At 72.4% G+C, this 57,229-nt stretch carries 52 protein-coding genes and 5 tRNA genes (1 of these 57 cut by a window edge); 35 read left to right on the forward strand and 22 right to left on the reverse strand.

Annotation, left to right across the window (positions count from 1 at the left end; translation table 11 throughout):
* The first annotated feature begins 283 nt into the window (after positions 1–283).
* The 4 genes from ABZ135_RS21505 (at position 284) to ABZ135_RS21520 (ending at position 5,590) form a co-directional block, all read left to right on the forward strand.
* A complete protein-coding gene (locus tag ABZ135_RS21505; protein WP_356697937.1) occupies positions 284–823 on the forward strand; it encodes a TetR/AcrR family transcriptional regulator in 540 nt (179 codons plus the stop codon).
* Positions 824–904: 81 nt separating this feature from the next.
* Positions 905–2,248 (forward strand): MFS transporter, encoded by a 1,344-nt coding sequence (locus tag ABZ135_RS21510; RefSeq protein ID WP_356697831.1) that lies wholly within the window; start codon positions 905–907, stop codon positions 2,246–2,248.
* Between the two features lie 285 nt (positions 2,249–2,533).
* The gene (gene cimA, locus ABZ135_RS21515; protein ID WP_356697832.1) at positions 2,534–4,165 is read left to right on the forward strand and encodes a citramalate synthase; all 1,632 of its coding nucleotides are present in this window, start codon (positions 2,534–2,536) and stop codon (positions 4,163–4,165) included.
* A 69-nt stretch (positions 4,166–4,234) separates the two neighbouring features.
* Positions 4,235–5,590 carry a hypothetical protein gene (locus ABZ135_RS21520; RefSeq protein WP_356697833.1) on the forward strand — a complete coding sequence of 452 codons (1,356 nt, stop codon included), beginning with the start codon at positions 4,235–4,237 and terminating at the stop codon, positions 5,588–5,590.
* A 67-nt stretch (positions 5,591–5,657) separates the two neighbouring features.
* Here ABZ135_RS21520 and dnaN read toward each other — a convergent pair whose 3' ends face one another.
* On the reverse strand, positions 5,658–6,758 hold the full coding sequence (dnaN, locus tag ABZ135_RS21525) for a DNA polymerase III subunit beta (protein ID WP_356697834.1): 1,101 nt from the start codon (positions 6,756–6,758) through the stop codon (positions 5,658–5,660).
* 199 nt (positions 6,759–6,957) lie between these two features.
* Here dnaN and ABZ135_RS21530 point away from each other — a divergent pair, with 199 nt between their 5' ends.
* Complete coding sequence (locus tag ABZ135_RS21530; RefSeq protein ID WP_356697835.1) at positions 6,958–8,121, forward strand: serine hydrolase domain-containing protein; 1,164 nt, start codon at positions 6,958–6,960, stop codon at positions 8,119–8,121.
* Positions 8,122–8,246: 125 nt separating this feature from the next.
* Here ABZ135_RS21530 and ABZ135_RS21535 read toward each other — a convergent pair whose 3' ends face one another.
* Entirely contained in the window at positions 8,247–8,864 is a 618-nt protein-coding gene (locus ABZ135_RS21535) for a YceI family protein (protein WP_356697836.1), read from the reverse strand.
* A gap of 208 nt (positions 8,865–9,072) precedes the next feature.
* On the opposite strand from ABZ135_RS21535, the gene ABZ135_RS21540 reads away from it, so the two are divergent.
* The 5 genes from ABZ135_RS21540 (at position 9,073) to ABZ135_RS21560 (ending at position 18,024) form a co-directional block, all read left to right on the forward strand.
* A complete protein-coding gene (locus ABZ135_RS21540) occupies positions 9,073–9,582 on the forward strand; it encodes a hypothetical protein (RefSeq protein ID WP_356697837.1) in 510 nt (169 codons plus the stop codon).
* A 106-nt stretch (positions 9,583–9,688) separates the two neighbouring features.
* Positions 9,689–13,588 carry an endo-alpha-N-acetylgalactosaminidase family protein gene (locus ABZ135_RS21545; RefSeq protein ID WP_356697838.1) on the forward strand — a complete coding sequence of 1,300 codons (3,900 nt, stop codon included), beginning with the start codon at positions 9,689–9,691 and terminating at the stop codon, positions 13,586–13,588.
* A gap of 136 nt (positions 13,589–13,724) precedes the next feature.
* Positions 13,725–16,070, forward strand: a complete 2,346-nt coding sequence (locus ABZ135_RS21550) for a polysaccharide lyase 8 family protein (RefSeq protein ID WP_356697839.1) — start codon at positions 13,725–13,727, stop codon at positions 16,068–16,070.
* A 154-nt stretch (positions 16,071–16,224) separates the two neighbouring features.
* Positions 16,225–17,808, forward strand: coding sequence for an acyl-CoA carboxylase subunit beta (locus tag ABZ135_RS21555; RefSeq protein WP_356697840.1), 1,584 nt, complete (start codon positions 16,225–16,227; stop codon positions 17,806–17,808).
* A gap of 15 nt (positions 17,809–17,823) precedes the next feature.
* The gene (locus ABZ135_RS21560) at positions 17,824–18,024 is read left to right on the forward strand and encodes an acyl-CoA carboxylase subunit epsilon (RefSeq protein ID WP_356697841.1); all 201 of its coding nucleotides are present in this window, start codon (positions 17,824–17,826) and stop codon (positions 18,022–18,024) included.
* A 71-nt stretch (positions 18,025–18,095) separates the two neighbouring features.
* Here ABZ135_RS21560 and ABZ135_RS21565 read toward each other — a convergent pair whose 3' ends face one another.
* From ABZ135_RS21565 to ABZ135_RS21630, 14 genes are all read right to left on the reverse strand, one after another.
* Positions 18,096–19,568, reverse strand: coding sequence for a protein kinase (locus ABZ135_RS21565; protein ID WP_356697842.1), 1,473 nt, complete (start codon positions 19,566–19,568; stop codon positions 18,096–18,098).
* Entirely contained in the window at positions 19,555–20,544 is a 990-nt protein-coding gene (locus tag ABZ135_RS21570; RefSeq protein WP_356697843.1) for a PP2C family serine/threonine-protein phosphatase, read from the reverse strand. Before ABZ135_RS21570 ends, ABZ135_RS21565 begins: the two co-directional genes overlap by 14 nt.
* On the reverse strand, positions 20,541–21,329 hold the full coding sequence (locus ABZ135_RS21575) for a hypothetical protein (RefSeq protein WP_356697844.1): 789 nt from the start codon (positions 21,327–21,329) through the stop codon (positions 20,541–20,543). Before ABZ135_RS21575 ends, ABZ135_RS21570 begins: the two co-directional genes overlap by 4 nt.
* 47 nt (positions 21,330–21,376) lie before the next feature.
* Positions 21,377–22,255 carry a hypothetical protein gene (locus ABZ135_RS21580; protein WP_356697845.1) on the reverse strand — a complete coding sequence of 293 codons (879 nt, stop codon included), beginning with the start codon at positions 22,253–22,255 and terminating at the stop codon, positions 21,377–21,379.
* Positions 22,233–22,709 carry a hypothetical protein gene (locus ABZ135_RS21585; RefSeq protein WP_356697846.1) on the reverse strand — a complete coding sequence of 159 codons (477 nt, stop codon included), beginning with the start codon at positions 22,707–22,709 and terminating at the stop codon, positions 22,233–22,235. The genes ABZ135_RS21580 and ABZ135_RS21585 overlap by 23 nt, the downstream gene beginning before the upstream one ends.
* Positions 22,699–23,961: a serine/threonine-protein kinase gene (locus tag ABZ135_RS21590; protein ID WP_356697847.1), complete on the reverse strand. Its 1,263-nt coding sequence runs from the start codon at positions 23,959–23,961 to the stop codon at positions 22,699–22,701. Before ABZ135_RS21590 ends, ABZ135_RS21585 begins: the two co-directional genes overlap by 11 nt.
* Before the next feature lie 134 nt (positions 23,962–24,095).
* Entirely contained in the window at positions 24,096–24,677 is a 582-nt protein-coding gene (locus ABZ135_RS21595; protein WP_071269896.1) for an ATP/GTP-binding protein, read from the reverse strand.
* The gene (locus ABZ135_RS21600; RefSeq protein ID WP_356697848.1) at positions 24,658–25,224 is read right to left on the reverse strand and encodes a DUF742 domain-containing protein; all 567 of its coding nucleotides are present in this window, start codon (positions 25,222–25,224) and stop codon (positions 24,658–24,660) included. The genes ABZ135_RS21595 and ABZ135_RS21600 overlap by 20 nt, the downstream gene beginning before the upstream one ends.
* A 93-nt stretch (positions 25,225–25,317) precedes the next feature.
* Positions 25,318–25,731 (reverse strand): roadblock/LC7 domain-containing protein, encoded by a 414-nt coding sequence (locus ABZ135_RS21605; RefSeq protein WP_128978734.1) that lies wholly within the window; start codon positions 25,729–25,731, stop codon positions 25,318–25,320.
* A gap of 10 nt (positions 25,732–25,741) precedes the next feature.
* Positions 25,742–28,966, reverse strand: coding sequence for a nitrate- and nitrite sensing domain-containing protein (locus ABZ135_RS21610; RefSeq protein WP_356697849.1), 3,225 nt, complete (start codon positions 28,964–28,966; stop codon positions 25,742–25,744).
* A gap of 351 nt (positions 28,967–29,317) precedes the next feature.
* A complete protein-coding gene (locus ABZ135_RS21615) occupies positions 29,318–29,908 on the reverse strand; it encodes an ATP/GTP-binding protein (protein WP_345485409.1) in 591 nt (196 codons plus the stop codon).
* Entirely contained in the window at positions 29,889–30,296 is a 408-nt protein-coding gene (locus ABZ135_RS21620) for a DUF742 domain-containing protein (protein WP_352076384.1), read from the reverse strand. Before ABZ135_RS21620 ends, ABZ135_RS21615 begins: the two co-directional genes overlap by 20 nt.
* A 156-nt stretch (positions 30,297–30,452) precedes the next feature.
* Positions 30,453–30,866, reverse strand: a complete 414-nt coding sequence (locus ABZ135_RS21625) for a roadblock/LC7 domain-containing protein (RefSeq protein ID WP_046905435.1) — start codon at positions 30,864–30,866, stop codon at positions 30,453–30,455.
* Positions 30,867–30,875: 9 nt separating this feature from the next.
* A complete protein-coding gene (locus ABZ135_RS21630; protein WP_356697850.1) occupies positions 30,876–34,703 on the reverse strand; it encodes a nitrate- and nitrite sensing domain-containing protein in 3,828 nt (1,275 codons plus the stop codon).
* A gap of 582 nt (positions 34,704–35,285) precedes the next feature.
* Between ABZ135_RS21630 and ABZ135_RS21635 the strand changes: the two genes are divergently transcribed.
* The 11 genes from ABZ135_RS21635 to ABZ135_RS21685 all read left to right on the forward strand — a co-directional run bounded on the left by ABZ135_RS21635 (position 35,286) and on the right by ABZ135_RS21685 (position 39,917).
* Positions 35,286–35,474, forward strand: coding sequence for a hypothetical protein (locus ABZ135_RS21635; protein ID WP_356697851.1), 189 nt, complete (start codon positions 35,286–35,288; stop codon positions 35,472–35,474).
* Positions 35,475–35,554: 80 nt separating this feature from the next.
* Positions 35,555–36,349 carry a fumarylacetoacetate hydrolase family protein gene (locus ABZ135_RS21640; protein ID WP_356697852.1) on the forward strand — a complete coding sequence of 265 codons (795 nt, stop codon included), beginning with the start codon at positions 35,555–35,557 and terminating at the stop codon, positions 36,347–36,349.
* Positions 36,342–37,817, forward strand: a complete 1,476-nt coding sequence (gene gltX, locus ABZ135_RS21645; protein ID WP_356697853.1) for a glutamate--tRNA ligase — start codon at positions 36,342–36,344, stop codon at positions 37,815–37,817. Before ABZ135_RS21640 ends, gltX begins: the two co-directional genes overlap by 8 nt.
* A gap of 107 nt (positions 37,818–37,924) precedes the next feature.
* Positions 37,925–38,188, forward strand: coding sequence for a hypothetical protein (locus tag ABZ135_RS21650; RefSeq protein WP_356697854.1), 264 nt, complete (start codon positions 37,925–37,927; stop codon positions 38,186–38,188).
* Positions 38,185–38,556 (forward strand): hypothetical protein, encoded by a 372-nt coding sequence (locus ABZ135_RS21655; protein WP_356697855.1) that lies wholly within the window; start codon positions 38,185–38,187, stop codon positions 38,554–38,556. Before ABZ135_RS21650 ends, ABZ135_RS21655 begins: the two co-directional genes overlap by 4 nt.
* A 33-nt stretch (positions 38,557–38,589) precedes the next feature.
* Positions 38,590–39,312 (forward strand): HAD family hydrolase, encoded by a 723-nt coding sequence (locus ABZ135_RS21660; RefSeq protein ID WP_356697856.1) that lies wholly within the window; start codon positions 38,590–38,592, stop codon positions 39,310–39,312.
* A gap of 96 nt (positions 39,313–39,408) precedes the next feature.
* Positions 39,409–39,480 (forward strand) — tRNA-Gln (locus ABZ135_RS21665).
* A gap of 42 nt (positions 39,481–39,522) precedes the next feature.
* Positions 39,523–39,595: transfer RNA gene (locus tag ABZ135_RS21670), tRNA-Glu, on the forward strand.
* Between the two features lie 61 nt (positions 39,596–39,656).
* Positions 39,657–39,732 (forward strand) — tRNA-Glu (locus ABZ135_RS21675).
* A gap of 18 nt (positions 39,733–39,750) precedes the next feature.
* A tRNA-Gln gene (locus ABZ135_RS21680) sits at positions 39,751–39,822 on the forward strand.
* Positions 39,823–39,841: 19 nt separating this feature from the next.
* A tRNA-Glu gene (locus tag ABZ135_RS21685) sits at positions 39,842–39,917 on the forward strand.
* A gap of 136 nt (positions 39,918–40,053) precedes the next feature.
* On the opposite strand, the gene ndgR is transcribed toward ABZ135_RS21685, so the two are convergent.
* On the reverse strand, positions 40,054–40,770 hold the full coding sequence (gene ndgR / locus ABZ135_RS21690) for an IclR family transcriptional regulator NdgR (protein WP_128977462.1): 717 nt from the start codon (positions 40,768–40,770) through the stop codon (positions 40,054–40,056).
* A 140-nt stretch (positions 40,771–40,910) separates the two neighbouring features.
* Between ndgR and leuC the strand changes: the two genes are divergently transcribed.
* The 4 genes from leuC (at position 40,911) to ABZ135_RS21710 (ending at position 44,096) form a co-directional block, all read left to right on the forward strand.
* The gene (gene leuC / locus ABZ135_RS21695) at positions 40,911–42,335 is read left to right on the forward strand and encodes a 3-isopropylmalate dehydratase large subunit (RefSeq protein WP_356697857.1); all 1,425 of its coding nucleotides are present in this window, start codon (positions 40,911–40,913) and stop codon (positions 42,333–42,335) included.
* A 5-nt stretch (positions 42,336–42,340) separates the two neighbouring features.
* Positions 42,341–42,934 carry a 3-isopropylmalate dehydratase small subunit gene (leuD, locus tag ABZ135_RS21700; protein ID WP_356697858.1) on the forward strand — a complete coding sequence of 198 codons (594 nt, stop codon included), beginning with the start codon at positions 42,341–42,343 and terminating at the stop codon, positions 42,932–42,934.
* A gap of 104 nt (positions 42,935–43,038) precedes the next feature.
* The gene (locus ABZ135_RS21705; RefSeq protein WP_356697859.1) at positions 43,039–43,266 is read left to right on the forward strand and encodes a hypothetical protein; all 228 of its coding nucleotides are present in this window, start codon (positions 43,039–43,041) and stop codon (positions 43,264–43,266) included.
* Positions 43,267–43,409: 143 nt separating this feature from the next.
* Positions 43,410–44,096: an HU family DNA-binding protein gene (locus ABZ135_RS21710; protein WP_356697860.1), complete on the forward strand. Its 687-nt coding sequence runs from the start codon at positions 43,410–43,412 to the stop codon at positions 44,094–44,096.
* Between the two features lie 78 nt (positions 44,097–44,174).
* On the opposite strand, the gene ABZ135_RS21715 is transcribed toward ABZ135_RS21710, so the two are convergent.
* Together ABZ135_RS21715 and cofC are read right to left on the reverse strand one after the other, a co-directional pair.
* Positions 44,175–44,378, reverse strand: a complete 204-nt coding sequence (locus tag ABZ135_RS21715; protein ID WP_356697861.1) for a hypothetical protein — start codon at positions 44,376–44,378, stop codon at positions 44,175–44,177.
* 10 nt (positions 44,379–44,388) lie between these two features.
* The gene (gene cofC, locus ABZ135_RS21720; protein WP_356697862.1) at positions 44,389–45,060 is read right to left on the reverse strand and encodes a 2-phospho-L-lactate guanylyltransferase; all 672 of its coding nucleotides are present in this window, start codon (positions 45,058–45,060) and stop codon (positions 44,389–44,391) included.
* A gap of 122 nt (positions 45,061–45,182) precedes the next feature.
* Here cofC and ABZ135_RS21725 point away from each other — a divergent pair, with 122 nt between their 5' ends.
* The 3 genes from ABZ135_RS21725 (at position 45,183) to ABZ135_RS21735 (ending at position 48,202) form a co-directional block, all read left to right on the forward strand.
* Positions 45,183–45,965 (forward strand): lysophospholipid acyltransferase family protein, encoded by a 783-nt coding sequence (locus ABZ135_RS21725; protein ID WP_356697863.1) that lies wholly within the window; start codon positions 45,183–45,185, stop codon positions 45,963–45,965.
* Positions 45,962–46,963: an NAD(P)H-dependent glycerol-3-phosphate dehydrogenase gene (locus ABZ135_RS21730; protein WP_356697864.1), complete on the forward strand. Its 1,002-nt coding sequence runs from the start codon at positions 45,962–45,964 to the stop codon at positions 46,961–46,963. Before ABZ135_RS21725 ends, ABZ135_RS21730 begins: the two co-directional genes overlap by 4 nt.
* 99 nt (positions 46,964–47,062) lie before the next feature.
* Complete coding sequence (locus ABZ135_RS21735; RefSeq protein ID WP_356697865.1) at positions 47,063–48,202, forward strand: D-alanine--D-alanine ligase family protein; 1,140 nt, start codon at positions 47,063–47,065, stop codon at positions 48,200–48,202.
* Positions 48,203–48,242: 40 nt separating this feature from the next.
* Here the strand turns inward: ABZ135_RS21735 and ABZ135_RS21740 are convergent, their stop codons facing one another.
* The gene (locus tag ABZ135_RS21740; protein ID WP_356697938.1) at positions 48,243–48,737 is read right to left on the reverse strand and encodes a DUF3515 domain-containing protein; all 495 of its coding nucleotides are present in this window, start codon (positions 48,735–48,737) and stop codon (positions 48,243–48,245) included.
* A gap of 23 nt (positions 48,738–48,760) precedes the next feature.
* Positions 48,761–48,994, reverse strand: coding sequence for an Lrp/AsnC ligand binding domain-containing protein (locus ABZ135_RS21745; protein WP_356697866.1), 234 nt, complete (start codon positions 48,992–48,994; stop codon positions 48,761–48,763).
* Between the two features lie 233 nt (positions 48,995–49,227).
* Between ABZ135_RS21745 and ABZ135_RS21750 the strand changes: the two genes are divergently transcribed.
* Both ABZ135_RS21750 and thiD read left to right on the forward strand, forming a co-directional pair.
* A complete protein-coding gene (locus ABZ135_RS21750) occupies positions 49,228–50,190 on the forward strand; it encodes a thiamine-phosphate kinase (RefSeq protein ID WP_356697867.1) in 963 nt (320 codons plus the stop codon).
* A complete protein-coding gene (gene thiD, locus ABZ135_RS21755) occupies positions 50,187–50,996 on the forward strand; it encodes a bifunctional hydroxymethylpyrimidine kinase/phosphomethylpyrimidine kinase (RefSeq protein WP_356697868.1) in 810 nt (269 codons plus the stop codon). Before ABZ135_RS21750 ends, thiD begins: the two co-directional genes overlap by 4 nt.
* 102 nt (positions 50,997–51,098) lie before the next feature.
* On the opposite strand, the gene rpmB is transcribed toward thiD, so the two are convergent.
* A complete protein-coding gene (gene rpmB / locus ABZ135_RS21760; RefSeq protein ID WP_003957616.1) occupies positions 51,099–51,284 on the reverse strand; it encodes a 50S ribosomal protein L28 in 186 nt (61 codons plus the stop codon).
* A 236-nt stretch (positions 51,285–51,520) separates the two neighbouring features.
* Between rpmB and ABZ135_RS21765 the strand changes: the two genes are divergently transcribed.
* From ABZ135_RS21765 to ABZ135_RS21785, 5 genes are all read left to right on the forward strand, one after another.
* Positions 51,521–53,170: a DAK2 domain-containing protein gene (locus ABZ135_RS21765; protein WP_356697869.1), complete on the forward strand. Its 1,650-nt coding sequence runs from the start codon at positions 51,521–51,523 to the stop codon at positions 53,168–53,170.
* Between the two features lie 103 nt (positions 53,171–53,273).
* Positions 53,274–55,427 carry an ATP-dependent DNA helicase RecG gene (gene recG, locus ABZ135_RS21770; RefSeq protein ID WP_356697939.1) on the forward strand — a complete coding sequence of 718 codons (2,154 nt, stop codon included), beginning with the start codon at positions 53,274–53,276 and terminating at the stop codon, positions 55,425–55,427.
* A 66-nt stretch (positions 55,428–55,493) separates the two neighbouring features.
* A complete protein-coding gene (rsmD, locus tag ABZ135_RS21775) occupies positions 55,494–56,075 on the forward strand; it encodes a 16S rRNA (guanine(966)-N(2))-methyltransferase RsmD (RefSeq protein ID WP_356697870.1) in 582 nt (193 codons plus the stop codon).
* A gap of 26 nt (positions 56,076–56,101) precedes the next feature.
* Positions 56,102–56,581: a pantetheine-phosphate adenylyltransferase gene (gene coaD / locus ABZ135_RS21780; RefSeq protein ID WP_356697940.1), complete on the forward strand. Its 480-nt coding sequence runs from the start codon at positions 56,102–56,104 to the stop codon at positions 56,579–56,581.
* Positions 56,582–56,690: 109 nt separating this feature from the next.
* A protein-coding gene (locus ABZ135_RS21785) for an ATP synthase F0 subunit B (RefSeq protein ID WP_356697871.1) crosses the window boundary here: on the forward strand, positions 56,691–57,229 show its 5' portion. 517 nt of this gene lie beyond the right edge of the window; 539 of the gene's 1,056 nt are visible here — the first part of the coding sequence; its start codon is at positions 56,691–56,693; its stop codon lies off the right edge, out of view.

Raw genomic sequence — 57,229 nt, forward strand, 5'->3', positions numbered from 1 at the left:
CCGGCGCGCCCAGGCGCGGACCAACGACTCCCAGCCGTCGCGCAGTTCGACCACGGGCTCAACGGGCATGGTGCAGAACCGCCTTCCGGATCAGGCGCACGCCGGATCGACGGTGTGCGGCCACGACCGCGCGAGGTCCTCCGCGGGCTCCCGGACGGCTCCCGATCCCGGACCACCTTTGATCCTGTAGAACGTACGAGTGAGTCAGAGCAGCAACCCGCCCCCTCATCCCCGCCGCCGCAACCAGGCGGCCCCGCCGCGCGAGGACGTCCTCGCCGCCGCCATGGACACCATCGCCGAGCGCGGGCTCGACGGGCTCACCATGGCCGGCCTCGGGCGGCAGGTCGGCATGAGCAGCGGGCACCTGCTCTACTACTTCCGCACCAAGGACGAGCTGCTGCTGCGCACCCTGGAGTGGAGCGAGGGCCGGCTCGGCGCCGAGCGCAGCGCGCTGCTGTCCGGGCCCGGCACCGCGCGGGAGCGGCTCGACGGCTATGTCGACGTGTACGTGCCCGACGGCCCGCGCGACCCGCACTGGACGCTGTGGCTGGAGGTCTGGAACCGCTCGCAGAACGCCGACGACGACGCCCGCGCCCGGCAGGCCGCGATCGAGGGCGCCTGGCACCGGGACCTGGTCGCGATCCTCGCCGAGGGGGTGTCGCGCGGGGAGTTCCGGGCCGTCGACCCGGACCGCTTCGCGCACCGGATGCGGGCCCTGCTCGACGGCTTCAGCGTGCATGTCGCCGTCGGCATCCCCGGCACCGGACGCGCCCAAGTCCTCGACCACGTCAGGGAGTTCATCGCCGAAACCCTGATTCCGTGACCGTTAGGAACGTAAGTTCTCCTGATCGTTGCGCGGTGCACCCTTGTTGCGGCCGGGCCGTCTCCGGCACGGTTCGGGGCCATGGGACGAGAGCACTGGAAGAAGATCTGGGTCGGGTCGGCCGGCAACATGGTCGAGTGGTTCGACTGGTTCGTGTACGCGAGCTTCGCGACCTATTTCGCGGGGGCGTTCTTCCCCGAGGGCAACGACACCGCCAAGCTCATGAACACGGCCGGCATCTTCGCCGTCGGCTTCTTCATGCGGCCGGTCGGCGGCTGGCTGCTCGGCCGGGTCGGTGACCGCAAGGGACGCAAGGCGGCCCTCACCCTCACCGTGACGCTGATGTCCGCCTCGGCGGTCCTCATCGCCGTCGCCCCCACCTACTCCGTCGCCGGATACGGCGGCGCCGCCGTCCTCCTCGTGGCCCGGCTCCTCCAGGGCCTGTCCGTCGGCGGCGAGTACGCCGCCAGCGCCACCTACCTCACCGAGGCGTCCGCCCCGGAGCACCGCGGCTTCGCCTCCAGCTTCCAGTACGTGTCGATGACCGCCGGCCAGATCCTCGGCCTCGGCCTCCAGATCGTGCTGCAGCGGACCATGTCCGCCGACGCCCTGCACAGTTGGGGCTGGCGCATCCCCTTCATCATCGGCGCCCTCGGCGCGGCCGTGGTCTTCTACCTGCGGCGCAACATGCTGGAGACCGAGGTGTACGAGGAGACCGCCGACGCCGGTGTCGGCGGCGGCGAGAAGGGCACGATGAAGGCCCTGTGGGCGCACAGGCGCGAGGCGTTCCTCGTCATCGCGCTCACCATGGGCGGCACGGTCGCCTACTACACGTACACCACCTACCTCACCAAGTACCTGTCCAACTCCGCCGGCCTGTCCAAGCAGACCGCCACCCTGGTGTCCTTCTGCGCGCTGATCGTCTTCGCCTGCCTCCAGCCGCTGGCCGGCCGGCTCTCCGACCGGATCGGCCGCCGCCCGCTCCTGATCACCTTCGCCATCGGCTCCACCCTCCTCACCGTGCCGATCATGACCCTGCTGCGGCACGCGGGCTCCTTCTGGCCGGCCCTCGGCCTCTCCCTGCTCGCGCTCGTCGTCATCACCGGCTACACCTCGATCAACGCCTGTGTGAAGGCCGAGCTCTTCCCGACCGGCGTGCGGGCCCTCGGCGTCGCCCTGCCCTACGCCATCGCCAACGCCCTCTTCGGCGGCACGGCGGAGTACGTCGCCCTGTGGTTCAAGAACGCGGGCGTCGAGTCCGGCTACTACTGGTACGTGGCGGGCTGCGCGGCCGTCTCCCTGGTCGTGTACGTCACCATGCGCGAGACCCGCGACATCGACCTGGGCCGGGTGGGCCGCACCGAGCGCGAGGCCGCCCCCGCGCCCGTACGGCCGAGGGAGACCGCCGCCGATTCCGCATCGTGAGATTCGCGTCCGCCGTCGTGCGCGACTGTGGCAGACTTCCGGCGTGCTCGCTACCACCATGATTATCGGCAGCAGCGCGCCGGTCCGCAGTGACCGCTGAACCGCGGGACTCCACCCCCGCGGCAGCGGCCACCGTGCCCCAGACCCGCGCGCAGACCTCTCGCACCCGCGAGGGGTTTTTTCGTTTTCCGGCCCCACCCATCGCCGGAAGCGGACAGCGCGTGAGAATGGGGGCAAGTGGATCCAGACCTTCCGGAGCCACATCCGACAGGAGCCATCAGAGTCATGACCACGGAGAACGGCGAGAGCTCGCGGCTGGACGCCGGCCACGTCGACGACAGCTTCCACGTCTTCGACACCACGCTGCGTGACGGGGCGCAGCGGGAAGGCATCAACCTCACCGTCGCGGACAAGCTGACCATCGCGCGCCACCTCGACGAGTTCGGCGTCGGCTTCATCGAGGGCGGCTGGCCCGGTGCCAACCCGCGCGACACGGAGTTCTTCGCCCGCGCCCGGCAGGAGATCACCTTCCGGAACGCGCAGCTCGTCGCCTTCGGCGCCACCCGCAGGGCCGGCGGCAGCGCCGCCGAGGACCCGCAGGTCAAGGCGCTGCTCGACTCCGGGGCCCCGGTGATCACCCTGGTCGCCAAGTCGCACGACCGGCATGTCGAGCTCGCCCTGCGCACCACGCTCGACGAGAACCTGGAGATGGTCCGCGACACCGTCTCCTACCTGCGCTCCCAGGGCCGCCGGGTCTTCGTCGACTGCGAGCACTTCTTCGACGGCTACAAGGGCAACCCGGACTACGCCAAGGCCGTGGTCCGCGCCGCCCACGAGGCCGGCGCCGACGTGGTCGTCCTGTGCGACACCAACGGCGGCATGCTGCCCGCCCAGATCCAGGCCGTCGTCGCCACCGTCCTCGCCGACACCGGCGCCCGCCTCGGCATCCACGCCCAGGACGACACCGGCTGCGCCGTCGCCAACACCCTCGCCGCCGTCGACGCCGGCGCCACCCACGTCCAGTGCACCGCCAACGGCTACGGCGAGCGGGTCGGCAACGCCAACCTCTTCCCCGTGGTCGCGGCCCTGGAACTGAAGTACGGCAAGAAGGTGCTCCCCGAGGGCGCGCTCGCCGAGATGACCCGGATCTCGCACGCCATCGCCGAGGTCGTCAACCTCACCCCCTCCACCCACCAGCCGTACGTGGGCGTCTCCGCCTTCGCGCACAAGGCGGGCCTGCACGCCTCCGCCATCAAGGTGGACCCGGACCTCTACCAGCACATCGACCCCGAGCTGGTCGGCAACACCATGCGGATGCTCGTCTCCGACATGGCCGGGCGCGCCTCCATCGAGCTCAAGGGCAAGGAGCTCGGCGTCGACCTGGGCGGCGACCGGGCCCTCGTCGCCCGGGTGGTCGAGCGGGTCAAGGAGCGCGAGCTCCAGGGCTACACCTACGAGGCGGCCGACGCCTCCTTCGAGCTGCTGCTCCGCGAGGAGGCGGAGGGCCGGCCCCGCCGCTACTTCCGGACCGAGTCCTGGCGGGCCATCGTCGAGGACCGCCCGGACGGCACCCACGCCAACGAGGCCACCGTGAAGCTGTGGGCCAAGGGCGAGCGGATCGTCGCCACCGCCGAGGGCAACGGCCCCGTCAACGCCCTCGACCGGGCGATGCGGGTGGCCCTGGAGCGGATCTACCCGCAGCTCGCCAAGTTCGAGCTGGTGGACTACAAGGTCCGCATCCTGGAGGGCCGCCACGGCACCGAGTCCACGACCCGCGTCCTGATCACCACCAGCGACGGCAACGGGGAGTGGTCGACGGTCGGCGTCGGCGAGAACGTGATCGCCGCCTCCTGGCAGGCCCTGGAGGACGCCTTCACCTACGGGCTGCTGCGGGTCGGCATCGAACCGGCCGAGTAATCGGTTTTCCCCGCTTATCGCACGATGTCCGCTATGTTCTGTTCGGCGCCGTTCGGGTAGCGTCGAAACATGAGGACCAGGGCGATACCCGCGGTGCCGGCGCTGTCGGCACTCGCCGGGCTGCTACTCCTGCTGCTCATGGTCCTGGCCCCCACCGCGGGCGCCAGGGCCACGGGCGTGTCCGACGCCGCCGCCGCCCTCAAGCAGGGCCCGGTGTACGTCGACCCGGGCGCGGCCGGCCAGTTGTCGAAGGCCGACGCGGACGCCCTCGCCGAGAAGATCAAGGACGCGGACAAGCCGCTCTTCGTGGCCGTGCTGCCGGCGAACGCGCAGTTCCCGCCCGAGAACCTGTTCCAGAACCTGCGCACCCAGACCGGCATCACCGGCCTCTACGCGATCCGCCTCGGCGACGGCTTCGACGCCCGCGCCGACCGGTCGGTGATGTCCCGCGACGCCGTGGAGAACCTCGTCACCTCCGTACGGCAGCCCGGTGTGGACGCCAGGACGGAGCTGAACAACTTCGTCGACCAGGCCCTGCCGACCCTGCGCGGCTCCGCGCCCGCGAGCTGGGGCACCGTCGGCCAGGACTCCGGCGTGCCGGTGGCCGGCCTGGTCACCTTGGGCGCGGTCGCCGCGGCCGGCGGCGCCGGTGCCTACGCGGTCGTCCGCCAGAAGCGGCGCCGCAAGGAGGCCGAGGAGCGCGAGGCACTCGACCGGCTCCGGGTCGTCGTCGACGAGGACATCACCGCCTTCGGCGAGGAGCTGGAGCGGCTCGACTTCCATCCGGCCGAGGCGGGTGCCGACGACGCCATGCGCGGCGACTACGAGCGGGCCCTCGACTCCTACGACCAGGCGAAGTCCCTGATGGGCTCCGCGACCCACCCGCACGACGTGCGCGCGGTCACCCAGGCCCTGGAGGACGGGCGCTGGTCGCTCGCCGTCCTGGCCGCCCGCCGCGAGGGCCGGCCGCTGCCCGAGCGGCGCCCGCCCTGCTTCTTCGACCCGCGCCACGGCCCCTCCACCGAGGACCGCACCTGGACCCCGGCGGGCGGCGCCTCCCGCCAGGTCCCCGTCTGCGCGGCCGACGCGGCCCGCCTGGACGAGGGCCTCGACCCGCAGGCCCGCACGGTCGCCACCGACGGCGGCCGCCGCCCCTACTGGGAGGCGGGACCGGCGTACGGCCCCTGGGCCGGCGGCTACTTCGGCGGCGGCATGCTGCCCGGCCTGCTCGTGGGCACCATGCTCGGCTCGATGCTCGCCACCCCGGCCTACGCCGGCGAATACGGCGGCGGTGACTTCCAGGACTTCCAGGGCGGCGACTTCTCCGGCGCCGACTTCAGCTCCGGGGACTTCGGATCCGGCGACTTCGGCGGCGGAGGAGGCTTCGACGGGGGCGGCGGCTTCGACGGCGGTGGCGGTTTCTGACCCCGGAACGGCCGACCCCGGCCGCCCCCGGAACGGTCGCCCCCGGGAGCGGCCCTCGGCGGCCGGGTCAGAGGAGCGGCTTCACCGACATCAGCAGATGGCGGTGGGCCTCGCCCTCCCCGGCCGTGATCAGCGCCCGCTGCCCCGGACCGAGCAGCAGCAGCCGCAGCTCCGGGGCGTCGAAGGACCCGAGCGCGTCCAGCAGATAGCCCGGGTTGAAGGCGACCGTCATCGCCTCGGCCCCGGTGAGCGCCGCGGGCAGCCGCTGCGAGGCCACGTCGTCCTCGTACCCGGCCTGCAGATGCACCGTCGTGCCGTCGAAGGCGAGCTGCACCGGACTGTCGCCCTCCGCCACCACCGCGACCCGCCGCACCGCCTCCACCAGCGGCGCCCGCTCGGTGACGGCGACCGCGTGCTCCCCGAGCGCGAAGAGCTTGTCGTGCCGGGGCAGCCGGCCGTCCAGGAGCCGGGTCGTCGTCCGCATGCCGCCGCTCTCGAAGCCGAACGAGCCGCCGTCCAGGGCGAGCCGCACGCTCCCCGCACCGGCCACCGAGCGGGCGATCTCGGTCAGCCGGCGGGCGGGCACCACCACGTCGGCGACCGCCTCCGCGCCGGGGTCCGGCCGCCACTCCAGGGTGCGCACCGCGTACCGGTAGCGGTCGGTCGCGGCCAGCGTCATCGTCGTCCCGTCCAGGCCGAGCCGTATCCCCGTGAGCACCGGCAGCGCGTCGTCCCGGCCGGCCGCCACCGCCACGTGCCCCACGGCGGCGGCGAAGGCGTCCGCGTCCACCTCGCCGCGCCACGCGGGCAGCGCGGGCTGGGCCGGATAGTCGTCCAGGGGCAGCAGCGAGAGCCCGAAGCGGGCGTCCCCGCCGCTCACCGAGAGCCGCGCGCCGTCGACCGCGCAGACCACGGGCCCCTGCGGCAGCACCTTGCAGATGTCGTGCAGCCGCCGCCCGAGCACCAGCGCGCGGCCGTCCCGCACGGTGTCGGCCTCCACCTCGATCCGGGCGGCGGCCTCGTAGTCGAGACCCGAGACGCGCAGCCCGCCGTCCGCCGCCTCCAGGAGCAGACCGCCGAGGACGGGGACGGGGGAGCGGGCGGGCAGCACGCGCGCGGCCCAGGCCACGGCCTCGGTCAACACACCGCTGTCGATACGGAATTCCATGCCGCCGACGGTAACGGCCGCCACTGACAATCGAACCGGACGCGGAACGGGACGCGGTACCGGTCGCGGAACCGGGCGGCCCTGCCGGTGGGCCCGGACGGCGGACCGGCGGGAATTCCGGCCCCCCGATGATCGTTCCCCTTCTCGGGGAAGGCGACCGCGGCGCGTCGGCGCGTCCGCGAGGACGAGGGGGAGCACGATGAGCGAGGTCCACGGCACGGTGGCGCCCGGATTCGAGTCCGTACGGGAGGAGTTCGCCGGAGTCGTCGCCGCCGAGGCGCGCGACGGCGGCGCCCAGTTGGCGGTCTACCACCGGGGCCGCCAGGTCGTCGACCTGTGGGGCGGCGACGGGGTCGACGGCGACTCGCTGCTCGCCCTGTACTCCTCCTCCAAGGGCGCCACCGCCCTGGTCGTCGCCCTGCTCGTCCAGGACGGCGCGCTCGACCTCGACCGCGAAGTCGCCTCCTACTGGCCCGCATTCGCCGCCGAGGGCAAGGGCGCCGTCACCCTGCGCGCCCTGCTCGCCCACCGGGCCGGGGTCATCGGCGTGGCGGACGGTTTCACCCTCGACGAGCTCGCCGACGACCGGCTGGTCGCCGCCCGGCTCGCCGCCCACCGCCCCTACTGGGACCCGGACACCGGACACGGCTACCACGGCCTCGCCTTCGGCGCCCTCGCCGGCGAGGTGGTCCTGCGGGCCACCGGCCGGACGGTCCAGGAGCACTACGAGGAGCGGATCCGCGCCCCGTACGGGATCGAGTACCACCTCGGCCTCCCCGAGGAGCTGGAGTCCCGCTTCCGCCCGGCCCTGCCGATGCTGCCCACCCCGGCCCAGCGGGCCCTCCAGGAGGCGAACCCGATCGCCCCCGACAGCCTGATGGCCATCGCCTTCTGCCTCCACACCGAGCCGCCCTTCGACGCCGTCGCGTACGGCAACTCCCGTGCCGTGCACGCGGCGGCCCCGCTCTCCGGGGGCGGCGTCGGCAGCGCGCGCGGCCTCGCCCGGATGTACGCGGCGGTCGCGGGCGAGCTCGACGGCCGGCCGCCGCTCCTCGGGCCGGCCACGCTCGCCGCGGTCTCCCGCGTCCACTCCTCCGGCACGGACCTGGTCACCGGCGAGAAGAACGCCTTCGGCATCGGCTTCGTCCCGCTGGCCACCCGCTACCCCGAGCTCGGCCCGACCGCGATCGGCCACAGCGGCGCCCCCGGGACCCAGTCCTTCGCGGACCCCTCCCGCGCCCTCGCCTACAGCTACGCCCGCCGCCGCTTCGCCTTCGCCGGCGGCCCGGGCGCGCCGGAGAACGAGCGCCTGATCGCCGCGACCGTCGAGGCGGCGACGAGGGCGGGCCGACCCGTGGCGTGACGCAGGCCGCCGGCCGACCCGTGCCGTGCCGTGCCGTGACGGGAACGCCGAGCGCCCGCCCTCCGTGACGACGGAGAGGCGGGCGCGCTCGTGTCCCGATGGTTCCCGGTGGGGGAGGGGGTCGCTCAGGCGGCGTTCCTGATCGCGGAGATGTCGAAGGTCAGCTTCACCTTGTCGCTGACCATGACGCCGCCGGTCTCCAGGGCCGCGTTCCAGGTCAGGCCCCACTCGGAGCGCAGGATCTCGGCCGAGCCCTCGAAGCCGACGCGCTCGTTGCCGTAGACGTCCGTGGCGACGCCGTTGAACTCCAGGTCGATGGAGAGCGGCTTGGTGACGTCCTTGATGGTGAGGTCGCCGGTGATGCGGTAGGCGTCGCCGCCGAGCTGCTCGGCGCCGGTGGAGCGGAAGGTCATGAGCGGGAAGCGCTCGGCGTCGAAGAAGTCGCCGCTGCGCAGGTGGGCGTCGCGGTCGGCGATGCCGGTGTCGATGGAGGCGATCTTCACGTCGATCGCGGCGCTGGAGGCGGCCGGATCGGAGCCGTTCAGCTCCAGCGTGCCCTCGTGCTCGGCGAAGCCGCCGCGGACGTTGGTGACCATCGCGTGGCGGACGGTGAAGCCGATGCTGCTGTGGGCCGGGTCGATGGTGTACGAGCCGGTCAGCGCGGCCAGGGCCGGGTCTACCGGAAGCGTGGCGACGGCGGTGGCGACGGCGGACTCGCTGGTCTTGCGGCTGAAGAGACCCATGACTGCTCCTTGGGGTGATTTCGTTGAACCTTCAACGAGAACGACGATAGACCCATTCTGTTCAAGTTTCAACATCTCGGGTTCGGTGCCTTGGTCCGGACGGGCCCCGAGGCCCTCTAGCGGACGCGCGTAGACCTGCGCCACCATCTCCCTGCGCGATCCCACGTAGCGACACCCACGTACGTTCACTCCCAGGAGGAACCGAACCGTGAAGCTCCGCTCCGTCCTCACCGCCCTCGCCCTCGTCCTCGGCGCCCTCTTCGCCCCGGGCTTCGGCGTCCTGTCCACCGCCACCGACGCCCACGCCGTCACCAAGATCAGCCACTCCACCGCCACCTCGATGTTCCGCGAGGTCGGCATCACGTGGTCCTCGTCCGGCGGCTGCTCGGACCGCTACAACTCCACCTGCACGTCCTTCGAGCAGCTCAACCTCGCCACCGCCCAGGGCGCCCAGACCCTCAAGCGCGCCAGCGGCTGCGCCCTCAACATCACGGGCGGCACCGAGACCGGTCACGCGAGCGGCACGTACTCCCACTGGAACGGCTACAAGCTCGACTACAGCAAGTACACGTGCATCGGGAACTACATCAAGAACACCTTCACCTACATCGGCGTGCGCGGCGACGGCGCCCCGCAGTGGAAGTCCGGCTCCGGCAACATCTACGCCGACGAGGGCAACCACTGGGACGTCACCTACTACAACTGCGGCGGCTGCTGAGCCACTCGGGTCCACTTGGACTAACCGCAGGGGGTTGTTGGACTGGAGGGGCCGTCCCCGCGCGATCTCGTTGACGGTGGTCCGTCACACGGGCCAACTAGTGCGCATGTCGCACCCCTACCCTCCCTCCGCGGCGCGGCGGCTGCGCACGGCCTGTGCGCTGGCCGCCGCCACCTCCGCCGTCCTCGCCCTGGCCGGCCCGGCCCGCGCCGGCACCCCGCCCACGACCCCGGCCTCCGCCGGGACCACCGCCACCGCCACCGCCACCACCTCCGCCGTCATCGGCTCCGAGCAGCTCTCCGTCGCCGTCGCCGCGGACTTCCCCCGCGTCCTCTCCTACACCGACCGGGCCACCGGCGCCCGCCTCCTCGGCTCGACCGCGCCCGTCACACAGGTCGTCCTCAACGGCACCGCCCACACGGTCCGGGCCGCGGCCGCGCCCGTCGTGACCGGCGACTCCGCCGCGTACACCCTCGTCTTCCCCGATCTGCCGGGCGTCGAGATCGACGCGCGGCTGAGCGTCGGCGGCCGGGCCACCACCTTCCAGGTCACCGCCGTCCGCGACACCGAGACCTTCCGGGTCGGCACCCTCGACATCCCCGGCCACGACCTGGTCTCCGTCGGCTCCGCCGACGCCGGGGCCGCGACCGCCTTCACCCGGCTCGACCCCGACTCCACCCGGACCGCCGACGTCTTCGCGCAGATCACCGATGCCACCCCGGCCGACAGCGCGCCCGTCGGCGCGAGCTACGCCATCGTCCACACCGGCCGGCTCGCCGCCGCCCTGGAGTCCAACTCCTCCTACGACAAGCCCTCCGGCGCCTCCGCCCGCGACGGGGCCCGCTTCTGGCACCAGGCCCGCAAGGCGGCCACCCCCGCCGGCACCGAGACCCGCGTCGGCGTCTGGTCCGGCCAGTGGACCTACCGCGGCGCCGGCGCCCCGCGGCCCGAGAGCGGCGGGAACCTCCCCTGGGCCAAGGTCGTCGTGACCCCCGACGCCAACGGCGACGGCCGCACCGACTGGCAGGACGGCGCCGTCGCCTTCCGCACCATCGGCATCAAGGCCCCCGGCAGCGACCGGACCCCGGACCGGGTCGTCGCCCACATCCCGTTCAACTTCGCCTCGAACGCCACCCACCCCTTCCTGCGCACCCTCGACGACGTCAAGCGGGTCTCGCTGGCCACCGACGGGCTCGGCCAGTTCGCCCTGCTCAAGGGCTACGGCTCCGAGGGCCACGACTCCGCCCACCCCGACTACGGCGGCAACTACAACAAGCGCGCGGGCGGTCTCACCGACCTCAACACCCTCCTGAAGGAGGGCGGGAAGTGGGGCGCCGACTTCGGCGTCCACGTCAACGCCACCGAGGCGTACCCCGAGGCGCGGAACTTCAGCGAGACCCTCGTCGACAAGAGCAGGCCCGGCTGGAACTGGCTCAACCAGAGCTACTTCATCGACCAGCGCAGGGACGTGAACAGCGGCGACCTCGCCCGCCGCTTCCGGCAACTGCGCGACGAGACCGACCCCAACCTCTCGACGCTCTACATCGACGTCTACTACACGCACGGCTGGATCGCCGACAAGACGATCCAGGCCGTCCAGGCGCAGGGCTGGAACGTCGCCACCGAGTGGTCCGAGAAGTTCGAGCGGGCCTCCCTCTGGTCCCACTGGGCCAACGACCTCGACTACGGCGGCGTCACCAACAAGGGCCTCAACTCCCGGATCATCCGCTTCATCCGCAACGGCGAGAAGGACGTCTGGAACGACCACCCCGTCCTCGGCCAGACCGCCCTCGTCGACTTCGAGGGCTGGACCGGCGAGACCGACCACACCGCCTTCACCGCCAACATCTGGCAGCGCAACCTGCCCGCCAAATACCTCCAGCAACAGCGGATCACCCGCTGGAACGGCGACGACATCACCTTCACCGGCGGCGTCCGCGGCACCGTCGAGAACGGCCGCCGCACCTTCTACGACAACGGCCGCAAGGTCCTCGACGGCGACGCCTATCTGCTGCCGTGGGCCGGCGGAAGCAAGCTCTACCACTACAACAAGGCCGGCGGCAGGACCAGTTGGGCCGTGCCGGCGGGCACCGGCTCGTACACCGTCTACAAGCTGACCGACAACGGCCGCGTGAGGACCGGCACGGTCACGCCCGTGGGCGGCCGCGTCACCCTCGACGCCACCGCCGGACAGCCCTACGTGCTCTATCCCGGCACCGCCCCCGCCGCCCCCGAACCCCGCTGGGGCCAGGGCACCCCGGTCCGGGACCCCGGCTTCAACGACGCCGGGCTGACCGCCTGGACGAAGAGCGGCACCGTGGCCCGCGACACCGACGCCCAGGGCCGCAACAGCGCGCGGCTCACCGGCTCCGCCACCGCCTCCGTACGGCAGCAGATCACCGGACTGACCCCGGGCGCGCGGTACACCGCCTCCGTCCTCGTCGAGGTCGAGGCCGGGAAGACCCGCCCCACCACCCTCTTTGTCGGCGGCACGTCCGTCACCGTCGCCCGCTCCACCCTCACCGACCGGGTCGCCGCGTCCGACTGGAACGGCACCCGCTTCCAGCGCGTCAAGACCACCTTCACCGCCCCCGCCACCGGCGGCACCACCCTGCGGATCGATGCGGCGAGCGGCTCCACCGCCACCGTCCGCCTCGACGACGTACGGATCGTGGCGAACGACCCGGCGACGAAGGCCGGAGCCACGGTGTACGAGGACTTCGAGGCCGTCGACCAGGGCTGGGGCCCCTTCCTCAAGGGCGACGCCGGCGGCACCACCGACCCGCGCACCCACATCGCCCAGCTCCACGCCCCCTACACCCAGGCCGGCTGGAACGGGAAGGCGATCGACGACGTCCTCGACGGCGCCGAGTCCCTCAAGTCCCACGACGAGAACAGCGGTCTCGTCTACCGGACCGCCCCCTGGACCGTCCCCATGAAGGACGGCCGCGGCTACCGCGTCGAGTTCGCCTACCAGTCCAGCCACGCCGGCGCCTACGAGTGGGTCACCGGCTACGACCGTACGAGCGGCCAGGGCGCCCCCGTCGAGACCCGCCGCACCCCGATCGGCCAGCAGAGGACCACCGGCCACTTCTCGCAGACCGTCACCGCCGGCTGCGGCAACACCTGGACCGGGCTGCGCAAGCGCGCCGACGCCCCCGACGGCGCCGACTTCGTCCTGGACCGCTTCACCGTCACCGACCTCGGCCCGGCCGCCGAGCGGGCCGCCTGCGGCACCCTCTCCGTCACCGCGCCCGAGACCCTGGAGCCCGGCCGGGCCAACACCGTCACCGCCACCTTCGGCAACGACGAGACCGGCACCGTCTCCGGCGCGCAGGCCACCCTCGCCCTCCCCGAGGGCTGGACCGCCGAACCGGCCGCGCCGGTCGCCCTGCCCGCCGTCGCGCCCGGCGCCAGCACCACGGCGACCTGGCGGGTCACCCCGCCCGTGGACGCGGCCTACCGGCCCTACGACCTGGCCGCCACCGTCGCGTACGGCATCGGCGGCGAGACCGGGAAGCTCACCGCGACCCGCACCGTCCGCACCCTGCCCCCGCCGCCCACCGCCGACGCCTGGGCGAGCGACCTCGACTGGACCTCCGCGACCAACGGCTGGGGCCCGGTCGAGAAGGACCTGTCCAACGGCGAGACCGGCACCGGCGACGGCGGCCCGCTGCGGATCGGGGGAGTGACCTACGCCAAGGGCCTGGGCACCCACGCCCCGGCCAAGGTCCGCTACTACCTGGGCGCGCGCTGCACCTCCTTCACCGCCGAGGTCGGCGTGGACGACGTCCAGACCACCCGCGGCAGCGTGCGGTTCAGCGTGCTCGCCGACGGCACGCAGAAGACCATCTCGCCGGTCCTCAGGGCCGCCGACAGCGCCTGGTCGCTCACCGCCGACGTCACCGGCGCCTCGTACGTCGACCTGGTCGTCGACGACGGCGGGGACGGCAACGGCAACGACCACGCCGACTGGGGCGACGCCCGCTTCCGCTGCGGGACCTGAACCCCTCGGCGGGGGGCACGGGCCCCCCGCGTAGAAAGCGCTTCCAACCCTCGCGGTCGTGCTCATTGATTGCGTTCGGAATTCGCTGCTACACCAGGCGCCGACCGGTCTCCACCACCCCTCCCGGGAGGCTCCCGTGCCCGTCCCCGCCTGGTCCCGCCGCACCTTCCTCACCACCGCCTCCGCCGCCGCTGCCGCCCTCGCCCTCGACCCCCTCGCCCTCGACCCCCTGGCCCACGCGGCGGAGGCGGACGCGTTCGAGACCCTGCGGCGGCGCTGGCTCGCCATCCAGCTCGGCTCCGGCTACGACGCCGGGGCCGAGCCCTACGCCTCCCGGCTCGCCGAGACCGGCGACCTCGCCCGCACCTTCCGGGCCACGATGGCCCCCACCGCCACCTCCCTGTGGCCCGGCCACTCCTTCGACCCGCCGTCCGGCATCACCCAGAGCTACAGCCGCCTGTGGACCATGACCCAGGCGTACGTCGAGGAGGGCACCGGCCTCACCGGCGACCCCGGCCTCCTCACCGACGTCCTGCGCGGCCTCGACCACCTCGCCGAGCGGATCTACCACCCCGGCACCACCCGCTACGGCAACTGGTGGGAGTGGCAGATCGGCTCCCCGCGCCTGCTCATGGACATCGTCGCCGCCCTCCACCCGCTGCTCGGCCCCGAACGGATCGCCGCCGCCTGCGCGGCCGTCGACCACTTCGTGCCCGACAGCCTGCTCGGCTCCTACACCGGCACCTCCACCGGAGCCAACCGCGTCGACCTGTGCCGCTCGGTCGCCCTGCGCGGTGTCCTGGGCGCGAACCCCGCCAAGATCGCCCTCGCCCGGGACGCCCTCTCGCCCGTCTTCCCGTACGTCACCAAGGGCGACGGCCTCTACGCCGACGGCTCCTTCGTCCAGCACACCTGGGTCGCCTACTCGGGCACCTACGGCCAGGTCATGCTCGACGGACTCGGCCGGCTCTTCAGCCTCCTGGCCGGCTCCGCCTGGGAGGTCACCGACCCCCACCGGCAGATCATCCTGGACAGCGTCGAGAAGGCGTACGCGCCCCTCATCTACGACGGCCTGATGATGGACAGCGTCAACGGCCGTGCCATCAGCCGGGGTTACCTGAAGAACGACGAGCGGCGGATCATGCGCTCCGACCACTTCCACGGTCAGGGGCTCATCGCCGCCATCGCCCTGCTCGCCGGCGGCGCGAGCCCCGCCGAACGGGACCGCTGGCACGCGCGCGTGAAGGGCTGGATCGAGCGCGACACCGTCTCCCCGATCCTGACCGCCCGCCAGTTCGGCGTCGCCGACCTCGCCCGCCTCCACGCGGTCGCCGGCTCGGCCGTCCCCGCCGCCCCCGAACCCGCCGGGCACCGGCTCTTCGCCTCGATGGACCGGGCCGTGCACCGCCGCCCCGGCTGGGCCGCCAACCTCTCCATGGCCTCGGAGCGGATCTCGTACTACGAGTGCGGCAACGGCGAGAACCCGCGCGGCTGGCACACCGGCGCCGGAATGCTCTACTGGTGGACCCGGGGCCAGGGCGGCCAGTACACCGACTGGTTCTGGCCCACCGTCGACCCCTACCGGCTGCCCGGCACCACCGTCTCCACCAAGCGCCTCGCCGACCGGGCCGGCGGCGAGTGGGGCGCCCCCAAGCCGGCCGTGAAGTGGGTCGGCGGCGCCACCGACGGCGAGTTCGCCGCCGTCGGGCAGCACCTGAAGGGCCTCGGCTCCACCCTGGAGGCCCGCAAGTCCTGGTTCTGCGCGGCCGACGCCGTCATCTGCCTGGGCGCGGGCATCACCGCCCGGGACGGCGTCGCCGTCGAGACGATCGTCGACAACCGCTGTCTGGGCGAGAACGGGAGCGCCTCCTTCACGCGGGGCGACGGCTGGGCGCACCTGGCCGGCCACGGCGGCTGGGTCTTCCCCGGCCCCGGCGGCACCGAGCGGCTGCGGACCCTGCGCGAGGACCGCACCGGCGCCTGGAGCGACATCAACACCACCAGCTCCACCGAGCGCCGCACCCGCCGCTACCAGACCCTCTGGTTCGACCACGGCACCGATCCGACGGACGCCTCCTACGCCTACCTCCTGATGCCCGGCGCCTCGCCCGGCACCCTGGCCGCCCGCGCCGCCGACCCGGGCTGGCTGCGGATCCTCGCCAACGGCGCCGACCGGCAGGCGGTCGCCGTCCCGTCCCTCGGGCTGACCGCCGCCAACTTCTGGCAGGCCGGTACGGTGGACCGCCTCACCGTCACGGCGCCCGCGAGCGTCCTGCTGCGGCGCGGCCGCTCCACGGCGACCCTGCGGGTGAGCGAGCCGCCCCGGTCCGGACAGCCGCTGGAGCTGCGCTGGGACCGGCCGGTGCGGGCCGTGCTGTCCCACGACGCCTCGGTGGAGGTGCTCGGCACCGGCGCCTCGCTGCGGCTGCGGATCACGCCCGGTACGGCCGGTGCCACGCACGGGTGCACGCTGCTCGTCTAGGGCTTATGTGGAAACCCTACAATGCGCTGGGGTGTCCGTCTGTCGAGTCGCCCTGGTGGGGTGACGGTTCTGTCCGGCCCCACCAGGATTCGACACGCGAGACTGTACGGAGTCGACGGCGGGGTTTTCCCCACCGACTTCGTAGGGTCGGTACATGACCGTTGTGGACCAGATCCCGAGCGAGCCCACTGACGCCCGTGGCCGTGTGGCCGAGCTGCACGAGCTGCGCGAGCAGGCTCGGCGTGGCCCGAGTGACCGAGCGACCGAGGCCCAGCACGCCAAGGGCAAGCTGACCGCTCGCGAGCGCATCGAGCTGCTGCTCGACCCTGGTTCCTTCCAGGAGGTCGAGCAACTGCGCCGCCACCGCGCCAGCGGCTTCGGCCTGGAGGCCAGGAAGCCGTACACCGACGGTGTCATCACCGGCTGGGGCACGGTCGAGGGCCGCACGGTCTTCGTCTACGCGCACGACTTCCGGATCTTCGGCGGCGCCCTCGGCGAGGCCCACGCCACCAAGATCCACAAGATCATGGACATGGCCATCGCGGCCGGCGCCCCGCTGGTCTCCCTGAACGACGGCGCCGGCGCCCGCATCCAGGAGGGCGTCTCCGCCCTCGCGGGCTACGGCGGCATCTTCCAGCGCAACACCCGGGCCTCTGGCGTCATCCCGCAGATCTCGGTCATGCTCGGCCCCTGCGCCGGCGGCGCGGCCTACAGCCCCGCCCTCACCGACTTCGTCTTCATGGTCCGCGAGACCTCGCAGATGTTCATCACCGGACCGGACGTCGTCAAGGCGGTCACCGGCGAGGAGATCACCCAGAACGGCCTCGGCGGCGCCGACGTGCACGCCGAGACCAGCGGTGTCGCGCACTTCGCGTACGACGACGAGGAGACCTGCATCGCCGAGGTGCGCTACCTCCTGTCGATGCTCCCGCAGAACAACCGCGAGAACCCGCCGACCGCCCCCTCCGGCGACCCGGCGGACCGCCGCTCCGACGTGCTGCTCGACCTCGTGCCCGCCGACGGCAACCGCCCGTACGACATGCACAAGGTCATCGAGGAGCTCGTCGACGACGGCGACTACCTGGAGATCCACGAGCGCTGGGCCCGCAACATCATCTGCGCCCTGGCCCGGCTCGACGGCCAGGTCGTCGGCATCGTGGCGAACCAGCCGCAGACGCTCGCCGGTGTCCTGGACATCGAGGCGTCCGAGAAGGCCGCCCGCTTCGTCCAGATGTGCGACGCCTTCAACATCCCGATCATCACCCTTCTGGACGTACCCGGCTTCCTCCCGGGCGTCGACCAGGAGCACGGTGGAATCATCCGCCACGGCGCGAAGCTGCTGTACGCGTACTGCAACGCGACCGTGCCCCGGATCTCGCTGATCCTGCGCAAGGCGTACGGCGGCGCGTACATCGTCATGGACTCCCAGTCCATCGGCGCCGACCTGACCTACGCCTGGCCCACGAACGAAATCGCGGTGATGGGTGCCGAAGGCGCCGCCAACGTGATCTTCCGCAAGCAGATCGCGGAGGCCGAGGACCCCGAGGCCATGCGGGCCCGCATGGTCAAGGAGTACAAGGCCGAGCTGATGCACCCGTACTACGCCGCAGAGCGCGGTCTCGTCGACGACGTCATCGACCCCGCCGAGACCCGCGAGGTACTGATCAAGTCCCTCGCGATGCTCCGCACCAAGCACGCCGACCTGCCGTCCCGCAAGCACGGCAACCCGCCTCAGTAAGAGGAGCCCACCGAAGTGACCACACCTGCCACAGCCGGCCTTCTCCGCGTCGAGAAGGGCCACGCCGAGCCCGAGGAGCTGGCCGCCATCACCGCGGTCCTGCTCGCCCGCGCCGCCGCCACCCCCGCCGAGTCCGCCCACCACGGCCGCTCGACGGCCGGCTGGCGCCGTCTGGAGCGCGAGAACGGCTTCCGCGCGCCGCACAGTTGGCGCTGACGCCCCGCAGCACGGCGAGAAGGGCCGGACCCCGGTACGAGACCGGGGCCCGGCCCTTTCCCATGGGGCCGCTATTTCCAGAGGCTCTGGATCAGCAGGATCAGACCCCAGACCACGGCGATGAGGACACCGGCGGCCAGGGCGGCCACCGTGCAGCCGAGCGCCATCTCCCCGTTGGTGGCGGGCTTCGGGGCGGCCTTAGGGGCGGCCTCGGCGTTCACCCTCGGGGGCGGTGAGGGCTCCGGCTCCGGCTCCGGCTCCGGTTTCGGGGGCTTGGGGGCCGGTTGCGGTTTCGACTTGGAAGGCGGCTTCGGCTTCGGCTTGGGGGGAGGGGCGGAGGCGGCCGGCCCCGAGGAGGACGCCGAGGTGGAGGAGGACGCCGAGGAGGACGCCGAGGAGGACGCCGAGGTGGAGGCGGAGCCGCCGGACCGGGCGGCCGACGGCCGCGTCCCGGCCCGGCCGTCCACGAACGGGTCGCTCTGCCCGGCCCGCGTCCGGGCGCACCACGGGCACTCGGCCAGATGTCCCCCGTAGTGGTGCTCCGGTACGGCCGCGCAGACGGCCACCGTGTCCCGCGCCTCGTCCAGGACCTCCAGCCACTGGGCCGACGAGGGCCGCCGGGCCGGATTCCGCAGCCCCGGCCCGAACGCCTCCCGGGCCAGCCGCAGCACCCCGGGCGGCTGCACCTCCGGCGGCAGCAGCCGGGCCGGCACCCGCACCCGGTCCGGCTGGACGAGGAAGGAGGTGCCGGCCAGGATGTTGTCCTTGCGGGTGGCCTCGGCGGAGCCGTTCAGCGGCGCCCCGTCGAAGGGGTGGTTGCCCGCGGTGAGCAACTGGTAGACGAGGACGGCGAGCGCGAAGTCGTCCGAGTGCCGGGTGGCCTGCTCCCCGCGGTGGCGCTCGGGCGCCGCGTAGTCGTCGGTGAAGACGTCACAGCCGAAGAACTCGCCGGTCATGGTGTCGGTGAAGGCGAACGAGTCGCAGTCCAGGAGCGTGACGTAGCCGCGCGGGTCGATCACGGCGTTCCGGTCGGACAGGTCGCCCACCACGAAGCCGCGGTGGTGCAGTTCCGCCGTCATGTACGCGAGGTTGGACGCGACGCCGAGCAGGAACCGCCAGTGCGCCCGCCCCGCGAAGCGGCGCAGCCGGACCTGCTTCTGGAGCACCCCGTTGAGCGGGGTCTGCACCGTGAGGTCCACGAGCGGCATGCCGTACCCGACGGCCCGGCCGCCCGCCTCGATCAGCTCGACCGGCCACACCAGCATCGGCGGCTGGCCGGGGGCGAGCCGTTCGCCGGCGAGCGGGTCGGCCCGCAGCATCGCGGCGAGCCGGCGAAGCTGGGCGTCGTCGGGCACCCGGTCGTAGATCTTGCCGGCGAGGTCGGCCCGCTCCCTGAGCGCCCACACGCTGCCCTGCCCCCCGGTGCCGAGCGCCTTGCCGGCGCGGCTGATCCGGGTGCCGTCCCCCAGCGTCAGGTCGACGCCGTCGGTGAGGCCCGGGCCGTCGGTGAAGTCGTCGGTGGAGGAGCCGTCAGTGGTCGTCATGTCGTATCGCCCACAGGAGGGTCTTGTCGTCTCCGGTCACACGGGTGATCTGATCGGAGGCGAGGAAGTCGGACAGTCGGCGGTCTTCCTCGTCGTGGTCGTAGTCCGACCGGCCGAGGCGGTCGAAGAGATGCCCCAGGAAGGCGTCGTGGGGCAGCGGCGGCCCGGCGGGAGCCCGCCGCAGCAGCGCCTGCGTCAGCCCGTCCGTGGACAGCAGCACGCCGTCGATCCCGTCGTCGCGGACGCAGTCCACCCGCAGTTGGCCGAGGGCGGTGGGGGAGCCGAGGAAGACGGTCTCGTTCGCGTACTCGCTGCCGGTGTGCGCGCGGGGCAGCAGATGGTACGAGGGGGAGGCCGCGCCCTCGCGGACCCCGCGCTCGGTCGACCCGCGCTCGGTCGCCCCGCCCGTCCCTGCGGTGCCCGTCCCTGCGGTGCCCGTACCTGCGAAGCCCGGGCCGGCCATGCCTGAGCCGGTCATGCTCGCGCCGGTCATGCCCGAGCCCGCGGAGCCCGCGCCCGTGTCGCCCCCACCCGGGGCGTCCACCGGAGCGGCCCGGACGAGGACGAGACCGTCGCCGACGGATGCCTGCCCCAGCCAGCCGTCGGCGGCCACGACCACGGTCAGCGTGGTCGCGTACGGCCCCGGCGGCCCCTCGCACCAGCGCAGATACCGGGCCCGCACCTCATGGAACGCCTCGGTCATCCGCTCCCGGCACAGCCGCGCGCCGCCGATCCGCCGCCACGGCGCGGCGACCGGCGCGAACGCCTCCACCGCGAGCCGTACGGCCTCCCGCGCGCCCTCGCCGGACCGGGGCGCGCTGCCCGCGCCGTCCGCCACCGCGAGCACCAGGCCGCCGGGGGTCTCCAGGCGGTCCCAGGCGTCCTGGCAGGGCGTGTTGTCCCGGATGTGCCGGTAGCCCGTGGAGCTGATGCCGTGCACCCGCCACCGGGACGGCGGCCGGTCCGGGCCCCTCACGCGGGGACCTGCCCGCCGCCGCGCCGGCGCTTCAGCCGGGCGAAGATCTCCTGGAACTCGGCCTCGGCGGCGCCGCCCTGGGTGGCCCGGGCGCTGTGCGACATCGCGGTGAGCAGCTCGGCGAAGGGGAAGCCGTCCAGCCAGGCGTGGTAGTGCGGGGCGAGCTCCTTGAGCACCTCCTCCGCACCGGCGTGCCGCTCGCCCACCCCGACCGCGAAGAGCCGGAACCGCTGCTCCCGCTCCGCCTTGCGCAGTTCCGGCAGCAGGTCCCGGTACTTGTGCGAGAACCGGCCCTGCTCGTCGCTGGGGGCGCCGTCGGTGACCACGCAGATCTGCGGGCGGTAGTAGGTCAGCCCCTCGGCGCGCAGGCCCGCCTTGTAGTCGGTGACGACCTCCATGGCCAGGCGCAGGGCCCGGTCCAGGAGCGTCACGCCGTGGGCGCGCAGCACCGGCGGGCGGAATTCGTTGGCGGGGACGAACGGGCTGTGCGGCCACTTCGGCGCGACGGCGCCGAGCGGCGTGGCGCCCTGCCAGACGGTGATGCCCTCCACGCCCCCGAACGTGATCACGGCGACGTCGACGGCGGCGCTGAGCGCCATGTCGTTGGCCAGGCTCTCCGCCCAGGAGGTGAGGGCCTCGTTGAGCGCGCCGATGGCGCCGCTCTGGCTCAGGGACGAGGAGGTGTCCAGACAGAGCAGGAGCGGCAGCCGCTGGGCACTGTCGAACTCGAAGCCCATGTACGGCACGGGGAGCGGGGCTTCGTCAGGACTTGCGGTGGGAAACACGGCTACTCCGTGGAGCGAAGGACGGGGACGGGGTGTCGCGCGGTGGTTCAGTGGAGCGGGCCGGCCAGGAGCAGCGGCGGTTCGGAGGCCGGGGCGGCGGGGGTGACCCGGACCAGGTCGCCGGGGCGGGGGTACGCCGAGGCGGGGCCCAGCCAGCGGGCCCGGCACAGGGCGCCCTCCCACTCCACGTACCCGTCGGGCCGCAGCCACGTCGCCGCGCTGACGACGATCCGCTGGCCGGAGCCGAGGGCGAGGGTGCCGCCCTCGACGGCCGGACCGGCGGGGGTGCGCGCGGTGCCGGCCGAGACGGTCGCGGCGGGCGGGGCGGGGCGGTGGGCCTCGGAGGACTCCCGGGCCGGGGCCTCCGCCCCCGGTTCCGCCTCCGGCCGCGGCTCCGGCGGGGGTTCCGTCCGGTGGGGCAGGAGGGAGGCCGTCGCGTCGAGCACGTTGTTCAGGAGGGCGCGCGGTCCGGCCATGAGCCGTTCGACGTCGTCCCGGAGCAGCCGGGGCGGGTGCGGCGGTACGGGCCGGCCGCCGCGGTACGGGTCGGAGCCGGCCGCGCCGGAGCGCGAACGCCCGTACGCCCTCCGGGGATCGGGCTCCCGGGCCCCCTGCCCGTCCGCGCCGCGCTGCTCGGACCGGCTTTCCTCCGGCCGGCGTTCCTCGGGCCGGCGTTCCTCGGGCCGGTGGTCGGGGGACCGGCGTTCGGCGGACCGGCGTTCGGCGGGCCGGCGTTCCCCGGAGCCGGGTTCCTCGGGGCGGCGCCGGTCGGGTCGTTCGGGGTCGTCGGCGGACCGGCGGGGGCCCGAGATCCAGGAACCCGTGCTCGCCCACAGGACGACGAGCAGCGCCGCCATGGGCACCACCGCGACCGCGAGCACGAAGGCCGCCGACTCCACCGCGTCACCCCCGCGTGGCGAGGTCATCGTCGCTCCGCAGAACGAATCCGAGGTCGTGGCACTCGCGCAGCAGCCGCACCGCCCGGTCGAGCAGCAGGTCAAGCGTCGCCGCGAACCCGGTGACGGACAGATGGGCGACCAGGGGCAGCGCGAGGACCGCGGAGAGCAGCGGTTCGTCGCTGCGGGCGTCCCCGAGCACGGCGGCCGGGGTCACCTCGTGGGCGTTCCAGGCGGTCGCGGCCGCCGCGGTCGGGGCCAGCCGGTCCGGCGGGACGAGCGTCCCGTCGGTGACGGCCACCACGAGCGAACCGGCCGCCGGGCTGATGTCCACGGTGAGCCGTGGCCCGGACGGGCCGCCGGCCTTGGTCTCCAGATACAGCGCGCCGTCCTCGCTGTGGACCTGTTCGCCGCGCCGGCGCGCCCAGGCGCGGACCAACGACTCCCAGCCGTCGCGCAGTTCGACCACGGGCTCAACGGGCATGGTGCAGAACCGCCTTCCGGATCAGGGGCCGGGACATCCCCGACGCGAGCAGTCGCGCCGCGACCGGGCGCAGGGCACACCCCTCGCCGGCGGCCGGCGGCACCGGCACATGGCAGTGGTGCGGAGGATCGGCTACGGGCACGGTGCGGGCCCGCGGGCTCCCGGAAGGCGACCTCCCGGCCGGCCCGCCCGACGAACCCCCCGACGAGCCTCCCGGCGAACCGCCGGATCCAGCCAAGGAATTCCGCCCGGAGCCCGGCCCGGAACCCCGCCCGGAGTCAGCCCCGGAAGCGGCGTCACCCGGCCCGGAACCCGCCTCCGCACCCGCCTCCGCACCCGCCGCCGGACCAGACTCCGGGCCCGCCTCCGGCGTGCGGTCCCGCGCGGGCGGGGCGGTGGGCGGCGCGGCGGAGTGCTCCCAGCGGACGTCGCGGAGCGCCGCCATGATCTCCTCGGGCGCGGGGCGTTCGGCCGGCGCGGCCGCGAGGCAGGCGGCGACCACGTCCACGAGCGGACGCGGCACGCCGGTGAGCCGGGGCGGCTCGCCCTGGTGGATCCGCAGGCTCGCGGCCAGGCCGTGGCCGAACGGAGGATGGCCGGTCGCCGCGAAGACGAGGACCGCGCCGAGCGCGAACACGTCGACGGCGGGCGTCGGTTCGTCTCCCTGGAGCTGCTCGCGCGGCATGTAGCCGTGCGTGCCGAGCGGCGAGCCGGGGATTGTCAGCCCGCGCGTGACACCGGCCGACCGGGCGATCCCGAAGTCGATGAGCCGCGGCTCCCCGCCCTCCAGGATGATGTTGGTGGGCTTGAGGTCCCGGTGGATCACACCGTGGGCGTGCACGTCGGACAGCGCCTCGGCGAGCATCCCGCCGAGCTCCGCGACCCGCCGCTCCGGTAACGGCCCCCGCGCGCGGACCTGGGCGTCCAGGGTCGGGCCCTCCACGTACCGGGCGGCGAGCCAGAGCGGCGGCCGCACCGTCTCGGCGGCGTACACCGGCAGCGTGTACGGGCTGCGCACCCCGAGCAGGGCGTCGACCTCGCGGTTGAACCGCACCCGGATGTCGTGGTCGTCGGCCAGGTCCTTGCGGATCACCTTCACCGCGAGCCGGAGCCCGGCGGGCGTACGGCACAGATAGACCTTGCCCATCCCGCCCCGGCCCAGCGTCTCCTCGATCGTGAACCGCCCGATCCGGCGCACGCCGTCCGGCACCTCCGACGCCTCCGACGCGTCCGACGAGTCCCACCAGCCCATCCCCACACCCCCGGGTCCGCGTACAACGTACTGGACGCGCCGCGCCCCGGGGGCGGTTTCACCGGCCCCGGGCACACGCCGAAGGCCGCGCTCCCGGAAGGGGAACGCGGCCTTCGGACGAACGCCGGGGACAACTACCGCAGGCGGGCCATGAGGGCGTGCTCGACGAGGGTGATGAGCGCGCTCTTGGCGTCCGCGCGGTGGCGGGCGTCGGTGGTGATGATCGGGGTGTCGGGGCCGATCTGGAGGGCCTCGCGGACCTCGTCCGGGGTGTACGGCTGGTGGCCGTCGAAGCCGTTCAGCGCGATGACGAAGGGGAGGCCGGAGTTCTCGAAGTAGTCGACGGCCGGGAAGCAGTCGGCGAGACGCCGGGTGTCCACGAGGACGACGGCGCCGATGGCGCCGCGGACCAGGTCGTCCCACATGAACCAGAAGCGGTCCTGACCGGGCGTACCGAACAGGTACAGGATCAGGTCCTGGTCCAGGGTGATACGGCCGAAGTCCATGGCGACAGTCGTCGTCGTCTTGTCGCCCGTGTGGGTCAGGTCGTCGATGCCCGCGGAAGCGGACGTCATCACGGCCTCGGTTCGCAGCGGGTTGATCTCCGAGACCGCGCCGACGAACGTGGTCTTGCCCACGCCGAAGCCACCCGCCACCACGATCTTCGCGCTGGTGGTTGAACGGGTCGCGCCGCCGCTAGAGCTTGCGAAGTCCACTGAGCACCCTTTCGAGCAGTGTCACGTCTGGCTGACCGCCGGCGGCCTCGTCGCCGCCGGGCTGGTGGATGGCGACAAGTCCGGCCTCCGCCAGGTCGGCGACGAGAATCCGGGCAACGCCGAGGGGGATGGAGAGAAGTGCCGAGATCTCCGCGACCGACTTGATCTCGAAGCACAGCCGGCAGATCCGCTGGTGCTCGGGCAACTGCCCCTGCAGCCGGGCCGGATCGGCCGTGGTACTGACCAGCGCCTCGATGGCGAGCTGGTAACGCGGCCGGGTCCGGCCGCCGGTCATCGCGTACGGACGCACGAGCGGGTTGTGCCCGCCCGTGGCGCCCTGACCACCCTGGCGGCGTCCCGGCGCGGCGGAGGCGCTGGGGGACCCGGCGGGCGCGGACTGGCTCTGCGGCTGCTGATAGGGCTGCGACACGCCCTGTCTGCTCGGAGCGGAGGGAAAGTTGAAGCGGTTCTGCGCGGTGTCGCCGCCCAGCGGCGCCTGATGCGCGTCGAAACCGTTGTAAGGGCTTCCGCCCGGGGGTGTACCCACGTCTCCTCCTCCGACTGCCTCGCGATCCCATGTCCCTTGGAACCGCGCCACCGCACCCTACGGTGCGGTGGCGAGAAACGCACTGTCTGTCTGTTAGTTGAGAAGACTTCCCTGGAGTTCCGCCCGCAGGTCGGGGGTCAGGACGCTTCCCGCGCGGTCGACGAGCAGTGCCATCTCGTAACCCACGAGACCGATGTCGGACTCGGGGTGGGCGAGCACGGCCAGCGAGGAGCCGTCCGAGATCGACATGATGAAGAGGAAGCCGCGCTCCATCTCCACGACGGTCTGGTTGACCGCACCGCCCTCGAAGATCCGGGACGCGCCCGCGGTCAGCGAGGTCAGTCCGGACGCGACCGCCGCAAGCTGGTCGGCGCGGTCCCGGGGGAAACCCTCGGACATCGCCAGCAGGAGGCCGTCGGCGGAGACCACCACCGTGTGGGACACCCCGGGGGTGTTGTCCACGAAGTTGGTGATCAACCAGTTCAGATTCTGCGCCGCCTGGCTCATCGCGCTCACACTAACGCTCCTGGTTGTAGGTGTTGCCCGGGCCGAGGCCCGATCCGTTCGTGTCCGTACCCCCGCTGCGTCCCTGCTGGACGCCGCGGCGCAGGTTGCTCAACCTGCCCCGCACGTCCTCCGGTGCGCGGGAGACCTGTGGGCCGCCCTGCGGGGTCTGCTCCGCGGCTCCCTCGACCAGGTTGGCCTTGGGGACCCGTCGCGGAAGGCCGGAGGGGGTGACCCCGCCCGCCTTCGGGTCGCGGAGCTTCTCGGCCCGGGACCAGCGCTCGTCGTTGGCGGAGCGCCACTCCCCGGGGCCGTCGGCCTCGTCACCCGCCGGACGCACGGTCTGGGCCGGCGGCGTGGACTGCGACGCCTGCGGGGTCTGCGGCGCCTGCGGGGCGACGCTGCCGCGGCGCGGCAGACCGGAGTCCGTCAGCGCGTGGCCGGTGTCCGGGGTGGAACTCTGCGGGGCACCCGGACGGTCGAAGCCTACGCGGTCACGGTCCTGTTCGGGAGCGGCCTGGGCAGATTCCGATTCCGTCTCGAACTGCTGCCCGTAGCCGTCGCCGTAGCCGCCCTGCTGCTGCCAGTCCCCCTGGTGGGGCTGGGTTTCGTAGCTGTTCTGGTACCCGTTGTGGCCGCCCGCGCCGCCATCGTACGAGGCTTCCGCATATGCCTGCTCGCGGTAACCGTCGGCGGGCTGCTCGTAGCCCTGGTACCCCTGCTGCGGGTAGCCGTAGGAGTCCTGGCCCTGCCCGTAGTCCTGGGCGTACTCCTGGCCGTACTCCTGCGCCTGCGGGTACTCGGCGGAGTGCTCCTGCGCGTACTCCTGCCGGTGCTCCTGCGGTGCGTACGTCTGCTGCCCGGAGGCGTCCGTCTCGTCCCGGTACAGCGGGCGGTCCTCGCCCTGGTGCATCTGGGCCTCGAGCGCCGCCCGGCGCTCCTCGCGCATCAGGGAGCGGTTCACCGGGTCGAGCTGCCGGTCGTCGCCCTGCTGCTCGTAGCGCGAGTCGTCGAAGCCGAGTTCGGCCGCGGTCCGCATCGGCTGCGCCTGCGGCTCGAAGGCGTTCTGCGCCTGCTGCGGGATCATCTGCGAGACGGTGAAGTCGTCCTGCAGCGGCTGCTCGCCGCCACCGCCGTGCGTGATCGCGTCCGGCAGCATGACCAGCGAGGTGGTGCCGGCCTGCTCGCCCGAGGGGCGGAGCTGGACGCGGATGCCGTGCCGGTCGGCGAGGCGGCCGACCACGAACAGGCCCATGCGCTGCGAGACGGCGGCGTCCACGGTGGGCGGGTTGGCCAGCTTGTGGTTGATGTCCGCGAAGTCCTCGGCGGTGAGGCCGATGCCCTTGTCGTGGATCTCGACCATGACGCGGCCGTCGGGCAGACGGGTCGCGGTCACGCGGACCTTGGTCTGCGGGGAGGAGAACGTGGTGGCGTTCTCCAGGAGCTCGGCGAGCAGGTGCACGAGGTCGGTCACGGCCTGGCCGTGGATCTCGGCGTCCGGGACGCCGGCCAGCTCGATGCGCTCGTACTGCTCCACCTCGGAGGAGGCGGCGCGCATGACGTCGACCAGCGGGACCGGCTGGTCCCAGCGGCGGCCGGGCTCCTCGCCGGCGAGGACGAGGAGGTTCTCGCCGTTGCGGCGCATACGGGTGGCCAGGTGGTCCAGCTTGAAGAGGTTCTCGAGCTGGTCCGGGTCGGCCTCGTTGTTCTCCAGGTCGGTGATGAGGGTGAGCTGGCCCTCGATCAGCGACTGGTTGCGGCGCGAGAGGTTGGTGAAGATCGCGTTGACGTTGCCCCGGAGCATGGCCTGCTCGGCGGCGAGCCGGACGGCCTCGCGGTGCACCTGGTCGAAGGCGCGGGCGACCTCGCCGATCTCGTCGCGGGAGTCGATCGGGATGGGCTGGACCCGGGTGTCGACCCGGCCCGGCTCGGTGCGGGACAACTGGTCGACCAGCATCGGCAGGCGCTGCTCGGCGATGCCGAAGGCGGCGGTGCGCAGCTCGCTCATCGAGCGGCTCATCTGGCGGGCCATCATCCCGGCCAGGATGAAGGCGGTGAGCAGGGCGATCACGACGATGCCGCCGATGACCCAGGCGTCGGTCTGGGCGTCCGAGGAGATCTCGGCGGCCTCGGCCACGGCCTTGTCGACGAGCTCGTGCTCGACCTCGGTGTAGCCGTCGAACTTGGCGGTGGCGACGGCCATCCAGGTCTCGGCGGTGATGCCCTGCTGCTTCAGGTCCGCGAGCGCGTCGGCATCCTTGGCGGAACCGATGAGCTGGGCCACACCGGTGTAGACGGAGCCGTCGCCGCCCTTGGGCAGCTCGACGCCGAGCGCCGCCATCTTCTTGGAGCCCTCGGCGGCCTTGCCCGCCATGACCTCCTTCAGGCGCTCCACGTCCGCCTCGGTGCCACCGGACTGGTACTCGCCGAGGGCGATCTGCTCCAGGTAGTTGTACGAGTTGAACGCAACCGACTGCTGCGCGAAGACGTCGTCCTTCTTGGAGGGACGGACCAGGAGCTGGGTGCCGATCGACCGCTGGAGGGACTCGGCGGCCTTCGCGAGCTGGATCGCGTAGACCGTACGGCCGTAGCTGGTGATGTTGCCGGTGCCCAGACCGAGCTCGTTGGAGAACTCCATCAGGTAGTGCTGGACCTCGGTGTACTTGCGCTGGGTCTCCACCGGGTCGAGCGCGCGGGTGTAGGCGACCTTGCGCAGCTCCGTGAGCTTGGGCTCGGCGTTCCGGAAGAGCCCGAGGCGGCGCTCCAGGCCCTGTCCGCTCGGCAGGTTCCTGGCCGCCTCGTCGAACTTCAGCTTGGCGGCGTCGGTGGCCGCGTACGCCTGGGTGACCTCGTCGCTCTCGCGGTCGCCGGCGTCCTTGGCCTTCAGCAGCGGAGCGGCCGTGAGGTCGCGCTCGTTGAGCAGTGCCTGGCTGTAGTCCGAGGCGGCGCGCACGATGAGCGCCGTCTTCTCGGCGTCCTGGGCCTCCTGCCAGGTGTCGATGGCGATCTTCACCTGGAAGCCGCCCATGACCAGACCGACGAGCACGGGTATGAGGAGGATGGCGTTCAGCCTCGTGGGCACGCGCCAGTTGCGCGGGGACAGCTTGCTGGAGCTGCCCTTGCGGCTCGGGGCCGGGGGCGTCACCGGTTCGTCCACGGGGGTGAACTCCGGGCGGGACGGCGGCGTGAAGTTGCCCCGCGTCTGCTGCTCCGCGGAGCTTTCCTTGCTTCGCCTCACTCGACCAACAACCTCTCGGCGTCGGCACCTACGTTGTGCCGGTGTTTCGTTCAGGGCCGTACTACTCGGGAGTTCATGAATTGCAGCACGTGAAGGGGGTCCCCTCCAAACAGTGCGGAGCAGCCGGTTTCTGTGGCCCCCACCCGAGATAAAACGGGCATAAAGAGCGAGCCCCGCCAAAAAGCGGGGCTCATGTGAGCGCAGCGGTACCGATCGGATGCGTCGGGTGTCCGAGGCGCCCCAATTCTCTGTCGAAATGTTATGAACCCGAGGGCGGTCGTGTCGAAGGACACAGACCGCTCCCAAAACCTCTACGACAACTGCCGTATCTCGACTTCTACTTGATGTGTACTACTTCAGCCGCGCCATGAGGGCGTGCTCGACGAGGGTGATGAGCGCGCTCTTGGCGTCCGCGCGGTGGCGGGCGTCGGTGGTGATGATGGGAGTGTCGGGGCCGATCTGGAGGGCCTCGCGGACCTCGTCCGGGGCATAGGGCTGGTGCCCGTCGAAGCCGTTCAGCGCGATGACGAAGGGGAGGCCGGAGTTCTCGAAGTAGTCGACGGCCGGGAAGCAGTCGGCGAGACGCCGGGTGTCGACCAGGACGACGGCGCCGATGGCGCCGCGGACCAGGTCGTCCCACATGAACCAGAAACGGTCCTGACCGGGCGTACCGAACAGGTACAGGATCAGGTCCTGGTCCAGGGTGATGCGGCCGAAGTCCATGGCCACCGTGGTGGTGGTCTTGCCTCCGGTGTGCGTCAGGTCGTCGATGCCCGCCGAGGCCGCGGTCATCACGGCCTCGGTCCGCAGCGGATTGATCTCGGAGACCGCGCCGACGAACGTGGTCTTGCCCACGCCGAAGCCGCCGGCCACCACGATCTTCGCGCTGGTGGTCGAACGACTCTGCGGAACGGAGCCGCCGCTAGAGCTTGCGAAGTCCACTGAGCACCCTTTCGAGCAGTGTCACGTCCGGCGTGCCGCCGGCCTCTCCGTTGCCCGGCTGGTGGATGGCCACCATGCCCGCCTCGGCCAGGTCGGCCACGAGGATGCGGGCCACACCGAGCGGCATCGACAGGAGCGCCGACACCTCCGCCACCGACTTCACCTCACGGCACAGGTGGCAGATCCGCTGGTGCTCGGGGAGCAGGGTGGCCAGGTGCGCGGGGTCGGCCGTGGTGCTGACCAGCGCCTCGATGGCGAGCTGGTAGCGCGGCCGGGTCCGGCCGCCGGTCATCGCGTAGGGACGGACCAGCGGCTGGTCGCCTTCATGCCCGTACGGATCGTCTATCGAGGCGCCGTACGGATCGTGAGAGGCGGGGGGCGGGGTCATGAATCCTCCGGGCGTGACGGCAGAGGCCACTGCCGTCTGATGGGGCCGGTGGGGGGCCGGGTGGGGCGGCCGGACGGTGAACGGTACGGGGCGGTGCGGAGGGGCGCACCGCCCTGCGGCGTGTCGTTTCGGGTACGGGTGGGAGGCGGGGCCGGGCTAGTGGAGCAGGCTGCCCTGGAGCTCGGCCCGCAGGTCCGGGGTGAGCACGGTGCCCGCCCGGTCCACGAGGAGCGCCATCTCGTAGCCCACGAGGCCGATGTCGCACTCCGGGTGGGCGAGCACGGCCAGCGAGGAGCCGTCCGAGACGGACATCAGGAAGAGGAAGCCGCGCTCCATCTCCACGACGGTCTGGGCGACGGGTCCGCCCTCGAAGATCCGGGACGCCCCCGCGGTCAGCGAGGTCAGTCCGGACGCGACCGCCGCCAACTGGTCGGCGCGGTCGCGGGGGAACCCTTCGGACATGGCAAGGAGCAGACCGTCGGCGGAGACCACCACTGTGTGGGACACCCCGGGGGTGTTGTCCACGAAGTTGGTGATCAACCAGTTCAGGTTCTGCGCCGCCTGGCTCATCGCGCTCAACTATCGCTCCTGCTGCTGGGTCGGACCGAGATTGAAGGAACCCGTGGTGGAGTTCCCCGCCTGCCGGCCCTGCTGGATACCGCGGCGCAGATTGGTGAGCCGGCCGCGGACGTCGTCGGGTGCGCGGGACACCTGGGGGCCGGCCGTGTGGGCCTGCTCCTGGGCGGTACCGGGCACGAGGTTGGCCCGCGGCACGCGCCGCGGAAGCCCCGAGGTGGTGACACCGCCGGCCGCGGGCTTGCGCACCCGCTCGGCCTGGCGCACCAGCTCGTCGTTGGGCGAGGTCCGCCAGGCGGCCCCGCCGTTCTGGTTCTGCCGCCCGGCGTCCGGCTGCTGCGGCACGGACGTACCGGGACGCTGCGGAACCACGGGGGTCTGCATGGTCCGCTCGGCGTCCGGGACACCCCGGGACGGGGTCTGCCGCGGGGCCGGAGCCTGGGCCTGGTGCGAGCCCGGGGCGGGCGCCTGGCCCTGGCCCTGACCCTGCTCCTGACGGAACCAGTTGGTCTCGAGCGTGTCGTACAGCGGGGTACGGCCGTCACCGGAACCCGGCGCCGGCGGCAGGGCCTCCGGCTGACGGGGCTGCTGGAGCTGCGGCTGCCGGGGCTGCTGCGACTGCTGCGGCTCGTTGGCCGTGTGCTGCCGCGGCGCCGGCGGCTGCGCCTGCGGTGCCTGCTGCGGGTTCTGCGGGTTCTGGGCCTGCGGCACGAACGGCTGGTGGCCGTACGCCTGCTGCTGCGGGGCCTGCTGCGGCGCGCCGAAGTCCGGCCGCGGGAACTGCGCGGTGGACGCCGGGTCCTGGGCACCGCCCTGGTAGCCCTGCGGGGCGGAGTGCTGCGGAGCCGCGTGCTGGGGAGCCGCGTGCTGCGGGGCCTGCTGGGGCGTCCCGAAGTCCGGGCGCGCGAACTGGCCCGTGGAACCGGGGCCGTCGGGCTGTCCGTGACGGCCGGTGTTCTCCGGCTCCTCGTGACCGCGCGGCGCGTCCAGCGGCGTCATCTCCTGCTGCGGCCTGCGGACCGGCTGAGCCTGGTCGTTGCCGGCCCAGCTCGCGGCCTGCGGACGCTGCGGCTGCTGCGACTGGGGGCTGCCGCCGGGGAGCTCGGCGCGCGGGAAGCCGTTCTGGGCCGGGCGGGGCTCCTGCGGGGCCGGGGCCTGCGAGCCCTGACCACCGTGCCGGCCACCGTTCTGGCCGTTGTTCTGACCGGCGCTCTGGCCGTTGTGCTGGCCGCCCCAGACGTCCGTGCGGGACGGGATCGCGCTCTGCGCGCCGCCGACGAGCCCGCCGGGCGCGCCGAGGCCCGGACGCGCCTGCGGGTCCTGCGGGACGGGCGGAAGCTGGGCGGTCTGCGGACCCTGGGCCTGGGCCGGCGCCGGGGCCTGCGGCCGCTCCTGGAACAGGTTCGGACCGCCCGCGGCCTGACCGCCCTGGCCCTGCGGGCCGTTCGGGCGCGGGGCACCGTCCCGTCCGGGCAGCGCCGTACGGGCCGCACCGGCGCCGATCCGGCCGCCGGGCGCGGACGGGGCACCGCCCGGGCGCCCGCCGGGGGCACCGGGGCCGCCGGCCGCACCGGGACCGCCGGCGAGGCGGCCGCCCGGGGCGGACTGGCCCTGCGGAACGGCGCCCTGGCCGCCGGGGCCGGCCTTCGGCACGGGCTTCTTGCCGCCGTGGGCGACGTCGACCGGGAGCATGACGAGCGCGGTGGTGCCGCCCGAGTCGGACGGGCGAAGCTGGATCCGGATGCCGTGCCGCAGGGACAGGCGGCCGACCACGAACAGGCCCATGCGGCGGGAGACCGAGACGTCCACGGTGGGCGGCGAGGCGAGCCGCTCGTTGATCGCCGCGAGGTCCTCGGGGGAGAGGCCGATGCCGGTGTCGTGGATCTCGACGAGCACCCGGCCGTCGGGCAGGGCGTGACCGGTGACGCGGACCTTGGTCTGCGGCGAGGAGAACGAGGTGGCGTTCTCGAGCAGCTCGGCGAGCAGGTGGACGAGGTCGTTGACGACCCGGCCGGCGACCTCGGTCGCCGGGACCGCGGCGAGCTCGATGCGCTCGTACTGCTCCACCTCGGAGGCGGCGGCACGGAGCACGTCGACCAGCGGGACCGGGCGGGTCCAGCGGCGGCCGGGCTCCTCGCCCGCGAGGACGAGGAGGTTCTCGCCGTTCCGGCGCATACGGGTCGCGAGGTGGTCGAGCTTGAAGAGCGAGGAGAGCTGGTCCGGGTCGGCCTCGCGGGACTCCAGCTCGGAGATGAGCGAGAGCTGACGCTGGATGAGGCCCTGGGAACGGCGCGAGAGGTTGGTGAACATCGCGTTGACGTTGCCCCGGAGGAGGGCCTGCTCGGCCGCGAGGCGGACCGCCTCGCGGTGCACGTCGTCGAAGGCCGCGGCCACCTGGCCGATCTCGTCGCGGGAGTGCACACCGACGGACTCGACGGAGGTGTCGACGTCCTGCGGGTCGGACTCGGAGAGCTGCTTGACCAGCTCGGGCAGGCGTTCCTGGGCGACCTTGGTGGCGGTGTCCTGGAGCCGGCGCAGCGAGCGGATCATGGACCGGGCCACGACGAAGGCGCCGACGAGCGAGACACCGAGGACGAGGAGGATCAGCGCACCGTTGATGATGGCGTCCCGCTGCGACTCCTGGCGCAGCTCACGGGCCTTGGTCTCCATCTCGCCGAGCAGCGTCGCCTCGATGGTGTTCATGGCCCGGATCTTGGTGCCGTACTCGTCGGTGAAGTTGAGGTGACCGCGCTTGACGTCCGGCATGCCGCGGGTGGACTTCAGCAGCCGCTGCGCGTAGTTGTCGGCGGCCTCGATCGACGGGTTGCCGTTGGTCAGCGAGGCGGTGAGCTCCTCGGCGTCCCCGCCGGTCGACTCGTAGATCGCCTTGAAGGACTTGAACTCGTCGCCCTCACTGGTGAGCGCGGCGTCGCCGTAGAGCCGGTCGCCCTGCTCGATCTGTGCGGGCCGGCTGTCGTTCGGGGGCAGCGAGGAGGCGATGATCGCCTGCTGGATGGAGGCGTACTCCTTGGCGGAGGAGAACGCGGCGAGCGCCCGGGTCCGCTTGATCATCTCCGGGTTGCTGGTGGCCTGCGCCATGTCCTGGGACAGGCTCAGCAGGGAGCGGATGAGGCGGCTGTACGCCTCGACCGTCACCGAGCGGGCGACGCCCTTCTTGTACGCGTCGCCGCGGATCACCCCGAGCTGGCTGACCTGCGAGGCGATCTGGTTGACGTTCTGCCGGATGCTGCGCAGCGACTCGTCGTCCTCGGTCGCCGGGATGGCGTTGGTGGCGTCGAGGAAGGCCGTGTACGCGCGGTCGGTGGCCTTGCGGGGGTTGGAGACCTGGTAGTCGCCGGCCGACTTGCCGTTGGCGAGCGGGCCGGCGGAGAGGTCGCGCTCGGCCTGGAGCGCCTCGGCGAACTTGGTGGCTTCCTTGGTCAGCTCGGTGAGGAGCTGCATGTGATCAAGCTGCTCCATGTCCTGCAAGGACTCGTTGATACGGATGCCACCGAGGCTGGTCGCCGCGACCACGGGAAGGGTCAGCAGGGCGACCAGGCGGGTGGAGATGCGCCAGTTGCGCAGGGCTATTCGCGGACCGACCTGGTTCTCGGCCTGGAGCCGGGGCAGCGGGGCCTGCTCGGCGACGGCGTCCGCGGCGGTACCGCGCGCGGCACCGTCGGAGCCGTCGCCCTTCCCCGGCTTCTGGGAGTGCGGGGCCGGGGATCCGTGCTGGGTCCCGGCACGCGGCTCCTGCTCCGCCGAAGCTTCCCCTCGGCCCTTGCGGGCCTGGGAAGAGCCCGTGCCATCCCTCTTGAAACGTCCCTGCACTAGCGTCGCAACCTCTGGACCAGGCGTCCTTCCGGGTGAACGGAGAGGACGGTGTCGGCGTGTGGGACGCGGTGCGTCCCCGTGGTGGTCGTCGGTGACCGGCGCAGATCCCCCTATCCCCGCCACTCGGCCGGCGCTGCGTTGCGCCCCCTGCGCGCCGGCTTGAAACCCGCGGCGGTGCGTGGAATTCCAGCACAGTGCCGGATCTCCAACAAGGGCGGTGGGGCGTGGCGCGAGGGGCATGACAACGCGTGAACACCGGGTCACCGCATGTAGAAGATGATCGCGGAGGAATCGGTCAATACCGCACCGAAGGGGTGGGTGGGGAGGGGTGTCCCAGTCGCCATGATCAGGAGCGGAATGGCGCGTTCAGTGGCGGAATGTCCCTTTCGGTCACCTCGGGGAGCGGTGTGTAATGCCCGGTTTGTTCCCTCAGTGGTGAGCAAACTCACACGTAGTTCGTTGAATCCGCCATGCATTCGAAGGGAATTGCATGTTTAGCCTGACGCTTTACAGAATGGGCACCCCGTACGCCGCGCCCGCGTGGGCGCGCCCCACCGCAGACAAGGGTCCGACACCGCCATGAAGACGACGTCCGTACTCCGCACCACGGCCAACCCCCGCCGCGCCACCCTCGCCCACCTGGAGGACGCCGCGAAGCTGAGCCGAGGCGCCCGGCCCGAGTACGCCGCCGAGCTCCCCGGCCGGACCGCCAACCCGCGCCGCACCATTCTGATGACGGCCCCCGAGCCGTACCGCCCCGCCGAGTAATCCGGCGATCGGGCCTCCTCACCGCGTTAGCCTGGAGCGTCAGACTCCCGTCCAACAGCAAGTGAGGGGCGACAGCACTCGTGCGCATCGCCAGATTCTCCATCGACGGCAACGTCGCCTTCGGCGCGGTCGAGGGGGAGGGGACCGTCGAGTCCGGCGGCCTGGTCCTCGACATCATCAAGGGCATCCCGTACACCGACTTCGAGCTCAGCGGCACCAAGGTCCCGCTGAGCAAGGTCCGGCTCCTGCCGCCCGTCCTCCCCAACAAGGTCGTGGCCGTCGGCCGCAACTACGCGGAGCACGCCAGGGAGCTCGGCAACGAGGTCCCCGAGGTCCCGGTCACCTTCTTCAAGCCGACCACCTCGGTCATCGGCCCCGGCGACGCCATCGAGTACCCCTCCTTCTCCGAAGAGCTGCACCACGAGGCCGAACTGGCCGTGGTGATCGGCCGCATGTGCCGCGAGGTGCCCCGCGAGCGCGTCCAGGACGTCGTCTTCGGCTTCACCTGCGCCAACGACGTCACCGCCCGCGACGTCCAGAAGCGCGAGGCCCAGTGGGCCCGCGCCAAGGGCTTCGACACCTCCTGCCCGCTGGGCCCCTGGGTGGAGACGGGCCTGAGCGTCGCCGCCGCCGGCGACCTCACCGTCCAGGCCACGGTCAACGGCGAACAGCGCCAGCTCGGCCGGACGAGCGACATGATCCGCTCCATCGAGGACCTGGTCGTCCACATCTCCGAGGCCATGACGCTGCTCCCCGGCGACGTCATCCTCACCGGCACCCCGGCCGGGGTCGGCCCCCTCAACGTCGGCGACGAGGTCGCCGTCACCATCGAAGGCATCGGCACTCTCACCAACAGGGTGATCAAGCGTGGCTAACGCGAACGTCCGCGTACGTTTCTGTCCCTCCCCGACCGGCAACCCCCACGTGGGCCTGGTCCGCACCGCCCTCTTCAACTGGGCGTTCGCCCGGCACCACCAGGGCACCATGGTCTTCCGCATCGAGGACACCGACGCGGCCCGCGACTCCGAGGAGTCGTACGAGCAGCTCCTCGACTCGCTGCGCTGGCTGGGCCTCGACTGGGACGAGGGCCCCGAGATCGGCGGCCCGCACGCCCCCTACCGGCAGTCGCAGCGGATGGACATCTACAAGGACGTCGCCGACAAGCTGCTCGCCGGCGGCTACGCGTACCACTGCTACTGCACCACCACCGAGCTGGACGACCGCCGCGACGCCGCCCGCGCCGCCGGCCGGCCCTCCGGCTACGACGGCCACTGCCGCGAGCTCACCGCCGAGCAGATCGAGGTCTACAAGGCCGAGGGCCGCGAGGCCATCGTCCGCTTCCGGATGCCGGACGAGCCGATCACCTTCACCGACCTCGTCCGCGGCGAGCTCACCTTCACCCCGGACAACGTCCCGGACTACGGCATCGTGCGCGCCAACGGCGCCCCGCTGTACACCCTGGTCAACCCGGTCGACGACGCCCTGATGGAGATCACCCACGTCCTGCGCGGCGAGGACCTGCTCTCCTCCACCCCCCGCCAGATCGCGCTCTACAAGGCGCTGATCGAGCTGGGCGTGGCCAAGGGGATCCCCGCCTTCGGCCACCTGCCGTACGTCATGGGCGAGGGCAACAAGAAGCTCTCCAAGCGCGACCCGCAGGCCAGCCTCAACCTCTACCGCGAGCGCGGCTTCCTCCCCGAGGGCCTGCTGAACTACCTCTCGCTGCTCGGCTGGTCCTTCTCCGCCGACCAGGACCTCTTCACCATCCCGGAGATGGTCGAGAAGTTCGACATCGCGGACGTCAACGCCAACCCGGCCCGCTTCGACCTCAAGAAGGCCGAGTCCATCAACGCGGACCACATCCGCATGCTGGACGTGAAGGACTTCGCCGCGGCCTGCGAGCCCTGGCTGAAGGCCCCGCACGCCAACTGGGCCCCGGAGGACTTCGACCCGGCCGCCTGGGAGGCCATCGCGCCGCACGCCCAGACCCGGCTGACCGTCCTGTCGGACATCACCGCCAACGTCGACTTCCTCTTCCTGAAGGAGCCGGTCCAGGACGAGGCGTCCTGGCAGAAGGCGATGAAGGAGGGCTCCGACGCCCTGCTGGTCACCGCCCGCGAGAAGCTGGAGTCGGCCGACTGGAGCGACCCGGAGTCCCTCAAGAACGCCGTCCTCGCCGCCGGCGAGGCCCACGGCCTCAAGCTCGGCAAGGCCCAGGCCCCGGTCCGCGTCGCCGTCACCGGCCGCACGGTCGGCCTGCCGCTCTTCGAGTCGCTGGAGATCCTGGGCAAGGAGAAGACCCTCGCCCGCATCGACGCGGCCCTGGCGAAGCTCGCCGGCTGACCCTCTCCACAGACGCCCCGGGGGCGGCGGCCCGTCCTGGCCGCCGCCCCCGGGGCGTTGTTCCGCGGAGGCCCCCGCGCGCCGGTATTCATCGGTATTCTCGCTGTATGGCCGACACCACACTGAAGATCAGCGACGAGACAAGAGACCGCCTGCGCACGCTGGCGGAGGAGCGCGGCCTGAGCACCCGCGCCTACGTCGAGCGGATGGTCGCCGCCATCCCCACCGAGGCCGAACGCGCCGAGCGGACCGCGAAGGCGATCGCCTACGTCCGCGAGCGGTTCGGGGCGGAGCTCGACGACGACCTGCTGCGGGAGGGGCGGGCCTGGCGGCAGGCCATCGTCGAACGGCGCGTCGGGAGCCGCCGGTGATCGTCCTGGACCACACCGCCATGGTGGCGCTCGGGCGAGGGCACCGGCTGCTCTCCTCGATCGTCGTCGTCGAGGTGGACGACCCCGCGCGGCGCGCCCACGTCCCGGCGCTCTGCCTGTTGGCGGCGAGCCTGGAGCTGCCCGGGATCGCCGCGCACGCCGGGGCGCTCCCCGGCCTCGAGTTCCCGCCGCTCGACTTCGCCGCCACCGCCGCCGTCGAGCAGGCCGTCTCGGCCGGCGTGGACTGGCGGCACGCGCACGCCGTCTACGCGGCCGCCTCCGGGGCCGTCGAGGGGCAGGTCCTGACGGCCGTGCCCGAGGCGTACGACGGCACCGGCGTATGGGCCGTCGACATCGGGAAACCCTGACCGCCCGGACGCCCACGGCGGTACGGTCGTTCCATGGCCATCCGCGCGGTGCTCTGGGACATCGACGACACGATCTTCGACTACGCGAGCGCCGACCGCGCCGGCATGCGGGCCCACCTCGCCGCCGAGGGGCTGCTCGGGGGCTACGCCTCCGTGGAGGAGGCCCTGCTGCGCTGGAAGGAGCTCACGGAGCTGCACTGGCGGCGCTTCGAGGCCGAGGGCGGCGACTTCCTGGACCAGCGGCGGAACCGGGTCCGGGACTTCCTCGGCAGGGCGGAGCTCACCGCCGTCGAGGCCGACGACTGGTTCGACCGGTACGTGGTCCACTACGAGGCCGCCTGGGAGCTCTTCCCGGACACCCTGCCGGCCCTCGACGTGCTCGCCGGCGAGTACCGCCACGGGGTGCTGTCGAACTCCAGCATCCGCAACCAGGACCGCAAGCTGCGCGTGCTGGGCGTACGGGACCGGTTCGAGGCCGTCGTGTGCGCCGCCGAGCTCGGCGTGGCCAAGCCGGCCGCCGCGGCCTTCCACGCGGCCTGTGACGCCCTGGGGCTGCCGCCGGAGCAGGTGGCGTACGTGGGCGACCAGCCGGAGATCGACGCCCTGGGCGCCGTCCGGGCGGGCCTCCTCGGGGTCTGGCTGGATCGCGCCGACACGGGCGGCAGACCGGGGCTGACCAGGATCACCGGCCTCCACCAGCTCCCCGGAGTGCTGCGCGGGGATACCCGTTTTGGAGCACCGGACACCTTCGGGTAATGTTCTTCCTGCGCCGAGGGGAGCGGGCCGAAAGGCCGGAAAGCCCCGAAAGCGCAAGCCAGAGCAAGATCCCCCTTCGGAGGGATCACGCCCCGGTGGCCTATGGTGTAATTGGCAGCACGACTGATTCTGGTTCAGTTAGTCTTGGTTCGAGTCCAGGTAGGCCAGCTCGCAGAGCTCATCTGCAAACCGTGGATAATGATCCACAAAGCCCCCGTTGTGTAGCGGCCTAGCACGCTGCCCTCTCAAGGCAGTAGCGCCGGTTCGAATCCGGTCGGGGGTACAGATCCTTCCCGCGGGATCACCAGGGTCGCACCCGGTGAACCCGATGCAGGATCGCTAGGGCCCCCGTTGTGTAGCGGCCTAGCACGCCGCCCTCTCAAGGCGGTAGCGCCGGTTCGAATCCGGTCGGGGGTACCAACTGGTCTAAACCACCAGTGGCCTATGGTGTAATTGGCAGCACGACTGATTCTGGTTCAGTTAGTCTTGGTTCGAGTCCAGGTAGGCCAGCGGATCGCTTTCTGATCTTGCCCCCGTTGTGTAGCGGCCTAGCACGCCGCCCTCTCAAGGCGGTAGCGCCGGTTCGAATCCGGTCGGGGGTACCACACGGAGAAGCCCTTCCCTTCGGGGGAGGGCTTCTTCGCTGTTCCGGTCCGCCGTGTCGTCGCGGACACAACTCCGGCCCACCGCTGCGGCGTTGGAGCGGTGGGCCGGGAACGTACAGGTGAAGAGGGAGAAGGATCAGCCGTTGCGGCGCAGGGCCTCGGTCAGGCGCGCGGCCGCGTCGATGACCGCCTGGGCGTGCATCCGGCCCGGGTGGCGGGTCAGGCGCTCGATCGGGCCCGAGACCGACACGGCGGCCACCACGCGGTTCGAGGGGCCGCGTACGGGCGCGGAGACGGACGCCACGCCGGGCTCCCGCTCGCCGATCGACTGGGCCCAGCCGCGGCGCCGTACGCCCGACAGGGCCGTCGCCGTGAAGCGGGCGCCCTGAAGGCCGCGGTGCAGCCGCTCGGGCTCCTCCCAGGCCATGAGGATCTGCGCCGACGAGCCGGCCTTCATGGTCAGCGTGGAGCCGACCGGGACGGTGTCCCGGAGTCCGGACAGCCGCTCGGCCGCCGCCACGCAGATCCGCATGTCGCCCTGGCGCCGGTAGAGCTGCGCGCTCTCGCCGGTCACATCGCGCAGATGCGTCAGCACCGGCCCGGCGGTCGCCAGCAGACGGTCCTCGCCGGCCGCGGCGGCGAGCTCCGCGAGCCGCGGTCCGAGGATGAACCGGCCCTGCATGTCGCGGGCCACCATCCGGTGGTGTTCCAAAGCCACGGCCAGACGGTGTGCCGTGGGTCGTGCGAGTCCCGTCGCCGCGACCAGACCTGCGAGGGTGGCCGGACCGGACTCCAGGGCGCTCAGGACAAGGGCTGCCTTGTCGAGAACGCCTACGCCGCTAGAGTTGTCCATGCAACGATATTCACGTCTCACTCTGTGAAACGCAAGTTCAATTTTCCCGGGAACCTGTGACTCTGGTGAGGCGGCCGCACAACGGCCCGCGAAACGGGTCTCTAGTTGTGCCGGCGTAGACGTCGGCCGGAGGGAAAGCGATGGGTAGGACACTCGCGGAGAAGGTCTGGGACGACCACGTCGTCCGGCGCGCCGAGGGCGAGCCCGACCTCCTCTTCATCGATCTGCACCTGCTGCACGAGGTGACCAGCCCGCAGGCGTTCGACGGCCTCCGCCAGAACGGCCGCCAGGTACGGCGCCTCGACCTCACCATCGCCACCGAGGACCACAACACCCCGACCCTCGACATCGACAAGCCGATCGCCGACCCGGTCTCCCGCGCGCAGCTCGAGACCCTGCGCAAGAACTGTGCCGAGTTCGGCGTCCGGCTGCACCCGCTGGGCGACGTCGAGCAGGGCGTCGTCCACGTCGTGGGCCCCCAGCTCGGTCTGACCCAGCCCGGCACCACCGTGGTCTGCGGCGACTCGCACACCTCCACGCACGGCGCCTTCGGCGCGCTGGCGTTCGGCATCGGCACCAGCCAGGTCGAGCACGTCCTGGCCACCCAGACCCTGCCGATGGCCCGCCCGAAGACCATGGCGATCACCGTGGACGGCGAGCTGCCCGAGGACGTCACCGCCAAGGACCTGATCCTGGCGATCATCGCGAAGATCGGCACCGGCGGCGGCCAGGGCTACGTCCTGGAGTACCGCGGCTCCGCCATCGAGAAGCTCTCGATGGAGGCCCGGATGACCATCTGCAACATGTCCATCGAGGCCGGCGCCCGCGCGGGCATGATCGCCCCCGACGAGACCACCTTCGCCTACCTCAAGGGCCGGGCCCACGCCCCCGAGGGCGAGGACTGGGACGCCGCCGTCGCGTACTGGAAGACGCTGCGGACGGACGAGGACGCCGTCTTCGACGCCGAGGTCGTCATCGACGCCGCCGAGCTGGCCCCGTTCGTCACCTGGGGCACCAACCCCGGGCAGGGCGCCCCGCTTTCGGCGAACGTCCCCGACCCGGCTTCGTACGAAGACGCTTCGGAGCGCCTCGCCGCCGAAAAGGCCCTGGAGTACATGGGGTTGACCGCCGGGCAGCCGCTGCGCGACATCAAGGTCGACACCGTCTTCGTAGGCTCCTGCACCAACGGCCGCATCGAGGACCTGCGCAACGCGGCCTCCCTTCTGCGGGGCCGCAAGGTCGCCGACGGCGTGCGCATGCTGGTCGTCCCCGGCTCCGTCCGGGTGGCCCTGCAGGCCGTCGAGGAGGGCCTGGACAAGGTCTTCAAGGAGGCCGGCGCCGAATGGCGGCACGCGGGCTGCTCGATGTGTCTGGGCATGAACCCCGACCAACTGGCTCCCGGCGAGCGTTCCGCCTCCACCTCCAACCGCAACTTCGAGGGCCGGCAGGGCAAGGGCGGCCGCACCCACCTGGTCTCCCCCCAGGTCGCCGCCGCCACCGCCGTCCTGGGCCACCTGGCCTCCCCGGCCGATCTGTCCGACGTCGCCACCACCGCGGGGGTCTGAGAACCATGGAAGCCTTCACCACCCACACCGGCCGCGCCGTCCCGCTGCGCCGCAGCAACGTCGACACCGACCAGATCATCCCGGCGCACTGGCTCAAGAAGGTCACCCGCGACGGCTTCGAGGACGGCCTGTTCGAGGCATGGCGCAAGGACCCCGAGTTCGTCCTCAACCGCCCCGAGCGGCAGGGCGCCACGGTCCTGGTCGCCGGCCCCGACTTCGGCACCGGCTCCTCCCGTGAGCACGCCGTCTGGGCGCTGCAGAACTACGGCTTCAAGACGGTCATCTCCTCCCGCTTCGCCGACATCTTCCGCGGCAACTCGCTGAAGAACGGCCTGCTGACCGTGGTCCTGCCGCAGGAGACCGTCGACGCCCTCTGGGAGGTGACCGAGGCCGACCCGACCGCCGAGGTCACCGTCGACCTGGAGGCCCGCAAGGTCCTCGCCCCCGGGATCGACGCCGACTTCGAGCTCGACGAGAACGCCCGCTGGCGGCTCCTGAACGGTCTGGACGACATCAGCCTCACCCTTCAGAACGAAGCGGACATCGCCGCCTACGAGGCCGCGAGGCCGGCCTTCAAGCCCCGTACAATTACGGCCTGAGCAGCGCTTTTCCAGTACTGCGCCCCCCACCGTCCGGTGGGGGGCGCAGTCGCTTGTTGAGACCCCGTCGGGCGACAACTCGCCCTAGATGGCACAATCTGTGCATGGAACGCGACAGCCAACTCGAGCTCTACAAGGCAGTCGCCGCCCGATTGAAGGAAGCGCACACAAGGGTGCGCGAACTGCAAGTCCCGGAGGGCGTAAGGATGGCGCTGTCCCGGAAGCTGCTGGTCGTCACGGCCGCGGCGAAGCACGATCTCGCGGACGCGGCCACGCGTCTGGACCGGTTGATGAAGGACCTCGACGAGGGCCGATTCCCTGAAGACGACTGACACCAGGAACTCCGCAACGGGACTTCCGCGTTGCGGCACTAGGGTGATTAGCCCGTTTCGTGTTTGATTTGCGGTATATACATGCCTAACGTGCGAAAAAGCTTGAACACTTTCGTTCCGGCAATGTCTCCGAAGGGGAAGACGTGAACAAGGCGCAGCTCGTAGAAGCGATTGCCGACAAGATGGGCGGTCGCCAGCAGGCCGCCGACGCCGTCGACCACGTGCTCGACGCCATCGTGCGTGCCGTGGTCGGCGGGGACCGGGTCTCGGTCACCGGCTTCGGCTCGTTCGAGAAGGTCGACCGTCCCGCCCGCTACGCCCGCAACCCGCAGACGGGTGAGCGGGTGCGGGTCAAGAAGACCTCGGTTCCGCGCTTCCGTGCGGGGCAGGGCTTCAAGGACCTGGTCAGCGGCTCGAAGAAGCTCCCCAAGGGAGGCGAGGTCTCCGTCAAGAAGGCGCCCAAGGGCAGCCTCAGCGGTGGCGCCTCCGCGACCGTGAAGAAGGCCGCGGCCAAGAAGGCCACCACCGCCAAGAAGGCCGCCGCCAAGAAGGCGACCCCGGCGAAGAAGACGACGGCCGCCGCCAAGAAGACCACCACGGCCGCGAAGAAGACCACCACCGCCGCCAAGAAGAGCACCCCGGCCGCGAAGAAGACCGGCGCCGCCGCCACCAAGAAGGCGACCCCGGCCAAGAAGACCACCACGGCCGCGACCAAGAAGGCCGCCGCCAAGAAGACCGCGCCGGCGAAGAAGGCCACCGCGAAGAAGGCGCCCGCCAAGAAGACGACGGCGCGCAAGACCACCGCGAAGAAGACCGCCGCCAACAAGTAACGGCGGCGGCTGCTCACACGCCGGGCCGGGCTCCCCCTCGGGGGAGCCCGGCCCGCGGCGCGTTCCGGAGGGGCCCGGTCAGAAGGTCTGCAGCGTCACCAGCGTGATCCGCAGCGACCCGCCGGCGCCCTCCGTCTCGATCCGCACCCGCTGCCCCGGACGCAGGCGCAGCAGGCCGCCCGCCTCGAAGGCGTCGGCCCCGAACTCCACCGGGGTGCCGTCGTCGAGCAGCACACTGCCGCTGCGGGTCTCGGGATCGTACGTGTACGCGGTCGCCTGCATGGGCCGCAGCCTATCCGGCCGCGGGCACCCAGCGGGCCGCCGTCCGCGGCCCCAGGCCCAGCGCCACGGCGGCCGCCAGGTCCTCGCCGGTGTCCACGTCCCGGCGCACGGAATCCACCCCCGCCAGCCGGATTTCCACCGCCCCCGAGGACAAATGCCGGCGCCGCGAAGCCCCTCCGAAAGCCGGTTCCAATTCCACCCCCGCCGCCGCCGAGAGGAATGTCGTACCTATTTCGGCGGCATCCGCGAGAAATGCCCGGCCGAATTGCCCCGCCACCGCGAGGACCCGCCCCAGCTCCGCGGGCCGCAGCGCCGGAAGGTCCGCGTTCAGCGCCGCCACCCGCGCCGACGGCCGCACCGCCCGCACCGCACGGGCCCCGTGCGCGAGCGCCGCGTTGAGCCCCGCGCCCGGAACGTCGGGCACGATCCGCGCCCCCAGGGCCGACAGGGCCGCGCCGGCGACCGGATCGTCCGTGACCACCACCACATCCCGCACCCCCGGGACGGCCAGCGCCGCCGCCACGGTGTCCTCGGCGAAGGCCAGCGCCAGACGCCCCCGCAGCGGCCCGCCCACCGCCGGGCCCAGCCTGCTCTTCGCCCGTGCCAACGGCTTCAGGGGCACCACCAGGGACCAGGCGTCGTCCGCGGTCCCGGCGGCGTTCACATCGGCGTAGGTCGTCATCGCGCACCATTCTGTCCCGCCCGCGCGAACCGCCCGAGTCCCGGGGCGTACGGTGTCCTCGACAGGCCAGGAGCAGAGGGCGACACTTGCCCCTGCGAACCAGTCCGGAGAAAGGTGTCCGAGTGTCCCGCCGCAGAATCGGCTTCTGGTACCGCCTGGCGGCGGTCATCGCCAAACCCCCACTGGTGGTGCTGTTCAAGCGGGACTGGCGCGGAACGGAGCACATCCCGGCCGAGGGCGGCTTCATCACCGCGGTCAACCACAACTCGTACCTGGACCCGCTGTCGTACGCGCACTACCAGTACAACACCGGGCGAGTCCCCCGCTTCCTGGCCAAGGCGGGGCTCTTCAAGAGCGGCTTCGTCGGCACCATGCTCCGCAACACCGGTCAGATCCCCGTCTACCGCGAGACCACGGACGCCCTCGACGCCTTCCGGTCCGCCGTCGACGCCATCGAGCGCGGCGAGTGCGTCGCCTTCTACCCCGAGGGCACCCTCACCCGCGACCCCGACATGTGGCCCATGGCCGGCAAGACCGGCGCCGCCCGCGTCGCCCTGCTCACCAAGGCGCCCGTCATCCCGGTCGCCCAGTGGGGCGCCAACCTCGCCATGCCGCCGTACGCCAAGGAGAACAAGCTCCGCCTCTGGCCGCGCAAGACGCTGATCGTGCAGGCCGGACCGCCGGTCGACCTCTCCCGCTTCCACGACCTCGAGCCGACGCCCGAGGTGCTGCGCGCCGCCACCGAGGAGATCATGGCCGCCATCACCCGGCTCCTGGAGGAGATCCGCGGCGAGAAGGCCCCCGCCGAGCCCTACGACCACCGCAAGGCCCGGCTTGAACAGCGCCGCAAGGCCATGCAGAGCAGGGCCGCACAGCACGGCACGACCGGAGAGGGCGCGAAGTGACCAAGGCAGCCGTCTTCGGCAACGGATCCTGGGGCACCGCCTTCGCCATGGTGCTCGCCGACGCGGGCTGCGAGGTGAGCCTCTGGGGCCGCCGCGCCGAACTCGCCGAGGCCATCAACACCACCGGCGTCAACCCCGACTACCTCCCCGGCGTCGAACTCCCCAAGGGCATCACGGCCACCGCCGACCCGGCCGAGGCCGCCCGCGACGCCGACTTCACCGTCCTCGTCGTGCCCTCCCAGACCCTGCGCGCCAACCTCGCGGACTGGGCGCCCGACCTCGCCCCCGGCACCGTGCTCGTCTCCCTGATGAAGGGCATCGAACTCGGCAGCGCCAAGCGGATGAGCGAGGTCATCCAGGAGGTCGCCGACGTCCCCGCCGACCGGGTCGCCGTCCTCACCGGCCCCAACCTGGCCAAGGAGATCGCCGCCCGGCAGCCCGCCGCCGCCGTCGTCGCCTGCGCCGACGAGACCGTCGCCCAGCGCCTCCAGGCCGCCTGCATGACCCCGTACTTCCGCCCGTACACCAACACCGACGTCGTCGGCTGCGAGCTCGGCGGAGCGGTCAAGAACGTCATCGGCCTGGCCGTCGGCATCGCCGACGGCATGGGGCTCGGCGACAACTCCAAGGCCACGCTCATCACCCGCGGCCTCGCCGAGACGACCCGCCTCGGCCTCGCGATGGGCGCCGACCCGCTCACCTTCTCCGGCCTGGCCGGCCTCGGCGACCTGGTCGCCACCTGCTCCTCGCCGCTCTCCCGGAACCACACCTTCGGCACCAATCTGGGCCGCGGCATGAGCCTGGAGGAGACCATCGCGGTCACCAAGCAGACCGCCGAGGGCGTCAAGTCCTGCGAGTCCGTGCTCGATCTGGCCCGCCGCCACGGCGTCGACATGCCCATCACCGAGACCGTCGTCTCGATCGTCCACGAGGGCAAGCCGCCGATCGTCGCGCTCAAGGAGCTGATGTCGCGCAGCGCCAAGGCGGAACGCCGGTGATCCGCCGGTGTCCGCAGGCGATCCGTGGCTGAGCCGGACGCGCGCGGCACGCGCGGTGCGCTCAGCAGTTCGGACGCCGCAAGGTACCCTCATCGCGATATGAGCGAGAACACCCAGAGCCCCCGCAAGCCGCGCGTGGCCGTCGTCTTCGGCGGACGCAGCTCCGAGCACGCCATCTCCGTCGTCACCGCCGGCGCCGTCCTCGGCGCCATCGACCGGGACAAGTACGACGTGCTGCCCATCGGCATCACCACCGACGGGCGCTGGGCGCTGACCGCCGACGCGCCGGAGCGGATGGCCATCGCCGACCGCACCCTGCCGAACGTCGCCGACCTCGCCGAGTCCGAGAGCGGCGGCGTGGTCCTCTCCGTCGACCCGGCCAGCCGCGAGGTCGTCCACACCGAGCCCGGCTCCGTGCCGAAGGCCCTCGGCGAGGTCGACGTCGTCTTCCCGGTCCTGCACGGCCCCTACGGCGAGGACGGCACCCTCCAGGGCCTCCTGGAGCTCTCCGGCGTCCCCTACGTCGGCGCGGGTGTCCTCGCCTCCGCCGTCGGCCAGGACAAGGAGTACATGAAGCGGGTCTTCGTCTCCTTCGGCCTGCCCGTCGGCCCGTACACCGTGGTCCGCCCGCGCGAGTGGGAGCAGAACCCGGCCGCGGCCCGCAAGAAGATCGTGGAGTTCGCCGCCGACCACGGCTGGCCGCTCTTCGTGAAGCCGGCCCGCGGCGGCTCCTCCGTGGGCATCACCAAGGTCGACGACCTCTCCGGCCTCGACGAGGCCGTCGAGGAGGCCCGCCGCCACGACCCGAAGGTCGTCGTCGAGGCGCTGGTCCGCGGCCGCGAGATCGAGTGCGGCGTCCTGGAGTTCGAGGACGGCCCGCGCGCCAGCGTGCCCGCCGAGATCCCGCCGGTCACCGACCACGACTTCTACGACTTCGAGGCCAAGTACATCGACTCTGCCTCCGGCATCGTGCCCGCGCCGATCGGCGACGAGGCCACCGCCGAGGTCCAGCGCCTCGCCGTCGCCGCCTACGAGGCCATCTCCTGCGAGGGCCTGGTGCGCGCCGACTTCTTCCTCACCGAGGACGGCGACTTCGTCATCAACGAGGTCAACACGATGCCCGGCTTCACCCCCATCTCCATGTACCCGCGCATGTGGCAGGAGAGCGGCGTCGCCTACCCGGAGCTCGTCGACCGGCTCATCCAGGCCGCGCTGCGCCGCTCCACCGGCCTGCGCTAGGCCCGGTCCGTCCGGCCGGAGGGCGGCTCCGGGACTCTCCCTAGCCGCACTCGGGTTCCAGGGCGCAGGGGACGGCCCGCCGCACGGGGGCGGCGAGATCCGTGAGCGGGCCCATGTCGTGCGCGTACCGCTCGTCCAGCGACACCTCGACGTACGTCTTGCGGTACGTCGTGGTGAAGCGCGGGCCGTCGCCCTCCCGCTGCTCCAGGAGCCAGCGCACGCCGTTCGCGACGACGCCCAGCGCCTGCGGATCGCTCATCTTTTCGGGCCGCGGGACCCCGCAGCGCAGTACGATCGCGGCATCCCCCCACGCGGCGGTCAGTTCGGACTCCGGCTCGGTGCCGGTCCGCTCCAGACCCGCCACGGTGCCGGGCAGCTCCTTCGCGAGGGCACGGCAGATGGCGGCCTCGGCCGCCGGCGGGCGGGGAACCGGGACCGACGCCTTCGTGTCCGGAGTGGAACAGCCCGCGACGGCCAGCAGCAGCACGACCGAGGCGGCGGAAGCGGGCAGGCCGAAAGGCCGGTGGGAAGACATCACCGGCCAAGGGTAGACGGGGGCTAGATATGCACGACCGGGCAGGTGAGGGTGCGCGTGATGCCGTCCACTTGCTGGACCTTGGCGACCACCATGCGGCCCAGCGCGTCCACGGTGTCGGCCTCGGCACGCACGATGACGTCGTACGGACCCGTCACGTCCTCCGCCTGGATCACCCCCGGGATCTTGGCGATGGTCTCGGCGACGGTCGACGCCTTGCCCACCTCGGTCTGAATAAGGATGTACGCCTGTACCACGGAACCTCCAGGGCGGCCACGAGGATCTTGTGGGAGAAAGAGACGCCACGGTACCGCGTCGCCGCGGGCCGCGGGGAGACCTCCGAGTTCGGAGGCGCCCGGGGTGTGGCGTACACAGATGAGAAGTTGACGGTCTACTTGACGGTATCCGGCACGGTGACGGCCCGCGACCCGCACGGCGAGGAGCAGCGGAGCGGCGCGGCGGCCGGCACGACGACACGAGGTGAATCGCGGTGAAGGGCACAGTCGGAGAGCTGGGCGAGTTCGGGCTCATCAGGGAGCTCACCTCCCGGCTCACCTCCACCCCCGCGGTGCGGATCGGCCCCGGCGACGACGCCGCGGTCGTCTCCGCGCCCGACCGGCGGGTGGTGGCCAGCACGGACATCCTGCTCGAAGGACGCCACTTCCGCCGCGACTGGTCGACGGCCTACGACGTCGGCCGCAAGGCCGCGGCCCAGAACCTCGCCGACATCGCCGCCATGGGCGCCGTCCCCACCGCGCTCCTGCTCGGCCTCGTCGTCCCGGCCGAGCTCCCCGTCACCTGGCCCACCGAACTCATGGACGGGCTGCGCGACGAATGCCAGGTCGCCGGTGCCGCCGTGGTCGGCGGCGACGTGGTCCGCGGCGACACCATCACGGTCTCCATCACCGCCCTCGGCGACCTGCGCAACCACGACCCGGTCACCCGCGGCGGCGCCCAGCCCGGCGACGTCGTCGCCTACACCGGCTGGCTCGGCTGGTCCGCCGCCGGCTACGCGGTGCTGTCCCGCGGCTTCCGTTCCCCGCGCGCCTTCGTCGAGGCCCACCGCCGCCCCGAGCCGCCGTACCACGCGGGCCCGGCGGCCGCCGGGCTCGGCGCCACCGCCATGTGCGACGTCAGCGACGGCCTCATCGCCGACCTCGGGCACATCGCCGAGGCCAGCAAGGTCCGCATCGACCTGCGCTCCGGCCTCATCGACATCCCGACCCAGATGAACGACATCGGCCAGGCCGTCGGCGTCGACCCGCTCCAGTGGGTCCTGACCGGGGGAGAGGACCACGCGATCGTCGCCACCTTCCCGCCGGACGTGAAGCTCCCCGCCCGCTGGAAGGTCATCGGCGAGGTCCTCAACCCCTCCGCGCTGCCCCAGGTCACCGTCGACGGCGCGCCCTGGCACAGCACGGGCGGCTGGGACCACTTCGGGGAGACCGAGTGACCGCCGCCGCCGTGCCGCCCCGGGTGCTGACCGTCGCCGGATCCGACTCCGGCGGCGGCGCCGGCATCCAGGCCGACCTCAAGACCATGCTCGCCCTCGGCGTCCACGGCATGAGCGTGCTCACCGCCGTCACCGCCCAGAACTCCCGGGGCGTCCAGGGCGTCTGGGAGCTGCCCGAGGAGGCCGTACGGGCCCAGTACCGGGCGGTCGTGGACGACATCGGGGTCCAGGCCGTCAAGACCGGCATGCTCGCCACCGCCCCGCTCGTCGAGACCGTCGCCGGCCTGCTCGCCGCAACCCCCGGCGTGCCCGTCGTCGTGGACCCGGTCGGCGTCTCCAAGCACGGCGACCCGCTCCTCGCCGCCTCCGCGCTCGACTCCGTACGGACGAAACTGCTGCCCGCCGCCACCGTCGCCACGCCCAACCTGGACGAGGTGACGCAGCTCACCGGGGTGCACGTCGTGTACGAGAGCGACATGAGGGTGGCCGCCGAGGCGGTCCTGTCGTACGGGCCGGCCTGGGTGCTGGTCAAGGGCGGGCACCTGCCCACCGGGCACGAGGCCGTGGACCTGCTCACCGACGGCACCGAGGAGCACTGGCTCCGCGCCCCGCGCCACGACAACCGGCACACCCACGGCACGGGCTGCACCCTCGCCTCGGCCATCGCCTCGGGCCTCGCGCAGGGCCTGGAGGTGCCGGAGGCCGTACGACAGGCCAAGGAGTACGTGACGGGGGCCATCGCCGCCGGTTTCGCCCTGGGCGCGGGCATCGGCCCGGTCGACCACGGCTGGTCCTTCCGGGGCTGACGCGGCACCGGCCCGTCCCCGGGCATGGCAAAAGGCCGGTTCACCGAGGTGAACCGGCCTTTCAAGGCAACCGCAGGGCTGCGCTACGACAAAACGTCGCGGTTAGCGCGAGACCTTGCCGGCCTTGATGCACGAGGTGCAGACGTTGAGCCGCTTCGGCGTCCGACCGACCACGGCACGCACGCGCTGGATGTTCGGGTTCCAGCGACGAGACGTACGGCGGTGCGAGTGCGAAATGTTGTTGCCGAAGCCCGGCCCCTTGCCGCAGACGTCGCAGTTGGCAGCCACGGGTCACTCCAAAGACTTCAGATTTACAGTGAAATCCGGCGCACCGGATCGGATCAGGGATCTGAAGTGGTTTGCCGGGGGAATGGCCCGACAGGTGCCGGGCAACCGAAGCAGCATACAACGACTGCTTCCGTGGAACGAAACTACCACGATCCGCACGGCCCCCGCCCCGGGCCCCGGGCGGATCCGGGTCTACCCTGCGGTGAGCCCACCGCAGAGCACAGGAGGACCACCCGTTGCCGCGAGCACCGCAGACCCTCGACGCCGAGGCGGTCCGATCCTGGTGCGCAGGGGCACTGGAGGCGCTCGGCAGGGAGCGCGAGGCGATCGACGCCATCAACGTCTACCCCGTCGCGGACGGCGACACCGGCACCAATCTGTACCTGACGGTGGAATCGGCGGCCCGGGCCGTGGAGGAGACCTTCACGGCCGCCGCCCCGACGGCCGGCACGGCCACCGCCCCCGCCCGCACCCCCGACGTCGCCGAGGCCATACGCGCCATGGCGCGAGGCGCCCTCCTCGGCGCCTGCGGCAACTCCGGGACCATCCTCTCCCAGTTGCTGCGCGGCATGGCCGGGGTCCTCTCCGGCGGCGGTGACGGGAATCACCTCGCCCGCGCCTTCGCGAGCGCCGCCGAAGCGGCCCGCCGCGCCGTCGCCCACCCCGTCGAGGGCACCCTCCTCACCGTCGCCGACGCCGCCGCGGCCGCCTGCGCGGGAGGCCGGGACCTCGTGGCGGTGGCCACAGCGGCCTACGAGGGGGCGCGCGAGGCCCTGGACGCCACCCCCGGACAACTGGCCGTGCTCGAACGCGCGGGGGTCGTGGACGCCGGCGGGCGCGGTCTGGTGACCGTGCTCGGCGCGCTCGTGGAGGCCCTGTCCGGCGAGGCGCCCGCGCGCCCCGCACCGGCCGCGCGCCACCGGCCCGTCCTCACCGCCGACTGCGACCGCGACGGCGACGGCGACTGCGAACGGGACGGCGCCGCCGGGCCGGCCGCCGGCCCCGCGTACGAGGTGATCTACCTCCTGGAGGCCGACGACGCCGCCGTCGACCGGCTCCGGGGCCGCCTCGACGGCCTGGGGGAGTCCCTCGTCGTCGTCGGCGGCGACGGGCTCTGGAACGTCCACGTCCACGTCGACGACGCCGGCGCCGCCGTCGAGGCGGGCGTCGAGGCGGGACGCCCGTACCGCATCCGCATCACCCACTTCGACCTGCCCGAGCCCGCCGGACGCGCGGTCGTCGCCGTCGTCCCCGGAGAGGGCCTCGCCGGACTGTGCGCCGAGGCCGGGGCCACCACGCTGCTCGCCCGCCCCGGCGAGCCCCCGACCGGCACCGACCTCGCGGAGGCGATCCGCCGCGCCCACGCCCACGAGGTCGTCCTGCTGCCCAACGACACCGAACTGCGCCGGGTCGCCGCCGCGGCGGCCGAGCAGGTCAGGGCCGAGGGCATCCGGGTCGCCCTCATCCCGACGCGCGCCGCCGTCCAGGGCATCGCCGCCCTCGCCGTCCACGAACCCGCCCGCCGCTTCGACGAGGACGTCGTCGCCATGACCGCCGCGGCCGGCGCCACCCGCTACGCCGAACTCGCCGTCGCCGAACGCCAGTCCTTCACCTCCGCGGGCGTCTGCCAGGCCGGCGACGTCCTCGGCCTCATCGAGGGCGACGTCGCCGTCATCGGCCAGGACCTCACCGCCACCGCCCGCACGGTCCTCGACCGCATGCTCTCCGCCGGCGGCGAACTCGTCACCCTCATCGTCGCCTCCGACACCCCCGCCGACCTCGCCCCCACCCTCGAACAACACGTCCGCGCCACGCACTTGGCCGTCGACACGACCGTCTACCACGCGGGCGACGGCGCCCCGCCGCTGCTCATCGGGGTCGAGTAGCCCTGCCTGCGGGACGACTGTCGGCGCCGTGGTGTGCAATGGACCCGTGCCCGCGCTCGACGAACCCCTGAAGAAGCTGCTCGGCGCCGCCACCGCCAAGGTGATGGCCGAGCACATGGACCTGCACACGGTCGGCGACCTGCTCCACCACTACCCCCGGCGGTACGCGGAGCGCGGTGAGCTCACCGCGCTCGCCGACCTGCCCCTCGACGAGCACGTCACCGTCGTCGCCCAGGTCGCCGACGCGCGCGTGCACACCTTCAACAAGGGCGGCCGCGGCAAGGGACAGCGCCTGGAGGTCACCATCACCGACGGCAGCGGCCGGATGCAGCTCGTCTTCTTCGGCCGCACCGTCCACTTCCACCAGAAGGAACTGCTCCCCGGCCGCCGCGCCATGTTCGCCGGCAAGGTCGGCGTCTTCAACCGCAGGCTCCAGCTCGCCCACCCCGAGTACAAGCTCCTCGACGCCGACAGCGGCACCGAGACCGTCAAAGCCTTCGCGAGCGAACTGCTGCCGATCTACCCGGCCTGCAAACAGATCGAGTCCTGGACCATCGAGCAGTCCGTCGCCATCGCCCTCGACTCCATGGCGGCCACCAACTGGGAGGGGCTTGTCGACCCCCTGCCGCCCGCCCTGCGCGAGGGCCGCGGCCTGACCGACCTGCCCGACGCCCTCACCAAGATCCACCGGCCCCGCACCAAGGCCGACATCGCCGACGCCCGCGACCGCCTCAAGTGGGACGAGGCATTCGTCCTCCAGGTCGCCCTCGCCCGCCGCCGGTACGCCGACACCCAGCTCCCCGCCGTCGCCCGCCGCCCCGCCGCCGACGGCCTGCTCACCGCCTTCGACGCCAAGCTCCCCTTCACCCTCACCGAGGGCCAGCGGAAGGTCTCCCAGGAGATCTTCGACGACCTCGCCACCGAGCACCCCATGCACCGCCTCCTCCAGGGCGAGGTCGGCTCCGGCAAGACCATGGTCGCCCTGCGCGCCATGCTCGCCGTCGTCGACGCCGGCGGGCAGGCCGCGATGCTCGCGCCCACCGAGGTCCTCGCCCAGCAGCACCACCGGTCGGTCACCGAGATGATGGGCGAGCTCGCCGAGGGCGGCATGCTCGGCGGCGCCGAGCACGCCACCAAGGTCGTCCTGCTCACCGGCTCCATGGGCACCGCCGCCCGCCGCCAGGCCCTGCTCGACCTGGTCACCGGCGAGGCCGGCATCGTCATCGGCACCCACGCCCTGATCGAGGACAAGGTGCAGTTCCACGACCTCGGTCTGGTCGTCGTCGACGAGCAGCACCGCTTCGGCGTGGAGCAGCGCGACGCCCTGCGCGGCAAGGGCAGGCAACCGCCGCACCTGCTCGTCATGACCGCGACGCCCATTCCCCGTACGGTCGCCATGACCGTCTTCGGCGACCTGGAGACCTCGGTCCTCGACCAGTTGCCCGCCGGCCGCTCCCCGATCGCCAGCCATGTCGTGCCCGCCGCCGACAAGCCGCACTTCCTCGCCCGCGCCTGGGAGCGGGTCCGCGAGGAGGTGGAGTCCGGGCACCAGGCGTACGTGGTCTGCCCGCGGATCGGCGACGAGGAGGACGGGAAGCAGAGCGCCAAGCGCAAGGCGTCGCCCGAGGACGAGGCCGAGAAGCGGCCGCCGCTCGCCGTCCTCGACGTCGCCGAGCACCTGCGCGCCGGGCCGCTCGCCGGGCTCCGCGTCGAGGTGCTGCACGGCCGCATGCACCCCGACGACAAGGACGCCGTCATGCGTCGCTTCGCCGCCGGCGAGGCCGACGTGCTCGTCGCCACCACCGTCATCGAGGTCGGCGTCAACGTGCCCAACGCCACCGCCATGGTGATCATGGACGCCGACCGCTTCGGCGTCTCCCAGCTCCACCAGCTCCGCGGCCGCGTCGGCCGGGGCTCCGCCGCCGGCCTCTGCCTGCTCGTCACCGAGATGCCCGAGGCGAGCCCCGCCCGCCAGCGCCTCGGCGCCGTCGCCTCCACCCTCGACGGCTTCGAGCTCTCCCGCATCGACCTCGAACAGCGCCGTGAGGGCGACGTCCTCGGCCAGGCCCAGTCCGGCGTCCGCTCCTCGCTGCGGATGCTCGCCGTCATCGAGGACGAGGAGGTCATCACCGCCGCCCGCGAGGAGGCCACCGCCCTCGTCCTCGCCGACCCCGACCTCACCGCCCACCCGGAGCTGCGCACCGCCCTCGACGCGCTCCTCGACAAGGACCGCGAGGAGTTCCTGGAGAAGGGCTGACGCACGGGAGTACGAGCCGCCCTAAGCTATTGCTCAGGCACTCGCTGACGGAGAACGAGGACACAGATGACCCGCGTGATCGCCGGCAGCGCCGGCGGACGCCGACTCGCCGTACCGCCGGGCAACGGCACCCGCCCCACCTCCGACCGGGCGCGGGAGGGACTCTTCTCCACCTGGGAGTCGTTCCACGGCCTGGCCGGCGCGCGCGTCGCCGACCTCTACGCGGGCTCCGGCGCGGTCGGCCTGGAGGCGCTGTCCCGCGGCGCCTCCCACGCCCTGCTCGTCGAGGCCGACCCCCGCGCCGCGCGGACCGTGCGCGAGAACATCCGCTCGCTCGGCCTGCCCGGCGCCGAGCTGCGCACCGGCAAGGCGGAGCAGATCGTCACCGGACCGGCTCCGGCCGAGCCGTACGACCTGGTCTTCCTGGACCCGCCGTACGCCGTCTCCGACGACGATCTTCGCGAGATCCTCCTCACACTGCGCGCGGGGGGCTGGATCGGCGAGGATGCCCTCGTCACCGTGGAGCGCAGCACCCGAGGCGGCGCATTCCACTGGCCGGACGGCTTCACACCGCTGCGGTCCCGTCGCTACGGCGAGGGAACGTTTTGGTACGGTCGCGCCGCCTCTACGTGCGAAGACGCACGATGACCGGACCGGAGAGCGAGGGACCCAAGTTGCGCCGCGCCGTCTGTCCGGGGTCATTCGACCCCATCACCAATGGACACCTCGACATCATCGCCCGCGCCTCCAAGCTGTACGACGTCGTGCACGTCGCGGTGATGATCAACCAGTCGAAGAAGGGCCTCTTCTCCGTCGAGGAGCGGATCGAGCTGATCCGCGAGGTCACCGCCGACTTCGGCAACGTCGAGGTGGAGTCCTTCCACGGCCTGCTCGTGGACTTCTGCAAGCAGCGCGACATCCCCGCCATCGTCAAGGGGCTGCGGGCGGTCAGCGACTTCGACTACGAGCTCCAGATGGCCCAGATGAACAACGGGCTCTCGGGCGTCGAGACCCTGTTCGTGCCGACCAACCCGACCTACAGCTTCCTGTCGTCCTCGCTGGTCAAGGAGGTCGCGGCCTGGGGCGGCGACGTCTCCCACCTGGTGCCGCCCGCGGTCCTCTCCCGGCTCACCGAACGCCTGCGCGAGCGGTGACCCCCGGCCACCGCCGCTGACGCTTCGTCACCAGGTCCCGGGCAGGGCCCGACTGGCCTTACAGTCGTCCCGTCCGTCTCCAACCAGCAGTAGAGAGTGGCGAGCACCGGTGGACGTGCAGAAGAAGCTCGACGAGATCGTCGCGACGGTCCAGAACGCCCGCTCCATGCCCATGTCGGCGTCCTGTGTGGTCAACCGGGCCGAGCTGCTCGCCCTGCTCGAAGAGGTCCGCGAGGCCCTGCCCGGCTCGCTCGCCCAGGCCCAGGAGCTCCTCGGCGGGCGCGAGCAGATGGTCGAGCAGGCCCGCCGGGAGGCCGAGCGGATCATCGAGGCCGCCCACGCCGAGCGCGGCTCGCTCATCTCCGACACCCAGGTCGCCCGCCAGTCGCAGGACGAGGCCGACCGCATCCTCGCCGAGGCCCGCCGGGAGGCGGAGGAGATCCGCGCCGAGGCCGACGACTACGTCGACTCCAAGCTCGCGAACTTCGAGGTCGTCCTCAACAAGACCATCGCCTCCGTCGACCGCGGCCGCGAGAAGCTCCTCGGCCGCGGCCCGGGCCTCGACGCCGACGGCTACGCCGACGAGGACGCCCCCGAGTACAGCGCGGACCCCCAGACCCTGATCCAGCGGGCCGACGCCTACGTCGA

Origin of the sequence: Streptomyces sp. NPDC006339, assembly GCF_040612775.1 — a bacterium.
Taxonomy (GTDB): domain Bacteria; phylum Actinomycetota; class Actinomycetes; order Streptomycetales; family Streptomycetaceae; genus Streptomyces.

Coding starts and splice junctions, on each gene's coding strand:
- ABZ135_RS21535 (WP_356697836.1), bottom strand. CDS start 8,864: ATGGGTCTCTTCAGCCGCAAGACCAGCGAGTCCGCCGTCGCCACCGCC.
- ABZ135_RS21580 (WP_356697845.1), bottom strand. CDS start 22,255: ATGACCTCGCCACGCGGGGGTGACGCGGTGGAGTCGGCGGCCTTCGTG.
- cimA (WP_356697832.1), top strand. CDS start 2,534: ATGACCACGGAGAACGGCGAGAGCTCGCGGCTGGACGCCGGCCACGTC.
- ndgR (WP_128977462.1), bottom strand. CDS start 40,770: ATGGACAACTCTAGCGGCGTAGGCGTTCTCGACAAGGCAGCCCTTGTC.
- ABZ135_RS21625 (WP_046905435.1), bottom strand. CDS start 30,866: ATGAGCCAGGCGGCGCAGAACCTGAACTGGTTGATCACCAACTTCGTG.
- leuC (WP_356697857.1), top strand. CDS start 40,911: ATGGGTAGGACACTCGCGGAGAAGGTCTGGGACGACCACGTCGTCCGG.
- ABZ135_RS21740 (WP_356697938.1), bottom strand. CDS start 48,737: ATGTCTTCCCACCGGCCTTTCGGCCTGCCCGCTTCCGCCGCCTCGGTC.
- ABZ135_RS21555 (WP_356697840.1), top strand. CDS start 16,225: ATGACCGTTGTGGACCAGATCCCGAGCGAGCCCACTGACGCCCGTGGC.
- ABZ135_RS21715 (WP_356697861.1), bottom strand. CDS start 44,378: ATGCAGGCGACCGCGTACACGTACGATCCCGAGACCCGCAGCGGCAGT.
- ABZ135_RS21585 (WP_356697846.1), bottom strand. CDS start 22,709: ATGCCCGTTGAGCCCGTGGTCGAACTGCGCGACGGCTGGGAGTCGTTG.
- ABZ135_RS21705 (WP_356697859.1), top strand. CDS start 43,039: ATGGAACGCGACAGCCAACTCGAGCTCTACAAGGCAGTCGCCGCCCGA.
- ABZ135_RS21505 (WP_356697937.1), top strand. CDS start 284: ATGGACACCATCGCCGAGCGCGGGCTCGACGGGCTCACCATGGCCGGC.
- ABZ135_RS21565 (WP_356697842.1), bottom strand. CDS start 19,568: ATGACGACCACTGACGGCTCCTCCACCGACGACTTCACCGACGGCCCG.
- ABZ135_RS21530 (WP_356697835.1), top strand. CDS start 6,958: ATGAGCGAGGTCCACGGCACGGTGGCGCCCGGATTCGAGTCCGTACGG.
- ABZ135_RS21520 (WP_356697833.1), top strand. CDS start 4,235: ATGAGGACCAGGGCGATACCCGCGGTGCCGGCGCTGTCGGCACTCGCC.
- ABZ135_RS21735 (WP_356697865.1), top strand. CDS start 47,063: ATGAGCGAGAACACCCAGAGCCCCCGCAAGCCGCGCGTGGCCGTCGTC.
- recG (WP_356697939.1), top strand. CDS start 53,274: ATGGCCGAGCACATGGACCTGCACACGGTCGGCGACCTGCTCCACCAC.
- ABZ135_RS21605 (WP_128978734.1), bottom strand. CDS start 25,731: ATGAGCCAGGCGGCGCAGAATCTGAACTGGTTGATCACCAACTTCGTG.
- ABZ135_RS21510 (WP_356697831.1), top strand. CDS start 905: ATGGGACGAGAGCACTGGAAGAAGATCTGGGTCGGGTCGGCCGGCAAC.
- ABZ135_RS21635 (WP_356697851.1), top strand. CDS start 35,286: ATGAAGACGACGTCCGTACTCCGCACCACGGCCAACCCCCGCCGCGCC.
- leuD (WP_356697858.1), top strand. CDS start 42,341: ATGGAAGCCTTCACCACCCACACCGGCCGCGCCGTCCCGCTGCGCCGC.
- ABZ135_RS21660 (WP_356697856.1), top strand. CDS start 38,590: ATGGCCATCCGCGCGGTGCTCTGGGACATCGACGACACGATCTTCGAC.
- ABZ135_RS21620 (WP_352076384.1), bottom strand. CDS start 30,296: ATGACCCCGCCCCCCGCCTCTCACGATCCGTACGGCGCCTCGATAGAC.
- ABZ135_RS21590 (WP_356697847.1), bottom strand. CDS start 23,961: ATGGGCTGGTGGGACTCGTCGGACGCGTCGGAGGCGTCGGAGGTGCCG.
- cofC (WP_356697862.1), bottom strand. CDS start 45,060: ATGACGACCTACGCCGATGTGAACGCCGCCGGGACCGCGGACGACGCC.
- rsmD (WP_356697870.1), top strand. CDS start 55,494: ATGACCCGCGTGATCGCCGGCAGCGCCGGCGGACGCCGACTCGCCGTA.
- ABZ135_RS21650 (WP_356697854.1), top strand. CDS start 37,925: ATGGCCGACACCACACTGAAGATCAGCGACGAGACAAGAGACCGCCTG.
- dnaN (WP_356697834.1), bottom strand. CDS start 6,758: ATGGAATTCCGTATCGACAGCGGTGTGTTGACCGAGGCCGTGGCCTGG.
- ABZ135_RS21545 (WP_356697838.1), top strand. CDS start 9,689: ATGTCGCACCCCTACCCTCCCTCCGCGGCGCGGCGGCTGCGCACGGCC.